This is a genomic window from Polaribacter sp. YIW18, assembly GCF_057219325.1.
Window position 1 is genome coordinate 115,344 of the sequence record NZ_JBXVVE010000001.1, and the last position, 57,671, is coordinate 173,014.

Genomic DNA, 57,671 nt, shown 5'->3' on the forward strand with positions numbered 1-57,671 from the left:
AAGTTGTACTCGTATTCTTGCTTTTTCTTTAGGAACCACCGGAAAAAAGAAACCTATTACATAAATACCTTCATATAAAAGTTTATTTGCCATAGTTTGAGAGAGTTTTGCATCATATAACATAACCGGCACAATAGCAGCATCTGCCCCAACTAAATCGAAACCTGCTTTTTCCATTTCTGTTCTAAAGTAGTTTGTATTCCATTCTAATTTATCTCGTAAAGTTGTATCATTTGCTATTAAATCAAATACTTTTAGAGAAGCCCCAACAATTGCAGGTGCTAAAGAATTAGAAAATAAATAAGGTCTAGAACGTTGTCTTAGAATTTCTATAATTTCTTTCTTACCAGTAGTATAACCTCCCATAGCACCACCTAGAGCTTTTCCTAAGGTTCCTGTTACGATATCTACTCGATCCATTACATTTTTTAATTCTACAGTTCCACGACCTGTTTTACCAATAAAACCTGTTGCATGACATTCATCTACCATTACCAAAGCATCATATTTGTCTGCTAAATCACAAATTTCATCTAGTTTTGCTACAATTCCATCCATAGAAAAGACCCCATCTGTAACAATAATTTTAAATCGATGATTTTGTTTATTGGCTTCAATTAACTGTTCTTCTAAAGAAGTCATGTCGTTATTATTATAACGATAACGTGCAGACTTACAAAGACGAACCCCATCTATTATTGAAGCATGATTTAAACTATCTGAAATTATTGCATCTTCTTTTGTTAAAAGTGGTTCAAAAACACCCCCATTGGCATCAAAACAAGCCGCATACAAAATGGTATCTTCTGTAGTATAAAAGTTGGCAATTTTTTGTTCTAATTGTTTATGAATATCTTGTGTACCACAAATAAAACGAACTGAGGACATACCAAAACCATGTGAATCTAGAGTATCTTTTGCAGCTTGAATAACTTCTGGATGATTAGATAACCCTAAATAATTATTGGCACAAAAATTAATTACTTCTTCTCCTGTAGAAATTTTAATAACTGCATCTTGTGAAGATGTAATAATTCTTTCAGATTTATACAAACCTGCTTCCTCAATTTCTTGAAGTTGTTTTTTTAAAGTATCTTTAATTTTTCCGTACATTTTTTATCATTTTAACAAATGTAAAGTTACAAAGTTTATTTTCTTTAGTTAAACCTCAACAATATCAATTTTATCATTTAGATAAATTAATATTTTTTTCTCCACTTCAAAATCCATAGATTTTAGTATTCTTTCGTATTTTAATAGTTGTTGATGATGTTCTTTAGAAGGATTTCCGGTTTTGTAATCTATAATTACAACATTATCACCAGTAAAAACCAACCTATCTGGAATGATAATTTGATTGTCTACATCTACAATTTCTCTTTCATTGAAAACAGTAACATCCTTAGAAAAATAATTTGCTAGTTTTGGATGACGTACAAGACTATTTATTAATTCTTTTAAAAAACTTAATTGATTCTCATTTATAAAACCTTGCTGATGGTATTGTTTCAAAACATTATCAACATCTAATTTTATATATATTTTTGATAAAATTTCATGAAATAAATTCCCAAAATCGATAGCTTTTCCTTGAGTTGTATTCCATAATTTAGAGGCACTTGCCAATAAAACTATATGGTGCTCTTGCCAAGGAGTAGAAATAAATTTTTGGTGAATTTCTGTGCTAGATATTTCTTTTTCTTTCTTTTTTATTCTTTTAACATCTCCAAAAGTATATTCTAAACGATTTTCTTGCCAAAGATTTTGCTCTTTTAAGTAATTGATAAAAATACCTGAATAATGATTTAAATTTTCTACACCTTTTGATGAAATTTTGTTTTCTGTAATCACATACAATTGCTCTACAGCTCTAGTTAATGCAACATATAATAAGTTAAAATTATCTAGCTCTAACTCTTCTCTTTGCAGATTATAAAGCTCTAAACCTCTTTCATTTATTAATGAAATATCTTTTTTAAAGTCGATTAAAAGTTCTTTAAAATTATAATCTTCTGGCAAACTATTAAACCATACTTTGGGGTTAATTTGATTATATATATCTACATCACAAGGAAAAATAACAACAGGAAACTCTAATCCTTTAGATTTATGAATGGTCATAATTTGAACAGCATCTGAATTTTCTGAAGCTACAATGCTTAATTTGTCCTTTTTAAGATTCCAAAATTCTAAAAAATCTCCAATGTCTGTTGCTTTTCTTTGCTGTTCTAAAACAACATCTAAAAAAAACTGAATATAAGCATTTGAGGAGTTTACCAAATGAAAGCCTCTAATAATTTCTTCAATTTTTTCGTAAAAAGGGATTGCCTGAAAAACCTTAAAATCGAAAGATATTCCAAATGTTTTTAATGCTGTAAAAATTTCAGTGTTTGAATATTTGATAAAATTATTAAAAAAATCACTTTTTGATTCTTTTACCTTTAAATGATCATATAAAAAATATAAAACTTCAAACCTTTTTTCTTGGTCGTTTGCATTTTGTATAATTTCTAGAATATTAATAATAAACTTAATAGTAGCATTGTTATTAAGTAACAAAGTTTCAGACGAAACAATAGAAACACCTTTCTCTGAAAGGTAATCTGCTAGTGCAATTCCGTCTTTTTTTGTTCTTGTTAAAACACAAATTTCATTTAAATAAAAATCATCTTTTAAAGCGTCTATTTGTGCGAATACTTTTCTTGGATATTTTAGTTTCTCATCTTCTCTATCATCTTCTTTATCTAAAAAAGACAACGATACAAAACCTCCTTTTTTAGTATTTTCTAATTGAGTGTTTCCTTCTAAAAACAGATTTCTATAAGAAGTATTTTGAAGAAAATTAGCAGTATGCTGAAAAAACGAATTATTAAAATTAATAATTTCTGAAAAACTCCTAAAATTGGTTTCTAAATTTTGTTTGTTTTTAGCTACTTGAAACGGATTTTTTTCTCCAGAACCTAACTCGATAAATTGTTCTGCTTTTCCGCCTCGCCATCTATAAATGGCTTGTTTACCATCACCAACCAAGAGTAATTTGCTGTTTTCTTGCGCCAAGGCATTATCTATTAACGGAATTAAATTTTGCCATTGCAACACAGACGTATCTTGCATTTCATCTATAAAATAATGCTGAAAACGTTGCCCAATCCTTTCGTAGATAAAAGGTGCTGGTTGGTCTTTAATATTATCTGAAATTAGTTGATTAAACTCTGCATTTAGCCGAATATTATTATCTTCTTTAATTGTATTTAGCTCAGAATTTATATTATTTAAAACTGCTAAAGGTATAATGCTTTTTAAGGTGATTTTATTTAATAAATAGTTAGAAAATGTTTTATTATATAAATCTTTAGATTGATAATAATAATCTTTAAGATTTTCTGAAACACCATCTATAACATCTTTAATTTGTGCGTCAGTTTTTGCCGCATAGAGATTTTTTGATTCTTCTATGGTTTTGTTTAAACGTCCATCAAACTTTAAATCGTTACTTTTTAAAAATTTTAAGTTACCTAGTTTTATAAAGTGTTTTGGATATTCGCCTGAATAACTAAAATCTGAATTATCGATACCATTATCTGCTATAAACTTTAAAACCTCATCAGATAAAATCTTATACTCTTGCTCAATTTTAGCATTTGCTTCTTGCAATTTATTTTTTAGGCTGAAAAAGTCTTCTAATTCTTTATCGGCTAATTCTCTAAAATGTTTTACATCATCTTCGTTTAATAAAATTCTAGCAAAATTGTTCAGATCTTTAGAAATATCCCAAGATTTGTCATCATCTATTTTATCTAAAGAATAATCTATTAACAAGTTGGTCAATTTTTTATCTGTACCAATTTTAGAAAGCAAAACATCTACAGCTTCGTTTAAAAGAGAAACAGCATCCATTTCTACTTCAAAATTTAGTGGTAACCCTAAATCATATGCAAAATTTTTGATGACTTTATGCGTAAAACTATCTATAGTAGTTATCGAAAAAGCAGCATAATTTTGTAAGATAGCTTCTAATATTTTTTTACTACGTTCTTTTACAGTTGCTTTATCTAAAGTGGTTTCTTCTAAAATTTTGGCATATATATCTGTGGTGTTTCCATTAGAAATTTCTTCTAAATTATATAACACACGTTCTTTCATTTCGCCAGCTGCTTTGTTGGTAAAGGTAACTGCCAATACTTTTTGAAAAGCAAAAATATCTTCTGTAGTTAGTAATACTTTTAAATACTCTTTTACAAGTGTAAATGTTTTACCACTTCCTGCAGAAGCATTGTAAACCTGAAAAGTTGATTGTTTTTGCACAGAATTATTTTTACTGCAAAATACAAAAAGCCAAACAGTTTTTGTTTGGCTTTCTGATTATTTTTTTACTAGATACTATCCTAACCCTACATCTAAAGACATCATTACAATAAAACCACCTATAAAGCCAAGTGTAGCAATATCTGTGTATTTGTCTCTTTGTGTTTCTGGTATTACTTCTTCTACAACTACAAAAATCATTGCACCAGCTGCAAAGGCTAAAGCATAAGGTAAAATTGGTGTAAAAAATGATACTGCTAGGGCACCTAAAACTGCAGCAATTGGTTCTACAGTTGCAGATAGTTGACCATACCAAAAACTTTTAAACCTAGCCATACCTTGTCTTCTTAAAGGCATTGCTACTGCAAAACCTTCTGGAAAATTCTGAATTCCAATACCAATTGCTAAAGAAATAGCCGCAATAATCATTTCTGTCTGTTCTACACCCACCAAAGTAGAAGCAGCTCCAAACAATACACCTACAGCTAAACCTTCTGGAATGTTGTGTAAAGTAATTGCTAAGACTAACAATGTAGTTCTATGTAAATCTGTTTTTACACCTTCTTTTTCATTTTCTTTAAAATTGATGTGTAAATGAGGTAAAATTTTATCCATTCCAAAAAGTGCAATGGCACCTAAAGCAAAACCAATGGCAGATGGCAATACTTTTACAAAACCTTCTCCAGGACTGTTTTCTATGGCTGGCGCTAATAAACTCCAAAAACTTGCAGCAACCATTACACCTCCAGTAAAACCTAGCATACCATCTAAAACAGCCCTGTTCATTTTCTTAAAGAAAAATACCAAAGCAGCTCCTACTGCTGTTAAACCCCAGGTAAAAAGCGATGCATATAAGGCTGCTAAAATTGGGTGTTCTTTGCCAAACTCGACTAATTGACTAAATAAACTCATGATTTTTGAATATATAAATTGTTTGCTATTTTATTAGAAATAGATAACTTCTTATTTTCTATTAAAATTGATAAAGAATTATCAAACTCTTCTTTATCTAAAACTGTTATTTTTTCACCAAGTTTGATGTCTTTTTTGTCTAAAAATTGTAAAAATTCTGATGAGGAATCATTTACACCTACACAAATTCCGCATTCATTTTTTAATAAAGTAGATAGCAAACTTTTTTCTATGGTTTTTAAATTTCCATCTGCATCTGGTATTGGATCTCCATGAGGATCATGTGTTGGAAAACCTAAAAAACTATCTAACTGATGGATTAATTTAGGAGATTTAATATGTTCTAACTGCTCTGCAACATCATGCACTTCATCCCAAGAAAAATTTAATTTTTCTACTAAAAAAACTTCCCACAACCTGTGTTTTCTCACAATATTTGCGGCTGTTTTTTTACCAAAACCTGTTAATGTAACCCCTTTATATTTTTTATAAGCCAATACTTTTTTATCAGATAATTTTTTAATCATATCTGTTACAGAAGAGGCTTTGGTTTGTAATTGATTAGAAATTGCATTGGTACTTATACCATTGCTAGTTTCTAATGATAAATGATAGATTGTTTTTAAATAATTCTCTTCAGAAAGTGTAAACATTATAAAAAAATTGTGCTACAAATATATACTTTTTATTTAAATGAAAACATATTTTTAGATAAGACTAAAAATATAATTACATTTGTAAAAATATTATTTTACGATTCGCTAATGAAAATTCATTTTATTTTCTGCTTTTTATTAATATACATGTTACATTTGCACAAAACTTAGTACGTTGAGTAAGCAGAATATTGTAAATCAATACCAAAAATCTGCGTTAGTAGCGCAGATAAATTCACAACTTCAACAAGAACAAAACCATTTTCAAATTAAGAATTTGGCAGGATCTTCGTTGTCTTTTGTGATCTCAGAAACTTTTAAAAAAGCAGACAAACCTTACCTTTTAATTTTTAATGACAAAGAAGAAGCTGCCTATTATTTAAACGATTTAGAACAACTTTTAGGCGATAAAAACGTACTGTTTTATCCCGGTTCTTATAGAAGACCTTATCAAATAGAAGAAACAGACAATGCCAATGTTTTATTACGTTCTGAGGTTTTAAATAGAATAAACTCTAGAAAAAAACCGGCTGTAATTGTTACCTATCCAACTGCTTTGTTTGAAAAAGTAGTTACCAAAAAAGAGCTAGAAAAAAGTACTTTAAAAGTGACTGTTGGCGAAAATTTATCGTTAGATTTTGTAAACGAAATTTTATTTGAATATAAATTTAAACGAGTAGATTTTGTTACAGAACCAGGAGATTTTTCTGTAAGAGGTGGTATTGTAGATGTGTTTTCTTTTTCTAACGATGAGCCCTACAGAATAGAGTTTTTTGGTGATGAAATTGACAGTATTAGAACTTTTGATGTAGAAACACAACTGTCTAAAGAGAAACTGAAAAAAGTTTCTATAATGCCCAATGTAGAAAATAAAACTTTAGAAGAAAATAGAGAAAGTTTTCTTAAATATATTTCTTCTAAAACTGCCGTATTTGTAAAAAATCAAGCTTTACTTACGGGTAATTTAGATAAGTTTTACAAAAAAGCAGAAGATGCTTTTTTAACTTTATCTCAAGAAATAAAACACGCAAAACCCAACGAATTGTTTTGCGATGGTAATTTTATTTTAAAACAGTTACAAGATTTTACAATCGTTAATTTTGATACAAATCCACATTCAGAAATTGTTACAGCATCCAATAAAATTGTAGATTTTAATACAAATCCACAACCCTCATTCAACAAAAAATTTGATTTATTAATAGACAATTTAGAAGAATACCATAAAGCTGGTTTTACCAATTATATTTTTTGTGCAAACGACCAACAAGCAAAACGTTTTCATGATATTTTTGATGATTCTGAAAAAGAGGTTCATTATGAAACTGTTGTTTTTCCTTTATACCAAGGCTTTGTTGATGTAGATAATAAAATGGTTTGTTATACAGATCATCAAATTTTTGAACGTTACCATAAATTCCGATTAAAAAATGGCTATGCAAAAAAACAAGCCATTACACTCCAGGAATTAAACAAACTAGAAATTGGCGATTACGTAACGCACATGGATCATGGAATTGGAAAATTTGGTGGTTTGCAAAAAATTGATGTGCAAGGTAAAAAGCAAGAAGCCATAAAATTGGTGTATGGAGAACGTGATATTTTATATGTAAGCATTCACTCTTTACACAAGATTTCTAAATTTAATGGAAAGGACGGAAAAGCACCTAAAATTTATAAATTAGGTTCTGGTGCTTGGAAAAAAATAAAACAAAAAACCAAAGCTAGAGTTAAACATGTTGCGTTTAATTTAATTCAATTATATGCGAAAAGAAAACTCCAAAAAGGTTTTGCTTTTGGGCCAGATACGCATATACAGCATGAGTTAGAAGGTAGTTTTATGTATGAAGATACGCCAGATCAATTTACAGCTACGCAAGATGTAAAAACAGATATGGAAAAAGAACAACCTATGGACAGGTTGGTTTGTGGCGATGTGGGTTTTGGTAAAACAGAAGTTGCTGTAAGAGCTGCATTTAAAGCGGTTGACAATGGAAAACAAGTAGCCATTTTAGTACCAACAACTATTTTGGCTTTTCAACATTACAAAACGTTTTCTGAACGTTTAAAAGATTTCCCTATTAAGATAGATTATCTAAATAGATTTAGAACTGCCAAACAAAAAACAGCCGCAATTGATGGTGTAAATAGTGGTGCTGTAGATATTATTATTGGTACACATCAGTTAACAAATCAACGTATAAAATTTAAAGATTTAGGGCTTTTAATTATTGATGAAGAGCAAAAATTTGGAGTTGCTGTAAAAGATAAATTGAAAACTTTAAAAGAAAATGTAGACACCTTAACCTTAACGGCAACACCCATACCAAGAACGTTGCAATTTAGTTTAATGGCTGCTAGAGATTTATCTGTTATAAAAACCCCACCACCAAACAGACACCCAATAGAAAGTCATGTAATTCGTTTTGGCGAAGAAATGATTAGAGATGCCATTTCTTACGAAATTTCTAGAGGAGGACAAGTTTTCTTTATTCATAACCGAATAGAAAACATAAAAGAAGTAGCTGGTTTGTTGCAAAGATTAGTGCCTTCTGCAAAAATTGGTATTGGTCATGGGCAAATGGAAGGCAAAAAACTAGAGGAATTAATGCTTGGTTTTATGAATGGCGATTTTGACGTTTTGGTATCTACCACCATTATAGAAAGTGGTTTAGACGTACCTAATGCCAACACCATTTTTATTAATAATGCCAATAATTTTGGTTTGTCTGATTTACATCAAATGCGAGGAAGAGTTGGGCGCTCTAACAAAAAAGCGTTCTGTTATTTTATTACGCCTCCCTATCATATGATGACAGATGATGCCAGAAAACGTATTGAAGCACTCGTTTTATTTTCTGATTTAGGTAGCGGAATTAACATTGCCATGAAAGATTTAGAAATACGTGGTGCTGGAGATTTATTGGGTGGAGAACAAAGTGGTTTTATTAATGATATTGGTTTTGATACCTATCAAAAAATATTGCAAGAAGCCATAGAAGAATTAAAAGAAAATGAGTTTAAAGAACTTTATCCAACAGACACTTCTAAACCCAAAGAGTTTGTAAAAGAGGTGCAAATTGATACCGATTTTGAAATTTTATTTCCAGATGATTATGTAAATTCAGTTACAGAAAGGTTGAGTTTATATGAAAAATTATCTGACTTAAAAACCAATGAAGAATTAAAAACTTTTGAAAGCGAAATTGTAGACAGATTTGGAGAAATACCAACACAGGTAGAAGATTTATTAGACTCTGTAAGAATAAAATGGTTAGCAAAAGAACTAGGTTTAGAAAAAATTATACTAAAACAAAAAAGAATGATTGGCTATTTTGTGTCTAACCAACAAAGCGATTTTTATCAAACAGAAGCCTTTTCTAGAATGCTAAAATATGTGCAACAAAATAGTAAGAGTTGCGTAATGAAAGAGAAGCAAACCAAAAACGGATTGCGTTTACTAATTACATTTATAAAGATAGATGCTGTAAAAACAGCTTTACAAGTTTTACAAAAAATTTAATGTAATCATCAGTTCAATCGAAAACAAGAACTATTTTTACCTAAACCTTTAACCTTGGGACTACGCTAAAGTAGACATAGAAAAAAATGCAAAAAAACTATACCAAAAATTTATCAGTTTTACTTTTAGGAACCCTTTTTATAAGCACCTCAGGTGTTTTAGGAAGGTATATTGCAATGCCCGCAGAAGCTATTATTTTATGTAGAGCATTTTTAGCCGCTATTTTTATTTATATTTTTTGTAGAGTTCAAAAAATTAGTTTTAAAATAAATTCGGCAAAAGATAAACGCTCTTTTTTAATGGGTGGATTTTTAATGGGTGCACATTGGGTTACTTATTTTTACGCTTTAAAATTAAGTAATGTAGCATTGGCTATGTTATCCATTTATACCTATCCAATAATTACAGTTTTTATAGAACCTTTTTTTAGCAAGAAAAAAGTAGATAAGATACATATTTTAATGGCTATTTTAGTACTTGTAGGTGTTTATAATTTGATTCCAAAATTTTCTATAGAAAACACTTATTTACAAGGAATCTTATTGGGTATTTTATCTGCTTTCTTTTATGCACTAAGAAATTTAATGGTAAAGGAAGATGTAAAAAAATACAATGGTAGCATGCTTATGTTTTATCAAATGGTAATTATTAGTGTTTTATTACTACCTACCTTATTTTTTAGCGATTATTCTAACATAGAAAGCCAATTACCTTGGTTGCTTTTGGTAGCTTTATTAACTACAGCTATTGGACATACTTTAATGGTAAATTCTTTACAACATTTTTCTGCAACAACAGCAAGTATTATAAGCAGTATACAGCCAATTTTCGGTATTATTATTGCCTTTATTTTTGTAAATGAAATACCAAATAGCTCTACTTTTATTGGTGGAAGTTTGATATTACTAACCGTTATTATTGAGAGTGTTAGAAGTAAAAAATAAACTTTTTAGACCTCACAGGTTTAAAAAACCTGTGAGGTCTGGTCTGTTAATAACAACTTAAAAAAACTACTAAAAAAGTTACAGCCAAAAGCTAACAAACAAGTTTAGCCCAGATTGAGCTATTTGTTTGAAATCCTTTTTGCTTTTTCTGCAAAAAGATTGAGTAGCGAAAGCTGGAAATAGCTTCTAAATAAAATGCATAGTAATAACGTTTAAAACAATTCTTTATTACTAATATCTAAATAATTACGCTTTACAAAGGCTAGGATAGTTTCTAAAAGTTCGCCCATGTTTTTACAGTCTTTAAATTTCACATCGCCCACATATTGTATTAAATGTTTTTTTAACAAGGCGATGTTTTCTGAGTAAGAAATGGTGTCTGATTTCATACATCTAATTAACCTTCTTGTTCTTCTTGGTGAGGTAATCATCCTTTTTGCCATGTAAGAGCGTTCTTCTATTTTATATTGGTTGATAGAATTGTTGTGTAGTTTTTTACTTACCATTTCTACCATCTTAAAATTTTCTTTCATAAACTGTAGGTTGTATACTTTTAGGTTACCTTCAAAAGATTGTTGATCAAAATCTATGGCTCTAATTTTGTATACAATTTGGTCAAAATCGTGTGTGGGTATAACTACATAGTTGTATGAGCGCATGTCTCCTAACAAACGTACCATACAACGTTCTTTAAATTTTACAAATTCTTTAGCTATTTGAGATTTTTCTGAAGAAGTACATTTAGGTAGAAAATCTCTAATAAAATCGTCTCCTGGAACACCTGCTATATGTTCTTCTATTAAGGTGTCTTTATAGATTAGAAAGTTCATGTTATGAGGAGACAAAAGATGCTCTAACTCTAAACCATAAACACGAGAAGCATCTGCTTTTTTTACGTAGAAATAGGTAAAGTTATCATTTAAAATGTTTCTAATTTTTATTCTAAAAGGTTTCGAATTACCAAAGGTACAATAGTCTATGGCATCTACATTTAAAAAAGGAATGGCATCATCATTACCATCTGAATGGAGCCTTGTGTATATTTTTTTTAAACTTACATCTATTTCTGCTCGGTCAAATTCAGAATAATAAGTTCTTACCCAAAGTGTGTCTTCATCGTTTTTATCAAATACAGCTACAGAGCCTTGAAAACGCAATAAATCGTCGTAAACTATAGAGATTTTTGTATTTCTCTTGTATTTTTTTAGATAGTCATCTAACATTTCGTTGATAGGAAATGTTGGTTTTTTTTTAGACATCAACTTCTTTTCTACTGCCATCTTTTCTATTGATTTGCCTCAAAAATAAGAATATTTTAAGGATTTTGTGTTGAAATAAGTTTACGAAAGTTAACTGTGTAAATATTGATAATTAAAGTGCCATTTTTATAATTCAAAATTCATGCTTTTAATTTTTGACTTTTAATTATAACAATTCAAACATTTTTCCTGGCAAAGGTTTTAACAAACCTTTCATTTCCATTTGCAATAAAATTGAAGATAATTGAAACACAGGAATACTGCATTCTAGAGAAATAGCATCTAAAAGTTGTGCCCCTTTTTCGTGTAATAAATCGTGTATTTTTTGTTCGTTTTCAGATAGATGTAAAAAAAGCTGTTTCTGAATGGGTTTGGGTTTTTCTGCAATATCCCAGTTTAACATTTTTACAATATCGTTTGCATTGGTTAATAAATGCGCTTTGTTATTTTTAATTAAATTATTACACCCTTTACTGTAAATATCTGAAGTTCTACCAGGAACTGCAAAAACATCTCTATTGTAAGAATTGGCAATATCTGCAGTAACTAAAGAACCTCCTTTTTCTGCAGACTCTATAATAATGGTGGCTTTAGAAATGCCTGCAACGATTCTGTTTCTTTTTAAAAAATTTTCTCTTAAAGGTTGTTCTTCGCTCCAAAACTCTGTTAAAAAACCACCATTTTCATGTACTTGATGGATGTATTTTTTATGCACTTTAGGATAAATTTGCTCGAAACCATGTGCCAAAACTGCAATAGTTTGCAAGTTGTTTTTTATGGCTGCTTTGTGTGCACAAATATCTGCACCATAAGCAAAACCACTTACAATTATTGGGTTGTAAGTTGCCAATTCTTCTATTAAATTGTTACAAAAATCGCGTCCATAAGAACTTAAATTTCTTGTACCCACAATAGAAATTATGTTTTTATTTTTTAAGTTGATGTTGCCCTCTTTAAAAAGTAAAATTGGACTATCTATACAATTTTGTAGATGTATTGGATAATCATCTTCTAAAAAATAAGAAAAAGCAATATTATTTTTTTGAATATACGCAAGCTCTTGTGTTGCTAACTTAATATTTTTGTCATCAAAAAGATGTTTTATTACATGGTTTCCTATACCATTAATTTTTGCCAAAGTTGCAGGTTTTTCTTTAAATATTTGCAATGCATCTCCTACATTTACAATTAGTTTCTTTGCTAAAATATCTCCAATAGCTTTGCTTTTTTGCAATCTTAATAAAGCCAATAATTTTTCTTCGTTCAAAAGCTAACAATTTGAATACCAATATATAAAATTTTTGTTAATAATTATTTAGAGAACATTCTTTAATGAGTAGACAAAAATTATATATTTGTTTATATGAATTTAGCCAACTACATCAACGATTTACTTTACAGATACGATTGCGTAATTATACCTGATTTTGGTGGTTTTGTAACCAACAGAATTGGTGCAACTTTTAATACAAGTAACCAAACATTTAATGCACCTGCAAAACAACTTACATTTAACAACCATTTAAAACACAATGATGGTTTGTTAGCTAATTATATTGCTTCTGCAGAACAAATTTCTTTTGAAAAAGCAGCAGCAGCAATATCTTTAAGCGTTATTAATTGGCAAAATAAACTACAAAGAGGTAGCATAGAACTAAATAATTTAGGTACTTTTTCTTTAAACGAAGAACAAAAAATTGTTTTTACACCAACTACAGAAGTTAATTATTTAACCTCCTCTTTTGGTTTGTCTTCTGTAGCAACATCTGCAGTAAAAAGACACAATACCACTGTAAAACCTTTACATGAAAATAACCAAAAAGCGCTGCCTTCTTTTATAAAATACGCAGCTACAGCTGCAATTTTATTAACATTAGGTATTGCTGGCTATAATGGTTATCAACAAAATAAGCAAAAAGAAACCTTTGCAAAGCAAGAGAAAATATTAGAAAAAAAACTACAATCTGCTACTTTTGTGATTCAAAATCCTTTGCCAACTTTACAATTAAATGTTAGCAAAAAAATTGCCAAACCCTTTCATGTTGTTGCTGGCGCTTTTCAATACCCAGAAAATGCTGCAAAAAAAATACAACAACTAAAAAAACAAGGCTTTAATGCTAAAATTATTGGTGTAAACAAATGGGGCTTAACTCAAGTTTGTTTCGATAGTTTTGCAGAAAAAAACGATGCTATAAACAGTTTAAATAAAATTAAAAGAACGGTTTCTGAAGATGCTTGGTTGCTTGTAAAAAACATCAAATAATATAACTTTTCTTTATTAGGTTTTAGGTAAGGTTTTGTTAAGGTGATTGTTATCTTTGCATAAAAATTACTTTTTTGATGGAAACAAAAACACCTAAAGACTCTTTAACCGTACTTACAGATTTAGTTTTACCTGGCGAGACCAACTATTTAGACAACCTTTTTGGTGGAGAATTACTAGCAAGAATGGATAGAGCTTGTAGTATTGCTGCAAGAAGACACTCTAGAAGAATTGTGGTTACAGCTTCTGTAAACCACGTTGCTTTTAACAAATCTGTACCCGTTGGTAGTGTTGTAAATATAGAAGCTAAAGTTTCTAGGGCCTTTAAATCTTCTATGGAAATTTATGTTGATGTTTGGATAGAAGACAGACAATCTGGACAAAGAACTAAAGTAAATGAAGGTATTTACACCTTTGTTGCTGTAGATGAGACAGGAAAACCTGTGCAAATAGCTAAAATAATACCAGAAACCGAATTAGAAAAAGAGCGTTATGAAGGTGCCTTAAGACGTAAACAATTAAGTTTGGTGTTGGCTGGAAAATTAGACCCAAATAAAGCTACAGAATTGAAAGCTTTATTTAATTAGAACATTATTATTATGTTAGAATTTTTAAATAATCATAAAATTATAGAATCTGCCGTTGTTTTGTTTTTAGCAATACTTGTTAGGTTAGTAATTACAAACTCGCTCCGTAAAATTCAGGTAAAATTTGGTTTTCAAAAGTCTAGAATTTTAGTAACTAACAAAATAATAACTATTTTAACGTATGCTACTATAATTGTTGTTATTGCTTTTATTTGGGGTGTAGATGAAAAACAATTATTAGTATATGTTTCTTCTTTTTTAACCATTTTAGGAATTGCATTTTTTGCACAATGGTCTATTTTATCTAATATTACTGCTGGTATTATTCTTTTTGTAAACTACCCGGTTAAAATTGGAGACACCATTACTATTTTAGAAAAAGACAATGATACAACAGGAGAAATTAGAGATATTGGCGCATTTTTTATCACTTTAAAAACTCCTGAAAACGAGTTTATTACCATACCAAACGCTATTATCTTACAAAAAAATATAAAGTTTAAATAATTTACTACCTTCTAAGAATCCAACTAGACGGATTTAGTTTGGTCGTATTTTTATACAACACAAAAATTAGTTTTGTTTTACCAGAAACTTTATCGGTAAAGATTTTTCCAATGCTTTGTCCTGTAGAAACAACATCACCTTTTTTAACGTATAGTTTTTCTAAGTTGTTATAAGAGGTTATGTAATTACCATGTTGTATTAATACATTTTTTCTACCTTCTGAAGTAACTAAAATATTTAAAACCTTACCATTAAAAATAGTTTTTGCATCACTATCTTTTTTGGTAGTAAAATGCAAGCCTGTACTGTTTAAAGTAATACCAGGAAAAGTTGGGTGTGCCTGCGTACCAAACCTTCTCGTAATTAATCCTTCTTCTAAAGGCCAAGGTAGTTTCCCTTTATTAGACTCGAATTTTGTTGCTAATGCTTTTGCTTCTGGACTTAAAATAAATTCATTCTTTTTAGGCGTTTTTGGTTTGTTTTTTACTTTTTTATTGGCCCTTGCAATAGCTTCTTTAATAATTTTATCAATTTTTTCTGAAACTCTTTTTTCTTCTTTTATTTTCTTTTTTAAGTCTCTTTTGTACTTTTTTTCATTCTTTTTTATAATAGAAATTAGTTTTTCTTTGCTTGTTTTATCGAGTTCAATTTTTTGTTGTTGCTCTTTTTCAGATAAAATTAAAGTATCTTTTACTTGTTTTTGCAGGGTTAAAGAATCTATTATAGCAGCTACCGTTTTTGTTTGTGTTACAATTTCTTCGCCCTGTTTTTTTCTAAAAGACGTATATTGTTTCATATACTCTAGACGCTTGTAAGCTTGATAAAAATTATCTGAAGATAACAAAAACATTATCTTACTTTGCTGAGATCTACTTTTGTAAGATTTAAAAATCATACTGGCATAATCTGCTTTTAAAACTGCTAACTCTTTTTTTAATTTTACTACTTTTTGTTCGTTTATAGCAATTTGTTTAGATAAAATCTTTGCTTCTGTATTAATTGTATTTATTAAATTTTGTCTAATAGATATTTTTTGATTGATGTCTTTAAGATCTTCTAAAACATTTTTTTCTTTTTTAATTTCTTTAAACAGTAAATTATTTACAAGGGCTATTTCTTTTTTTAGTTTTTTCTGACGCTTTTCTAATTCTTTTTTTGTTTGGCCTTGCATAGAAAAACAAGAAAAAAGTATGCTAAAAAAAACGATATGTAAGCTAGCTTTGATCACTATAAATTGATGTGTTTATAATTTTCTGGAATAGAAAATGAGGTATTTATTGGTTTGTTAAACTCTACAGATTTTAAGGTAAAATTTATTTTGGTTATTTTTTTTCCTTGTTTGGCTCTTATGTCTATTTTTTTTGGAAAAATCTCTTCATCTACAATGCTATAAGATGGATATTCTACCTCTAAAGCTTGATTTTTAAATGAATTTATTACTTTCTGAAAATCTAATTTAAAATGACCTGGATTGATACCAAAAAACATCTTTAAAACGCCATTTGTAGTTTGAGGTTTTAAAACATACGTATTGTTTACAATATTAACTTCTTGTTTATTTTCTTTTAAATCTATAACGGCTTGGCCTAAAAATAGGTTTTCTAACTGCGTATAATTTAATGATGTGCCTAAAACATTTTCCAACATTTTAAAATCTCCTTTGAAATAATTTTTTGCATATGGCGAATAATACTCAACAGCTTTTGGTGTAATTCTTGCTTTAAAAACCGTAATAAATTTTGAGCCTTTTAGCCAAATTTCTTTGCCTTTGGTAATTCGTAAATAAACAGATAAACTTTGTTTTGTTTTACCATTGTTAAAATTTGCAGAAAGTTTAGCGTCTACAGTTTCTTTACCAAAACTTACATTTAAGTGTTTTTTTACCACTCTTTTGGCAGACATTTCTTTGGCAACAGCATTAGAATCTATCACATATTTTTTTGTTTTACAAGATGTAAAAACGAGTAAAATTAAAACTAAATATTTAAATATTTTCATGCTATTTATTTAGTTTTTTAAATTTATCTAAATATTTCTTTTCTTCGACTGTATTGCCTAAGCCTTTATAAGCTTTTGCTATTTCTTTGTAAAAATTGGCTTCCATTTTATCTTCAATTACAAAATCAATACCATTTTTCAACATACGAATAGCTTTGCTAAATTCTTTTTTAGAATTTAGCGCTTTTCCATTTATTAAATATACATAGGGTTGTGCAGGGAAAAGAGAAATACCTTCTGTGCTGTATTTTAATAAAGCTTCAGGGTTTTTATGTTCATTCTCTAAAATTTGTTTTAAAAGAGTAAACGATTTATTATTTTCAAATTGCTTATAAATAGTTTCGTTATTAGACGTAACTTTTCTCTCTTTTAAAACCTTTCTTTTTCTGTTTTCTAAATTTTCTTTAACTCTTTTGTAATTAGAAGACAATCGGTTTTGCTTGTCTAAAACCTTCATTAAATTGAGTGCTTCTTTATAGTTATTGTCTCTTAAATAAAGTCTCACTAAATAATTGCTGTCTTTAGGATTTAAAGCTACTATTTCTTTCTGAGTTTTTATAGCGTTTTTAAAATCGTTTTCTTTTAAATATACCTTAACCAAATGTTTTAGCAACCAGATGTTAGAAGCTTCTATTTTTATAGCTCTTTGTATGTATTCTTTAGCTAAAAGCGTATTATGTAACAGTAAATAATTCTTAGAAAATTCAAAAAAAACAGTTGCGTTATAAGGTAATATTTGATTGCAACTTTCTAAGTATTCTATAGATTTTTGATAATTACCAATAGATTTTTGCGTAAGTGCTTTAAAAAAAAACTGCTGAAAGTTCAACTCTTTTTCTTCAGTTAAATCTACTGCTGCTGGTATGCTATCTTGGGCATTTATTTGATTGGTATAAAGCATAAAGAATAAAGAAAAGAGAACTAACTCTAGATAAGAGGTTCTCTTTTTTCTATTTTGTATGTTGTTACACCTTATAAACATCTACGTTAATTCTGTATAATCTCCTATACTTACAGAGGTAAATTTACCGTTAAATTTTGCATGATTACCAATCATAGCATTATCTAAATTAGCATTAGAAATTGTAACATTGCTTTGAATTAAAGAATTGGTTATGGCTGCGTTTTCTATAACACTATTGCTTCCTAAAGAAACGTATGGTCCAATTTTTGTATTCTTTAAAACTACGTTTTCACCAATATAACAAGGTTGTATAATTTCTGAATTCTCTAATACAACGTCTTTAGAAACTAAATTATTACCAGCTTTATACTCAAATTCTAGTACTTGCTTATTGGTATCTACTGTTGGGTCTTTTTTTCCACAATCCATCCAAGTATTTACAGTTCCTGGTATAAATTTAGCCCCTTCGCTTTTAAGAGTTTCTAAAACGTTTGTAAGTTGATATTCGTTATTTTCTTTTAAATCATTATCTATTAAATACTGAATTTCGTTTCTTACTCTATCTCCATCTTTAAAATAATAAATACCAATAATTGCTAAATCAGATACAAACTCTTGTGGTTTTTCTACAAAATCTGTAATAAAACCATTGTCTAATTTTACCACACCAAAAGCACTTGGATCTGCTACTTGCTTTACCCAAATTGCGCCATCTGCATTGGCATCTAGTTTAAAATCTGCTTTAAATAAGGTATCTGCATAAGCAACCACACAAGGGCCAAATAAAGAATTTTTAGCACAAAAAAGGGCATGTGCTGTACCTAATGCCTCTTCTTGCACATAAACATTCCCTTTTGCTCCTAATTCATTAGCTATTTGCAATAAAGTTGCTGTTGTATTTTCTGGAAAGCCTTTTTTTGCAGGCCCAATTATAAATGCTATTTCGTCAATTTCTTCATCAATAACAGAAGAAATATCTTCTACTAATCTTTGTACTATAGGTTTTCCTGCAATTACAGTTAAAGGTTTTGGTACTGTTAATGTATGTGGTCTTAAACGAGAACCAATACCTGCCATAGGAACAATTATCTTCATCTTAAGGTATATTTTTATATCTCGCAATATACCATTTATTGAAGTACTAGTAAAATAGTTTTTATTGAAAAAACTCTGAATACTGGGATCTATACAAGCATTATTTGGTAGTATTTTTACTTTAACAAAAATAGGGGTCAATTAGCTAATAACTCCTTACACAACACTCCTAAAAATTAAATGATTTAAAAACCTAATCGTTTACTTGGGTTTTTTGTTTCTTTGCAAAAAAATAAATCTTAATGAATTATTTATCAGTAGAAAATATATCTAAAGCATACGGAGAACGAATTTTATTTGAAGACATTTCTTTTGGTATTAACAAAGACCAAAAAGTAGCTTTTATAGCAAAAAATGGAAGTGGTAAAACATCGATCTTAAATATTATTGCTGGCTTAGACGTACCAGATTCTGGACAAGTAGTTAGCAGAAAAGACATTTCTATTGCATACTTATCTCAAAAAGACGACTTAAATCAAGATTTAACTATAGAGGAAACCATTTTTGCAACAGATAATAAAATTCTTTCTATTGTAAATAAATATGAAAAAGCCTTAAAAAATCATGAAGATACAGATGCCTATCAAACCGCTTTTGATTTGATGGACCAATACAATGCTTGGGATTTTGAAACACAATACAGACAAATTTTATCTAAACTAAAACTAGACAATTTAACCTTAAAAATAAGTGCTCTTTCTGGAGGACAAAGAAAAAGACTCTCTTTAGCCATTGTACTAATTAATAAACCAGATTTACTTATTTTAGACGAGCCTACAAACCATTTAGATTTAGAAATGATAGAATGGTTAGAAGCTTTTTTTGCCAAAGAAAAAATAACCCTTTTTATGGTAACACACGATCGTTACTTTTTAGAACGTGTTTGTAACGAAATTTTAGAGTTAGATGAAGGTAAAATTTATAAATACAAAGGAAATTATTCTTATTATTTACAAAATAAAGAAGAACGCTTAGCATTAGAAGCTACCAATTTAAGCAAGGCAAAAAGTTTGTTTAAAAAAGAGTTAGATTGGATGCGTAAGCAACCCAAAGCAAGAACTACAAAATCGAAATCTAGAACAGACGATTTTTATAAAATAAAAGCACAAGCGCATCAACGTAGAAAAGACCACCAAATACAATTAGAAATAAATATGGAGCGTTTAGGAAGTAAAATTCTTGAGCTACATAAAATTTCTAAATCTTTTGATGATAAAGTAATTTTAGATGGTTTTGATTACGTATTTAAAAGAGGAGAACGAATTGGTATCATTGGGAAAAACGGCACAGGAAAATCTTCTTTTTTAAATATTATAACAGAAAAAGCACCTTTAGATAGAGGGAAAGTTATTTTAGGTGAAACTGTTAAGTTTGGATACTATACACAAAGAGGAATCCAAATAAAGGAAGGACAAAAAGTAATAGAGGTTGTAAAAGAGTTTGGAGAATTTATTCCTTTAACAAAAGGAAGAAAAATCTCTGCATCGCAATTATTAGAGCGTTTTTTGTTTGACAAGAAAAAACAATATGATTTTGTAGAAAAACTTTCTGGTGGTGAACAAAAAAGACTGTATTTATGTGCTGTATTAATACAGAATCCTAACTTTTTAATTTTAGATGAACCCACAAACGATTTGGATGTGGTAACTTTAAATGTACTTGAAAGCTTTTTATTAGATTATCCAGGTAATTTATTGGTGGTTTCTCACGATCGTTATTTTATGGATAAAATTGTAGATGCCCTATTTGTTTTCAGAGGTGATGGTGTTGTAGAAAATTTTCCAGGAAATTACTCAGATTTTAGAGCTTATGATAATTCTGCAGATACTAAAGAAACATCTAAAATTGAGAAACCTGTTGAGAAAAAAGTAGCGAAAGAGAGCTCTAAAACATCTTTAAATTTTAACGAAAAAAGAGAGTTTGGTGCTTTAGAAGTAGAAATTGAACGTTTACAAAAGAGAAAAACTACCATAGAAAAACAATTTTTAAATATAGAAATTGCTACAGAAGATATTCCTAAAAAATCTGAAGAATTACAAGAGATTATTGCAGAAATAGAGCAAAAGGAAGAACGTTGGTTAGAACTTTCTATGAAAATGGAAGGGTAATTTTAAACCCTAACAATAGCATCCTCTTTTAACAATTCTTGATTGTTAAATTTTAATAAGATTTGAGCTACAGCAATGGTATCTTTTTCGCAATAATTTACAATTCTTTGTATGTTTTTTTCTTCGTAATAAACAGCTGCAACTTCACTGCCATCAATATCATCTTTAGGTGATGGTATCCCTAAAATAGACGTTAATAATTTAAGAGAAGTATAATGTTTATAATCGCCAAATTTCCACAATTCTAAGGTATCTAAATGAGGTACTTCCCAAGGTTTTTTACCAAATAAATTTAATTTTTTTGGTAGTTCTATTTGGTTTACAATCATTCTTCTAGCAATAAATGGAAAATCGAATTCCTTTCCATTATGAGCACATAAAAACTGAGAGGGTTTAGAAAAATGTTTGTCTAACAGGGTTTTAAAATCAACTAAAATTTTGGTTTCATCATCACCATAAAAAGAGGTTACTCTAAATTGATTTTCTGCAAAATACCCAACTGAAATACAAATAATTTTACCAAACTCTGCCCAAATACCTGCTCTTTCATAAAATTGTTCTGGTGTAAATTCTTCTTTGCGTTGGTATTGTGTTTTCTTTTTAAATAAATTTTGATATGCTTCAGAGAGGCTATTCCAATTACTTTCTAGAGGTACAGTTTCTATATCTAAAAATAAAATGTTGGCAATTTTGAGTTTTAGGTTCATCGATTTCTTTTTCTACGCTAAAGGTAATAAAAAAAGAAAAAGGGTAAAATTTTTACACTAAATAAGTTTTCTCTATAACTAAAGTATGGGTTAACTAAACCTTAAATGAAAGATAATTTAGATTAAATGATTGTTAAGTGTTTGTTATTATAATTTATTTATTAGTATTTTTGATACTCACAGTTTTTTAAAAATTTATGAACAAAAGTGATATTAAAATTTTATTAGTTGATGATGAACCAGACATTATAGAAATTGTTGGTTACAACTTAAAAAACGAAGGTTACCAGGTTTTTACTGCTAATAACGGACAAGAAGCCATAAAATCTGCAAAAAAAAATGTACCTCATCTAATTTTATTAGACATTATGATGCCAGAAATGGATGGTATAGAAGCTTGTGAAAAAATTAGAAAAATTAGTTCTTTAGAAAATGTTATTATTTCATTTTTAACAGCAAGAGGAGAAGATTACTCTCAAGTTGCAGGTTTTGAAGCCGGTGCAGACGATTATATAACAAAACCAATAAAACCAAAGGTTTTATTAAGTAAAATAAAATCTTTATTAAGAAGATTAAAATCTGATAAACAAAGCGAAGAAGCTTTTAAAATTGGAGACATCGTTATAGACAGAGAAGAATATGTAGTTTATAAAGCAGGAACTAAAATTTCTTTACCTAGAAAAGAATTCGAATTATTTTCTCTACTTACCTCTAAACCTGGCAAAGTTTTTAAACGAGAAGTTATTTTAGATACTGTTTGGGGTAATGAAGTAGTTGTTGGTGGCAGAACTATAGACGTACATATTAGAAAATTAAGAGAAAAAATAGGAGATCATCACTTTAAAACTGTAAAAGGGGTAGGTTATAAATTTGTTTTAGAAGGCGCAGATAATTAACTTGCCTAAATGAAATTTAAAAGAACATACTCTTACGCACTTTGGTCTGCCATATATTTAACACTTTTATCAGTAATAATTGCCACAATATCATATTTTGTAGTTGTTAAACATTTAGGCATAGGAGCCCTTATTATTTCGATTGCGGCACTCTTTATTATTTCTTTTTTTATTATACAATACAGGGCAGAGCATTTTATTTACAGAAGATTAAAGAAAATCTACGAAGACGTATCTATACTAGATGTAAAAGATTTACGTAAAGATTCTGTAACAACAGATATCGAAAAACTTTCTAAAAGAATGCAGAAGTTTGTAGAGGGTAAAAGGATGGAAATTAAAAGTTTAACAGAAAGAGATTCTTTTAGAAGAGATTTTTTAGGAAACGTAGCACACGAACTTAAAACACCACTTTTTACGGTACAAGGTTATATTTTAACCCTTTTAGAAGGTGCTGGAAGTGATAAAGAAATACGAAAAAAATACTTAGAAAGAGCCAACAAAGGTGTAGAAAGATTGGTTGCTGTTACTAAAGATTTAGACATGATTGCTAAATTAGAAACAGATGGTTTAAAACTAAATATTAAGGTTTTTAATATTTTAGAATTGGTACAAAATGTATTCGATTTATTTGAAATGAAAGCCAAAAAACGAAACATTACCTTAAAATTTGATCGAATTTATGAGTTTCCAGTTTTTGTAAAAGGAGACATCGAAAAAATAGAGCAAGTACTTATAAATCTTATTGTAAATTCAATTAAATACGGTAAACCTAATGGAACTACCATTTTAGCTGTTGATTCTTATAGTTCAGATAAATTTATTGTGAAGGTAGTAGATAATGGCGAAGGCATAAAATCTATACATTTACCACGTTTATTTGAGCGTTTTTACAGAGTAGACCAAAGTAGATCTAGAGAGCAAGGTGGCTCTGGTTTAGGTTTGTCTATTGTAAAACATATTGTAGAAGCACACGACCAAACCATGTTGTTAAAAAGTACTTATGGCGAAGGTTCTGAATTTTCTTTTACTTTAGAAAAGGCAAATTAAATTAGCTTCTAATTCAATTTTTGTGAGTTTTTATTTAGCAAAAAATTCGATAGTAAAAAATAGCATTATTTTTTTAAAAGACGACAAATACTCTTATTTCGTTTGATGTTTGGTTGGAACAAAAAACTGCGTTAAGGATTGAAATGGCATCCTTTTTTTCTTTTTCGGAAAAAAAGATATAATGGAAAGCCTGTTAAAACGCCCAAATAAAATGCTTGTTAAACCAAATCGAAACCGATATCTTTTCTGTAATTTATTTTATCGAAATGAATTTTATGAATGCTTTTGTAAGATTTTTCTAAAGCCTCTTCTATAGTTTCTCCGAATGAAGTAATTGCCATAACTCTACCACCGCTTGTAACTACTTTACCGTCTTTAAGGGTTGTTCCTGCATGAAAAGCAATGGAATTTTCTAATGTGTCAAAACCTGTCATTTCTTTCCCTTTTTGATAAGCTTCTGGGTATCCACCAGAAACCAACATAACAGTTGTTGCTGTTTTTGGAGTTACAGAAAAGGATTTTTGATCTAGGGTTTGGTTGGCAACCCCTTCAAACAAATCAAATAAATCTGACTCGATTCTTGGTAAAACAACCTCCGTTTCTGGATCTCCCATTCGTACATTATATTCTACTACAGATGGGTTTCCGTGGTCATTCATTAAACCAATAAAAATAAAACCTTTGTAATCAATTCCGTCTTTTTGCAAACCATTAATAGTTGGTTTTACCACCAATTCTTCTACTTTATTTAAAAAAGCTTCATCTGCAAATGGCACAGGAGAAATAGCGCCCATTCCACCCGTATTTAGACCTGTATCACCTTCGCCAATTCTTTTGTAATCTTTTGCGGATGGTAATATTTTATAGTTTTTACCATCTGTTAACACAAAAACAGACAATTCTATTCCTTTTAAAAATTCTTCTATCACTACTGTTGATGAAGCTTCACCGAATTTTTGATTGGAAACCATTTCTTTTAATTCAGCTTTAGCTTCTTTTAAAGAATTTAAAATTAAAACTCCTTTACCAGCGGCTAAACCATCTGCTTTTAACACATAAGGTGGTTCTAAAGTTTCTAAAAACGCAAAACCTTCTGCTAAATTTTCTTTTGTAAAAGATTGGTATTTTGCAGTTGGAATACCATGTTTTTGCATAAACTGCTTAGAAAAATCTTTAGATCCTTCTAAATTTGCTCCGTCTTTTTTAGGGCCAATTACTGGAATATTTTTTAAGACATCATCAGCTAAGAAAAAGTCGTGAACGCCCGCTACCAAAGGTGCTTCTGGGCCCACAACTACCATTTTAATATCATTGTCTAAAACGGTTTGTTTTACAGCGTTAAAATCTGTTGGGTTGATATTAATATTACTTGCAATGTTGGCTGTACCAGCATTACCAGGTGCAACAAAAAGTTGGTTTACCTTGTTACTTTCTAATAATTTTAATGTAAAAGCGTGTTCTCTACCTCCAGAACCTAAAATAAGAATATTCATTTGTGTTGTTTGTTGTTTTGCAAATATATTTTAATTTCTTTGGATTTCTACCTAGTAATAAAGACATTTTTAATGGTTACTTAAACTAAACACCCCATTTTAAAAAGTATTTAAATGCAGAAGATGTGTGTCTAAAAAATAGTTTAAGGTTTTTAGAAGAACCTTGTTTTAAAACGTGAACGATTTCTTCTTGTGGAAAATATAATTTTTTCTTGCCAAGAGCATCTATTTTTTTACAGATATCTACATCTTCCATATATAAAAAATAGCGTTCATCAAAACCTTTTAGTTTTATAAAATCTTTAGTTTTGTATAAGTGGAAACAACCAGTAATATATTCTGCAAAAAATGCCTGATTTAAATCTATATCCCTATAGGTTCCTTTAAAAATTTGTTTTTTAAAAATAGGTTTTAAAAATGTAAATCTTCTTGCTATTAATTCTGAAACGGTTGGGTATCTTCTGCAGGAATATTGATGTCTACCATCTGGAAATAAGACTTTTGGAGCTATCATTGCAGTTAAACTATCCTTTGCTAACTCATTAATTAATGTTGTAATTATTTTGGGCTTAAAAGAAACATCTGGGTTTAAAATTAAATGATAATCTGAATACTTTTCTATCTTATCTATAACTTTATTATGTGCAGAACCAAAGCCAATATTCTCTTCTACTGGAATATATTTTATGTTTTCATTTACAAAAACATACTCAAAAAATTTTGTTGGTGTATTGTCTATTAAATATAATTTATTTTGAATTGGTATATTTAAAAAGCACTCTATTGCAGTATGTAAATCTTTTAGATTTTCTTCGTAAAGCACTATAGAACCTGTTATTTTCATGCTATTATTTATTTAGTATGCTTTTTCTTCTTTTTTGAAAAAATTAATACAAGTTTGTGCTATTATTTTAATGTCTAAAAAAATAGACCAATTTTCTATATAAAAAATATCTAAACGCACTCTATTTATAATATCAGATTTTTGTTTTACTTCTCCTCTGTATCCAGATACTTGGGACAAACCTGTTATACCTGGTTTTACAGAATTTCTTGTTAAATAATTATCTATTTCATCCAGATATTTTTCTGTTTGAATGTTCATATGAGGCCTAGGACCAACAACACTCATCTCTCCCATTAAAACATTAAAAAATTGTGGCAACTCGTCTAAACTTGTTTTCCTTAAAAAAGCGCCAAGTTTTGTTATTCTAATATCATTTTTAGTAGCAGAAATTTTATCGGCATCGCTATTATTTTTCATAGACCTTATTTTGTAACAGTAAAATTGTTTTCCATTTAGACCATCTCTTTTTTGTTTAAAAAAGAAACTGCCTTTTGAATCTAATTTAATAATAACCCATAATATAGGAAGTGCCCAAGATAGTATTGTAATACAAACAATAAATGAAAAAATAATATCAAATAATCTTTTAAGAACATGTGTTTCTATTTTTTCGAATGGTAAAGGTTTAGGTTTTAAAATAGGTATAGTACCCACATATTCTAAAATAAAATCTTTACTATAAATTGCTTTGTTTTCTGGTAAAAGTCTTAATTGTAAATCATTTGTTTCTGTAAATTTGGTTATTTCTATCAATTCTTTTGAACTTACTTTTGTCGGATCACAATATACTTCGTCTATACTATTTTCTAGTATATATTTAAAACCTTTACTATAATTTCCTAAATAGAATTTTGATTTATAAGTTTTATTAGAAAAAAAACCATAAAAGCGATACCCCAAATCGTTTTTTGTATGGAATAGATTATTTAATTTTTTTGCAGAACTAATTTCACCAAAAAGAACAATATTTCTATAGTTTTTCCCTTCTAACCGGTATCTTTTAAGTAGATAAAAAACTAAAAACTTAAAAAAGGTAATTACCCCAAAAATAAGAGCAAATACTATAAATTGTTTATTTATAATTTCACCTTCTTTAAAAACACTAAAGTAACTAAGATATGCTAACGCAAATATAAAAAATTGAGAGAATAAAAGTGTTACTAACCTAGCAACATGCGTATATCTATATACATTGTAAAACTTTGTATAGTAAGCAATAAACAACCAAAAAATAGTAGTATATGATGTAAATAAAAGATTTAAATACTCTTTATCTGATATAAAAAAAATAATAGCATTTATAATCAATAAATCTATTAAGATTATTAAGGGTCTAATTAATATGGAGTTTTTTTTATCTTTTCTATGCATTTAATTATTAAACGTAAATTATCGAATATTTATTTTTTTATTCTAAAACTATTTTAGAATCATCTTTAATATGAAATAAAAGACAAGACAATAAAATAAAAAAATAAACACCTCTTTGTCTTTCAAAAAGACTTTCTGTTAACAGTAAAATAGAAATTATTATAAAAATAGTAATAAAAAAATAACTTCTGTTTCTTAATGCTTTTTTAAATGCTAAAAATAAAATAATAAATAACATTACTAATCCAAAAACACCTAATTCTAAAAGGGTTTGATTATATTGATTATGAAAATTGTATGTAGTTCCATAACCATCAGGCAAATTATATTCTACACATTTTTGATTAATTTTTACTTGAGAAGTATTTAAACCATAGCCCGTAAAAAAAATATTTTCTTCCTTTTCTAATTCGCATAAGAATTTTGTATAAAGAATTCTAAGTTCTGCTCCATTAAAATAGTAATTTTTCTCAAAGTCTTTTTTTGTAAGTACTTCACTAATTTTTTTAGGAATTAATTCTGTATAAAATTTTGGATTGTATTTAAACCAAATAAAAGAAAAAATTAAAAAGATAATTGTAAATAAGACTTTTTGATTTTTAAATCTAATAATTATGTATGACCTTTTAAAGTATATAAATACTGCAAACGAGGTTAAAATTATAGTTTTAGAACTAAGTAAAAGGAGAAAAGACACCAATAAGCCTAATAAAATTTTGTGTAATAATTCCTTTTTTTGGTGAAAAACTAAATTAAAAATAGCTGTAACAGTAAATAATGAAACATAAATTCTATTTAAGTTTAAAGGACTAACAAGTTCATGTCTTGTCAAATTTACCAAACTACCTGTAAGAAAATAATCTACCAAACCCTTTATGATAAAGAATAATGCATAAACTCCCATAGCAAATGAAAAACTCAGAAAGATGTTTTTTATATCTTTTTCACTAAATTTAGGAATAAAACAAAATAATAAAGGCAAAATTAAAAATGCAGATTTTAGCTGTAAACCAATTAAAGTCAACTCTTTATCTATGGACCAAAAGTAAGATAAAACCATTAAGGAATATAGCACTATAAGTAAAACATTGGATCTATTAAATATTGGCTTTACTTTAAATTTAATTGCATAAAAAAAAACATAAAGTATTAATAAAAAAGAAAAAATATTACTAAATAAAAAAGGTAATGGAAGAGAACAGAATATTAGAGTTATTAATAAACTGAAATAGTTTTTATTAAAATTTATTATTTTTTTAAAAAACATAAAAGATTAAAAGTAATTTCAAATGTAATTATTTTAGTTAAAATATATTATATATTTGTTTGTTTCTTTAATAAAGTTAAATGTCAGAAAAAATGAAGGAGAAAGCAAATTACAATTTATGTATAGTTATACCTTGTTATAATGAAGGTGAATTTTTCTTGGAAACTGATTATGCTGTATTTTTAGAGAAACAAGAAGATACCTTAATCTGTTTTGTAAATGATGGTTCTAAAGACAATACAATAGATTTTATCAAATCTTTAAAAAATAAATTTCCCAACAACATATTTATAATTTCTCATAATAAAAATCAAGGTAAAGCTGCTGCAGTCAAAACAGGTTTTGATTATTGTAATTCTAATTTAAACTTTAATAATATAGCATATTTAGATGCAGATTTAGCAGTTTCTTTAGAAGAATGTTATGATTTAACTTCTTATATAGATAAAGATACTGATTTTGTTTTTGGATCTAGAGTATTAAGAGTTGGTGCAACAATCATCAGAAAAAATTACAGGCATTATATTGGCAGAGTAATAGCTACATTAATTTCATATATTTTATCATTAAAAGTATATGATTCACAATGTGGTTGTAAAATCTTTAAAAAAGAACTTTCTAAAAACATTTTTACAAGACCATTTATATCTAAATGGTTATTTGATGTAGAAATATTTTTTAGAATACTTAATTATTATGGTAGGGAAGTTGCATTAAATAAAATGCTAGAAATTCCTTTAAAAAAATGGATTGATAGAGGTGACTCCAAAGTAAAATTTACTTATTTTTTTAAAATTTGGTTTGATTTATTAAAAATTAAAAAAGAGTACACTGTTAAAAAAAAGAATATTGCTTCTTTTTCTTACTTAAAATTAAATTGGGTTTATTTTACTACAATATTAATTGCAACTTTAACTTTTCAAGTATGTTATGGTCTTAAAACAATAATTCCTACAAATATTAATTGGCTTTTATCTGCTTACCATGATTGGGGTCAGCACTATCTTGGATGGACCTATTTTAGAGAAGCTCCTTGGAGTTTTCCTATTGGAAATATGAATAATTATTTTTATCCAATAGGAACTAATATTGGTTTTACAGACTCAATTCCTTTACTAGCTCTAATATTAAAACCTATATCTGGTATTTTACCAGCTGATTTTCAATACTTAGGTTTTTTTATGTTTACAACATTTATATTAGGAGCCATTTATACTCAAAAAATATTAAATTTATTTAAAGTTAATAAAATAATTACCTTACTAGCAGTTTTTTTTGTGATTACAAGTCCGCTATTTATATTTAGAGGTATGCACCCTGCATTAACAGCACATTGGCTAATTTTGGCATCAATTTATTACTATTTACTACCTACCACTAAAGAAAATGTCTTAAAAAATAATTGGAAACAGGTTTTCATTTTTTTTATTAGTACAACCATTCATCCTTATTTATCTTTTATGGTTTTTGGTTTTTCTGTAATCTTACCTTTAAAGAACTATTTCTTCGATAAATCTATTTCTAAAAAACACTTATTTATTTTCCCAATAATTTCTTTATCAATTGGTTTGTTGTTTTGGTATGTATTAGGTTTAATTGGTTTTGAAAAAAACACAGGAGTTAGTAATGCTGGCACCTATGGAGAAAATACCTTTAACTTAAATAGTTTTTTTAATTCTTATACTTATTATTCTAATTTTTTTCCTGGTTTGGATAAAGTGTCTGATGGCCAGCATGAAGGTTTTAGTTATTTAGGTTTGGGTATGATAATTATTGTACTTACAGCAATATTTTACTTTATTTATCTAGCAATAAGAAAAAGATTATTAAGAAAAACAAAATATTTAATTCCTATTCTATTGTTAACATTTTTGTTGCTTTTATTTTCTATTAGCAATACTGTTACTTTAGGCAACAAAATTTTATTTAAATTTCCAATTCCAGATTTTTTAGATAAATTAGGTGGAATTTTTAGAGGTAGTGGTCGATTTTGTTGGCCTTTTTATTATTTGCTTACAATTTTTAGTATGGTAATTTTTTCTAAATTACCTATTAATAAACTGCTTAAAACTAGTTTTTTTGTAGTTTTATTAAGTTTACAACTTTACGATATTGAACATATACTTACCTCAAGAAATTTAAATTATGGCAGCTATTCTACTAAATTAAACGACGAAAAATGGATTTCAATTTTTAAAGAATTTGACGAGGTTGTAACATATCCTCCTTTTCAAAACAAAATGCTATACAATCAAGACTACCAAGATTTAATGTTTTTAGCTAATAAAGCTAATACGAATATAACTATTGGATATGTAGCAAGATCTAAACCAACAAATTCCTACTTAGAATCTCTTAACACTGCTATTTTAAAAGGTGATTTTTCTTCAGAAAAAGAAACATTATATGTTACAACATCAAAATTTATTGAAAACTTTAGTATTCCTATATTTAAGGACAAAGTAGCAATAAAAACTTTAGACGATTTTATATTTATATATCCAAAAGATAAAGATTTAGAATTATTTTTTAGTGGAAAAGAGAATAATAAATATTTAGATTCTTTAACTTTTAATATTAAGAAAAATATTGAAAAAAAATCGAAGCAATTTATAAAAGTAAATAATAGCATTTTAGAAAACAAGGAAGAAGTTAAGATAGGTATTGATGAACTTACAATAGTAGATGAAATTGTTAAAATTAGAGGTTGGGCATTTAATTTCTCTGTAAATACAAATGTGAACGATTCTGTTTTTGTTTCGTTTTCAAATAAAACAGAAACTTATCTGTTTAATACAAAATTAATTTCTAGACCCGATGTTACCTCTTATTTTAATAGAGAAAATTTAGATTTTTGTGGTTTTAACAGTTTGCTTTATTTAAACAAATTACCTAGTGATAAATATCAGATTGGTTTTGTAATTAAAAACAAAAAAATAACAGCTCACTCAAAAACGGAAAGTTATATTGATAAATAAACGCAATATAAAAGTATAGTTAAATAATGTTTACTCCTCCTTTTTTAGAAAGGCATTCTTTAAAAAATGATAGATAACTGCTATTTATTCTATTAATATCATATTGGTTATTAATTTTTGTCTTATTGTTTTCTATTTTTAAAGTTTCGTTTTCTTTAGATTTATTTTCTAAATAAAAACTAACATCTTCTGCTGTAAAAAAATAATAAGCATCTTCTTTAAGAACTGCTTTGTTAAAGATATTATTGTGTGCAATAATTAAATTATTAGACCCCATAGCTTCTAACAATGATGGATTTGTACCTCCTACAGAATGACCATGAAAATATAAATTACAAAAATATCTTAAAGAGTTTAGTTCTAAATTATTATAAATACTTCCTAAAAAAATAATTCTAGAATCGTTTATATATTTTTCTTTTAACCTTTTACCAAACTTATTGTTTTCGTAATTTCCAATTACAAGAAAAGGAGTTTTTACTTTGCTCAATACAACACCATCTAAAATTGTTTCAACATTATTTTCTGGTTCAATTCTAGCAATTAACATATTAAATTTTAATTTTTCTACATTAAATTTTTTTAATACGTTTTCGTCTACATTGCTTACAACATTACTACCATAAGTAATAAATTTTGAATCTTTTTTATATTTATCATCTATATATTTTTTAATCCCTTCAGAATCTGAAACTAAAAAATGACTGTGTTTTACAGCTAATCTTTCTGCAAACAATAAAAATTTTCTAACAAAGAAAGTGTATTTACTTCTTTTCCATTCTAAACCATCCATATTTGTAATAATTAATGGTTTTTTGGGGAATAAAAAAGACCAGATTGAGCTACTAGTGTAGCCTAACTGTAAAATAATATCTAAATTTCTTTTTTTTGTATCTAAAATACAGTTTAAGTCATAAATAAACTGTCCAATGGTACCCATTTTATCTTCTGGATCATTGCAATGTATTATGTTTACTCCCTTAAATACAGTTTCTTGGTAAGGATGATTGGAAGAGTTATATACATAAACCTCACACTCCTTTTCTTTTAGAAAAACAGCTAAATGTTCTGCAAATTGTTCAAAACCACCATAATGATTGGGAATTCCTCTAGTTCCTATAATTCCTATTTTCATTAAAATTTATTTTTGAATTAGATTTTAAAAATAAAAAAACACCTAAAAACATTGCTGTCTCTTCTTGAAGGTTATATAAACCTGTAATTATTAAAGATGAAAATATTAAATATAAAGATGTTGCTGATACTAAATTACTAAAATTTTTAACTTCTAAACTTTGTGTTTTTTTATAAGCTTGAAAATATAAAGTAAATAGAAAAAATAAATAAAGTATTAACCCTAAAACTCCTGTTTTATATAAGATAAAAATATATCCATTATGTAGTATTGGTATATATCTTACTGTACCTTCGCTACTAATAGGTGCAGAAAACTTTAAATCTATTAAAGCACCAAAACCTTTACCTGCAACGTAATTTATTGAAGATTTATTTAAGTCCTGAAATGCACAATAAGCTTCATAAGCTCTCCAATGGTCCCATAACTTTGCATGATCGTTCAAATCTATTTCTGGTGAAAAAATTTCGCTAGGTGCAATTTTTAATTTGTACAGAAAATTTTCTATCCCTTTTCCATTTCTATCAATTTTTACTGTAAATAAATATGTATATAAACCGATAAAAAACAATGTTATAATAAATAGGTATTTAAGTCCTTTTTTATTTAACTTTAAGTAGTTAAGGACTCCTAATACTAGGAAAATTAAACCCACAAACATTGTTCTAGAAAAGTATATCATAAATGATATTGATAACAGTACTAAAAAGAAATACTTTGTACTTTTCTTTTTAAATATACTAAATTTAGGATACTTATTACCTAAAATTATTAAAGCTATCGCAAACATTACTATAATATTTGAAAGCCCGTTTACACCTCTAATATGAGATATTGTTAGATTATTAAAATTTGTGAAAAGTAAAAAATGTGAAATATGATATATTGAATAACCTACTCCTAAATAAATTAAGGACTTAAGAACAAGTTTCCAATCATTAATAGTTTTAGAAAAAAAATAACCCAACAAAATCAATAATATTGGTTTTGTAAAATAGATTACATCTCTAATAAAATTGTAAGCAGTTGGCTTATTAAAAATTGCAGAAAAAAAACCAATTCCCATTATTAAGAATAAAATAGAAATTAAATAATAGTCGTTTTTAATTAGTTTACACTTATTAAGTAATATAAATAAACCAACAATTGTAGTTAAAACAATTATATTAATTTCTAAAGAAGTAATTTCTCTTTGTAAAATAAATGTTATTACAAATAATATTGACCATATTTTTTTTAAACCTAATTTCAAAATGAATTATAAAAGGTTTTAAAATTATTTATATATTTCTCTAAAGAGAATTCGTTTTTCGCCCTTAGTTCTCCTTGTTCACCAAATTGTTTAATTAATGGTTTATTATCTATTAAAGTAGTTAGTGATTTTTTTAAATTTATCTTATTATTAGGCTCAAACAATATACCTGTTTTATTTTGTAATACTATTTCTTTAAGACCTCCGTGATTTGACGCCACAACTGGTTTTTTTGAAAGCATACCTTCCACTGCTACCAAACCAAAAGGTTCTGGGTCTGTTGTAGGTACAGCAACTATATCTAAACAATCATAAAACTTCCAAATATCTTTTTGAAAAGATATAATAGATACTTTGTTTTTTAAGTTTTTATTCGAAATCTCATTTTTTAAATCTTCTAATAAATAATTTTGTGATTTTATTGTAGACCCAACAAAAAGTAAAAATACATTATTATTCGTTTTTGCAATTTTATCAAAAACATTTAGAAGTAATTGTTGCCCTTTGTGTCTGTTAATTCTTCCTACTAAACCTATTATTATTGATGATTTGTTTATGTTTTTAAATAATTCTTTTCTTAACATTTCCTTTTCTTCTGTTGGTAAAAAAGGCGTATTTCTATCTAAACCGTTATAAATAATTTTAGATTTTTTTTTAAGTTTTGGTTTGTCTTTATATAGGTGTTCTGCAGAAGCAAAAGAATTAAATACTACAGCGTCTGAAAACCAATTGACAAGATATGGATATGCTTTTGCAACAATTATTGGATGTTGAATAATTTCATGAACATGCCAAATATGCTTAATTTTATATTTTTTACTATAAAAAGCCCCTAAAAAAACCGCAATTGTATTAGAATGTATTAGATGTATTTTTTTATTTCCTAATTTATTTTTTAAAGCTTTAAGAGCTTTATAAATTTGAAATGGTAGTTTAAACAAATCTAAACTTGTAAATAACTGCCTAGAAACTTTTATGACAGGTATTATAAAAACAGGAATATTTCTTTTATTAAGTTCTTCAGTTAATGGCCCTTTTTCTGGTACAACTACTATTGGATTAGCTATATCTTTAATTGATTCGACAAGATAAAGTAACGTTTTGTCTGAACCATATAAATCTGCAGACTGATGTATAAAAAGAATGTTTTTCATGAAAACTACACTTCTTTAATTATTTTAGCTGGTACACCTCCTATAACTACATTGTTAGGAAAAACACCTTTTACAACTGCTCCTGCAGCAATAACACAATTATTACCAACCTTACAACCATCTAAAAAAGTTACTTTGGCACCAACCCAAATATTATTACCTAATTTTATACCTTCAGAAGTTACACCTTGCTCTCTTATTGGTTTAGAAATATCTTTAAAATTATGGTTCTCTGAATGAAAACTAACATAAGAACCCATAATTACGTCTTCGCCAATTTCAATACCTCCAGAAGACCCAAATTCTGCAAATCTACCTACACCACTATTATTACCAATTTTAAAACCTACACCATATTTAGACATGTGACTTGTTATTGAAAGGCTTGAAAAAGCCCCAATTTTCACATTGTTACCAAAAATTACTTTGTTTGCTGCATATGCATCTATAAAGCAATTATTTTCTATGGTTACATTGCTACCAAAACTGATGTTTTTTTTATTTAAAAAAACCACTTTTTTACCAACAAAAACTCTTTTCCTAAGTTTTAAGAAACCTCTAAATAACAAAAATATTCTCTTAGATAAAGAGTACCTTAATAAACCATTAGGTATTCTTTTATCTAAAGTATAATTTTTTCCGCTTTTTTGTAAACCTTTTTGGTATAGTTTTTTTATCATGTTCATTAAAAATAAAACAATAAACTAAAATAGTAAGTGTTTTTTTAATTTTGATAAATAATGTTTTGATACATAGAAATAGAAATCAAAAAAAGCAAATAACTTATTAATATTTGCTGTTTCTATTTTTGCTTTTCTAACTTCTTTAAATGCTTTTAATACATTTTTATTACTAATTCCTCCGTCTTTCATTTCTGCTGTAAAACTATCAAAAAAAACGGTTTTTAAGTTGTTTTTTGCTCTTAATAACATCTCATAATCACCCACTATCTTATAACTCTCATTATAAACGCCATATTTGTTAAAATATTCTATATTATGAAAAGAACCTACATGTGCAATTTTCATAGCTCTTTTAAAATTATTCCATTTCCAAGTATCTGATATCTTAAATATTACTTCTTTTTTTTCATTTATCAGTTTAACTTTTGAATGTATAAAATGTGCTTGAGGTTTTGCTATGGCTTTTTCAGCATACTTTTCTAAAACATTTTCATAATAAACATCATCTGATCCTAAAAAGGATATCCAATTCCCTGTAGCAATATTTAACCCTTTGTTCCATGCATTATAAATACCCGAGTCGTTTTCACTAATCCATTTATATATAATTTTTTTTTCATTAAAAATAGTTTCAAAATTTTTTATTATGTTAAGGGTATTGTCAGTTGAGTTTCCATCAATTATTATATATTCAAAATTGGTGTAATTTTGTTTTAAAACAGAGTTAACAGTTTCTATAAGCGTCTTTTCGCTATTGTATGTGGCTGTAATTACACTTAATAAAGGTTTCATATATTTACTAACAAATTTTATTTCTCATTCAATATTTGCTTTAACGAATTCCACCTATTTTGCCAAGTATGATTTTTTAACACGCAATTATAGTTTTTTTCTATTAAAGGTTGATATGTTGAATAATTTTCTAAAATATCTATTATTTGGCCTTCAGGGTTCTTTTTATCTATTTCTATAACTGGATTATAGCCAAATAAAGTAATCATTTCCTCTGGGGCATGACCTAAAATAAGACATTTAGATGACATAGATTGTAAATATCTAATTGTCATGGTTTCAATATTGCCAGATCGTTTTGGATGGGTAATGTTTGAAGGTATACAAATAGATATTTTTGTTTGCGCTAAACCTTCTATAAAATCTTTTTGTGTTGGAAAAACCAATTGACCTTCTTTTTTTTCATATAAATATGTATACTTATTATTTTGTAAATAATTAATTATCTTATTATGATAAACATCGTATTTTCTCCCTAATGCAAGTACATCTATATTTTTTTCTCTATAAATTTTATGTTGGTATTTAGATGGATTTATTCCTTCAGGAATCCAATAGCATTTTGTATTTGGAACTTTGGATTGGATAATTTTTACTGCTTGAGAAGATGTAAGAAATAAATACTTTACTTTAAACCTATTTATAAAATTTATGATTTGTTGATGTTTATCTGGCCAAGCATCAAATAAATATAAATACTTATTTGCTTTTGATAAAAAAAAGGGTAAACACTTACTAAAATCTGTACCCATAAGAACTACAAATATTTCTGAATTGGAAACCTTAGTTGAACTTAGATTTTTTTTAGTTTTTGTTATAGTATCCCAAAACTTATATAGGATTTTCGAGAAAAACTTATTCTTTTCATTTTTAGTGAAGACCCAGCTATCTGAAGCTATTATTTTTTCAAATTCTTCTACAGTATCTAGAGAAACGTGGTAATTATATTTTTGACGTATTAACTTCATTGTTTTCTATGGATGCCTTTTTTAAGATATTATAGGTTTGTATAGGTAGTAAAAAAGCCATTGCAATTATACTAGCTGATGTGCCTAAAATAACTCCAGAAACTCCTAAATTTAAATTTTTTACGAAAAAAACTGAAATAGGTATATTTATTAAAGCACCAAAAATAAATAGATACATTTGAAACTTTACTTGTCCTATAGCATTTAAAAAATACATGTATATTAAAGGAAAAATTCTTATTATGGTAAATAAGCCCATAAAATAAGTCAGTGTTTTGATTACTTCAAAATCTTTACCTATCCATATAGAAACGATACCATCAGTTAAAAGAATTAATATAATTGTTGCTATTAAAACAAGTAAAAAGAGTTTGTTTATCTTTTTTAAAGTTTTCTTTATCCAGATATAATCTTTTTTCTGATATGCATCTGTAAATAAAGACCAAAATGGATCTATTAAAATAGTTGCTATGGTTATTATAACTTGAAATAACTTGAAAATAATATCGTAATTCGTTACTTCTTCTGGACCTAATAAATTACTTATAATAATATTATCTGTTATAAAAATAACAATCATACAAATTTGTATAACAAAAAATCGAATACTTAAACCCATTAAGTCTTTTATTCTTTTACTCTCAAAACTTTTAATTGATGGTAAAATTTCTTTTCTGTTGTAGAAAAACACAAAACTAAAAATGAGACTTACCAAAAGATTTGTAAATCCATATATATATGCAACATTTAAAATTGAAGATTCTGAATAAGCTATTGCATAATAAATTAAGAGAAAAACCACAAAACGATAAAGAAACATAGAAAACTCTACAACTGCAGATTTTTGAATGGCATAGAAAAAAACTTTGTATAGACTTAAAATAAAATTAGATACTATAAATATGAGTATTACATAAAAAATAGCTTGCAAATTATTACTTGAAATTATATTTTCTACATTTAACAAACTAGTTAAATTAACACTATTAATAATTAGTACACCTATGATTAAAAAAAAAATAGAAATCCCAATAATTATTACTAACGCAGTTGATATATACTCTTTTGCTAGTAAAAGTTTCTTATTGCTAATTGCTTCTGTTAATTTTGTTTTTAATCCGTTTGCTATACCTGCATCAACAAAAAATAAAATATTTACTATAGAAAAAATTGTTACCCAAATACCATAATTAGCTTTACCTAAGTAGCTTAGAAGAAAAGGAATTGTTAGGTAAACAATTGCCATATTTAATATTTTAAATATAAAACCTAACGAAACATTATGCTGAATAATTTTTTTTCTATCCATTAATTTTTTGGAATACTAAACCTTGTTTTTATATTCTTTTATATAATTACTCTTTTTTATTTTTTTATACTATCACTAAAAAAACGATAACAATACAAAAAAATTTCATGCAATTTAGACAAAAGTAGTTTTTATATGTGGAGTTCTAAAATGAAAATGAACTTTGATTAAAAATAACTTAAACAGCACATTTTTAAAAAAAGTTTATTCATAGAATTTTAAAAAATTAATGACCAGTAAGAATAAGTATTTACTGAAAGATATAATATTTTTGAGTACATCTAGCTGCACTTGCACTTCTTACAAAATCAAAACCTATAGTAATCATATGAGAACCTACATTAAAAGCTTGGGTTTTATTGGTATTAATTCCAAAACCATAAGAAGCATAAAAATTCCCTTTTTTTAAACCAACAATTGGTGCTACACTATTTGGATTCAAAAATTGGTCATTTAAAAAATTATAACTTAACCCTACCCACATGTAACCATCATGTGTTTTTTTTCTTAGTTTTAAATTAAAATCTGTTCTAGATCTTTTGTCTGACTCAAAATATTCTACTAAAAATGATGGCTCTAACTCATAATTTGCAGAAAATTTATTAAAGATGTAGTAGTTAAAAACCGAATATATTCTTAATACTAAAGGCTCTCCATTTGTAAACGTATCTTTATCTTTATCTAAGAGATTAGAAATATTAACACTAATTCCATAATGATTAAAACGATAGAGAAAACTCAAATCGAAATTTGAAGAATTTACACTTCTATTATCTACAACAGAAGAATCTGGACCTGAAAAATTACCTGTATCAATTCTAAACATATTGTAACTGTACGTAAAACCAAAAGAGAAAAAACTATCGTTAAACCTACTTAACGTTAAATGGCTTGCAAAAGTAAGTTTTGCTCCTTGTTGTGTTGTGTTCCCATTTCTATCATTAAAAACCACTAAACCTGCTCCAAAGCGATCTCCAATTCTGTTTTCTATAGAAAATGATTGTGTATCTGGTGCATTTTTTACACCCAACCATTGAGACATTCCATTGACTCTAATTCTTAATCCAGAGCCAATTCCTGCGTAAGCAGGTGTTATTACAAAAGGATTATCGCCCATGTAATTTAAATACTGAGGTAAATTATTTTCTTGTGCAAAAAGACCTAAATTAGTTATTATACAAACAACTAGTATATATATTTTTTTCATAAAGATTTATCTGTAAAGTTTAAAGTTTCCTATTAATTTTTGCTTTTCTCCAAGGATATCTTTGTAATAAACAACATACCAATAATCTCCTGTAGGCATTGGTTTACCATTGTAAATACCATCCCAACCTTTTTGAACTCCCTTAAATTCTTTTAAAAGCCTACTATATCTATCGTAAATGGAAACTTCAATTTCATGATAATCTTCCACCCTTTCTGGGTACCAAAAATCATTTTCGTTATTATTATTTGGTGTGAAAAAATTTGGAATAAAAATATCTATATAAACACCTTCTACAGACATTGAAATTTCACAATTATTAGAATCTCTAACAGTAATGGTATAAGTTCTTATTACATTAATTGTAAATGTATTTTCCCAAGTAAAATCTCCTCCATTTATACTGAAACTGTAAGGTGCAGTGCCTCCAAAAGAATTGGCAATTAATTTATTTTTTGTACTTGTATCTATTGTTAACTCTAATGGGTCTATTTTGTCAACTTCTATCTCTGTAGTATCTGAACAACCATTGTTATGTGTAGCTTTAATGATATATTTTTACATTGTTTTTAAACCAAGTATAAGTATAATTTGGATTGTTTTCTGATGCCTCTAGTGTATAATTAGAACTTGTACAAAGTTCTACAACAGTACCTCCTTTAATGCTTGCATCAATTCCAGGAAGTACAGAAACTTCTACAATATTAGAAACTACAGCAGCAAAACAAGAACCATAATAAATTTCACTGTAATACAATCCAGGTTCAGTTACGGTTAAATTTGGTCCTCCTAAGTAAAACTTTAAACCGTTTTTATACCACTGATATTGAGCTGCATTTTGAATATTTAATTTAAGTTCTTTACTAGCTCCTTTGCATAAAAGTACGTCTGTATAATTATTTAAAATAAGTTGCTCAGATGTTATATATTAAGCCTCAAAAGAATCTGACTTAGGGCTTATTTTTTCTGGTGATGATGAAACTACTCTTAATTTATATCCAGTACCATAAACACTTGTTGGTAATTGAAAATTAGTTTTAAATTTAAAAGAAGAGTTTTGATCTGAAATTATTTTTACAACTGTTGGAGAGGAGAAGTTTCCATTTTGATCAGACAATTCTACAGAAAAAGTATTGTCATTATTAAATACTGTTGTATTGTATGCTATTTCTACTTCAAAAATATTGAAACTATTTGAAGCACATGCGTAGGTGTAATTAAGTATTGGTTTCTCTAAGTTTTGAGAAAATAATATTAATGTACTGAAAATTAATAAAAAAGTTAGGGGGGCTCTTTTTTTAATAATTATTCTATTTATAAGCATTAATTTTACTTAATGCTAGGGGATTATATTAATTAAAAATACAATTTTTTTTATAAAAAAATAATTTTTACGAGTTTCTTTATCTCTGATTTTAAATTAATTAAGAAATTTGATTTTTAAAATCTAAAAAAGTAGGTAATAATTGGTCTTTATCTGACACAATACTATTTTTTGTTTTTATTTGCCAATCTATATTTAAAAATGAGTCGCTATAAATAACACCCATTTCTGATTCTTTATGGTAATAATTATCGCATTTATAAGAAACTATGGTATTATCTTCTAAAGTAGCAAAACCATGTAAAAATCCTCTTGGCACAAACAATTGCTTGTTATTTTCTCCTGAAAGTTCTATTGAAAAATGTTTTCCAAAAGTTGCAGAATCTTTTCTAACATCTACAGCTACATCTAAAACTTTGCCTTGTATAACTCTTACTAATTTGGCTTGTGCAAATTGTTTTTTTTGCAAGTGCAAACCTCTTAAAACTCCTTTTTGAGATATAGACTGATTATCTTGTACAAAGTCTAATTCTAATCCTGTTTTTTCTTCAAATACTTTCTGATTAAAAACCTCGAAAAAACTTCCTCTTTTATCTCCAAAAACGGTTGGTTCTATTACAAAACAACCCTTTAAAAATGTTTCTGTAACTTTCATTATATTTTATACAAATTTTTAGAATATCCACTTTTTAATAAGGGTTCTGAGAGTGCCATCATTTCTTCTTTGTTGATAAAACCTGCTCTAAAAGCTGCTTCTTCTATAGATCCTACTTTTAAACCTTGTCTTTCTTCTATTACTTGTACAAATTGACCAGCTTGCATTAAAGAGTTAAATGTACCTGTATCTAACCATGCTGTACCTCTATCTAAAATTTCTACAGAAAGTTTTCCTTTTTTTAGATATACATTATTTACTTCTGTAATTTCTAATTCGCCTCTTTTGCTGGGTTGAATGTTTTTTGCAATGGCTACCACTTCATTATCATAAAAATAGATTCCAGGAACTGCATAATTAGATTTTGGATGTTCTGGTTTTTCTTCAATAGAAATGGCTTTATTATGTTCATCAAATTCTACAACCCCATATCTTTCTGGATCATTTACGTGATATGCATATACAATACCACCATCTGGATTGTTATTTGATTTTAAAAGATCTGCTAAACCTGATCCATAAAAAATATTATCGCCCAATATTAAGGCAACTTTATCAGAACTAATAAACTTTTCACCAATAATAAACGCTTCTGCTAAACCATTTGGGTTTTCTTGAACTTCATACTGAAAACTACAACCTATTTTACTTCCATCTCCTAATAATTTTTGAAACAATGGTATATCTTGTGGTGTAGAAATAATTAATATTTCTCTAATTCCAGCAGAAATTAAAGTAGCAATTGGATAATAAATCATGGGTTTATCATACACGGGCATTAACTGTTTGCTAACAGCTAAAGTTAGTGGATATAATCTTGTGCCAGAACCTCCTGCTAAAACTATTCCTTTCATATTAATTGTATTTTTTTAAATACCATTGTATGGTTTTTAAAATTCCAGATTCGAAATTTTCTGCGGCTTTCCAACCCAATTCATTTTCTACTTTAGAGGCATCTATGGCGTATCTAAAATCATGACCAGGTCTGTCTTTTACAAAACTAATTTGATTTTTGTAAGAGTTTTTCTTTGGATAAATTTCATCTAAAATCTCACAAATTTTATTGGCAATATATAAGTTATTACGCTCGTTTTTGCCACCAATATTATAAGTTTCTCCAAATTTTCCATTTTTATAAACCAACTCAATACCTGTACAATGATCTAGCACGTATAACCAATCTCTAATGTTTTTTCCATCCCCATAAATAGGAATATTTTCACCAGAAATTGCTTTTCTAATAATGGTTGGTATCAACTTTTCATCATGTTGCTTTGGGCCATAATTGTTTGAGCAATTGGTGGTTACTACATTCATTCCATACGTATGAAAATAACTTCTTATTAAAAAGTCTGAAGACGCTTTTGAAGCACTGTAAGGACTGTTTGGTGCATAAGGTGTGGTTTCTGTAAACAAACCCTTGGCGCCTAGTGTACCATAAACCTCATCTGTTGAAATATGATGAAATCTTGCATTTTCATATCCTTCTTTGTATTCAAAAGGAGCATTCATCCAATAATTTTTTGCAACATCTAACAACGTAAAAGTGCCAAAAACATTGGTTTTTACAAATGCATCTGGATTTTTAATGGAATTATCTACATGAGATTCTGCTGCAAAATGAATTACTCCAGAAAAATTATATTCTTTAAATAAATTTTCAACTAAATCCCTCTTGCAAATGTCTCCTTCAAAAAAAGTATATCTTGGATGATTATCTAATTCTTTTAAATGCTCTAAATTACCGGCATAGGTGAGCAAATCTAAATTTACTACATGAATTTCTTTATTATTTTCTATAAAGTATGTAATAAAATTGGATCCAATAAAACCTGCACCTCCAGTAATTAAAATTGTTTGCATTCTTACTTTTTATAATTATTTAAATAAGAATTTATCTTTATTAGTAATAGAATAAAAATCATTGCTAATGCGCCTAAAACCGACAACTGAAAAGCAATATTTCTAGTTACTCCCTTTATTTCTGAACCGATAGGTTGAAAGTTAGAAATTACATTAATTACCTCATATTTTTCGGATTTATCTTTTACAATATCTTCTAACTCTTCGTTTATTTTTCTGTTAGTTTCAAACAACTCTAGTTCTTTGGTTGTTCTCATTTTCCCCCCTAAATCTATGCTAGTTCCACTATTTTGTTTTTTTGCCTCTTCTAACATAACCTTCATATATACAACTCTTAAAGAGTCTATTTGAGCTAAATTAGTACGCAATAAAGAATCTGTTCTATTTAAGTTTTCGTTGGTTAACTCTTTTACTCTATTAAAATATTTGTTTTTTATTACTGATGATAAAATAACCTCATCTAATTTATCAAAAACATCACTTTTTTCTGACACCACATTTACTTTATGAATTTTGTAATCCAAAAGTGAGAATGAAGCTTTAAAATCTTCAAAATTGTAACTTTTTACAGTAGTTGTATCTACATCTAAAATAAATTCGTTGTAGGAGTTAATGATATCATTCTCATTTATGATAGGTTCTATTGTAAACTTTTTTAAAGAAGCTGCTGTTTCTTTATCTATCTTAAATGTTTTTTGAATATTAGCTGTATCTTTTTGTTTTACCAAATCGTTATAATAACTAATATTATTATACAACTGATTGGCACTTTTAAAGTTGGGTTGTACCAACATTTGAGATTCATATTTATCTGCAGATTTTACTTGGATAAACACACCAATAGCAAAACCTATAAAAGCTGCAATCCCTATTTTTACAATATTATCTTTTAAGAAAATTAAAATGGAAATAAAAAAATGAAAAATACCTTTAAAAATATTTCCAATAAAATTAAAAAGGTTTTGAAAACCTTTACCAATAATTTTAAATAAAGATCCTAAATCTACTTCTTCTTCGTTGTTATTATGACTTGTTGACATATGGTTGTTTGGTTATAATATCTATGTTTACTATTAAAAAATTTGTTCTAATATTTTTTGGGTTATGGCATAAGTTGGTGTAACTCCTGTCATACCTAAACCTCCAGAAGCTAAAGTAGCCCCTGTTTCTAAAGGGTTATCGGATGCGTAATAGGCATAACGCACTTGTACGTTTTCAGAAATATTACCTCTAATTCTTGATGCAGATTGTATGGCTTTTTGGTAATGTGCACCTTCCATTTCTAAACCAATGACATTCCAAGTAGAATCGTGAAAAAACTTTAATAAATCTTTATTTTGAAGTGATGTTCCTAGAACTGAAATCATAGAACCATCAAAAGATTTTACACCAAAACCTTCTAAATCTTCTTTTTTTAATTGGTTTTTAAACGGATAATTGTCTGCTGTACCTTCAAAAATATGAGCAGATGGAATCATAATATCTCCTTTACCACCCTCTAAAATACCGGCTTTACCCATAATAGAAATTGACTTTACATCTAAATGTGTTTTTGTGTTTTTATCACAAGTATATGGTTTTAATAACTCATCCATAGTTTCGTAAGCTTGTTCGCCAAAAGCATAATCCATTACTATAATTACTGGATTTTCTTTAGCATTTGCTTTTTTAGAGAACGTTAAAATATCAAAATTTATTTTAGCTGTATCTATTATTTGTACGTTTATGTTAGTACCTGATGTATCTTTAATATAAATCAGTCCATTTTTAGTGGCAAAATCTTTTACTTTTTTTTGTATTGGTTTGCTATTTTCGTTGCTTAGTAATTGATAAATTTCAAATCCTTTTAAGTTTTTTGCTTCTTCTGGTAATGCACTTTTTGCATATACAGAATTTAATACACTGTGCATGTTTGCACTTATAATATGAATAGGTCTTTCTAATAAATGATTATTTTTTAGAACCTTTTTAATATTATTTGCCCAGATTTCTCCATAAATATGATGCCCAATTTCTTGTACCAAAATAGAACTAAAAATTACTGTTCTTTTTTTGTTTTCTAATACTTCGTTGATGGCTAATTTACCCAACCAAAATATCAATTGAAAAAAACGATCTGGATTTTCTTTAGTGGCAAATGTTTTATAAATGGTTAAAACTTCATCAAAAGACCTTCCTAAAATATTACCTAAATGTACAAGGGTTACTTCTCTTTCTTTTTCTGAAATTTGTTTTTGATGTAGTACAATATCCTCTAAATGTTTCCACTCTCTTGTAAAATCTTCACCCTCATTTAAGGTTACTCTTTCCTGAATTTTATGAGATTCTATAAAAAGAAACGTTAAGTGCGTTAAAATATCATAGATTTCAGATCTTCCTCTGGTAATCTCAATATTCATTTGATCTTTATCTATTCTATAGCAATTTCTTCTTCTTTTAGGAGGTATAATGGCTTCAAAGTGAGAATTTTTATAGCCTTCATCTGCAGTTAAATTTATGTATTGACATTCTTCTATGCCTTTAGGAAGTCTTTCTATTACATACGTTAAGCCATTTAATTCTATTATATCTTCTGCAATAGAACCATAAATTTCGGGTCTTAAAAGTAATAAAGATTTTCTTAGTGTTTCGCCAGAAACACCCATAGGTTTGTAAAAACCTCTACTAAATAAATGACGCATAGAAATATATAATTTTTCTATGGCATTGGTAGATTCTTGTGCTCTTGTTCTTGCTAATTTTTTAATTTCTGACATTGTTTATTTTGCTAGACAAATTTAAAATTATTTACCTGATAAAATTTTGTAATACTGTTTATTATCTTTTAATAAACTAACCGCATTTGCGATAACTTTATCCTTAGTTAAATTGTATTTATAAACACCTTCTTTATAGAGATATCTTTCTAAAATTTTAATTTTTAAAATCTCAGAAATAATATCTTTATTTTTAGAAATTTTATCGATTTTATCTTTATATAATTGTTCTTTTATAGCATTATATTCTGATGAAATATTACTATTATGAGAGGCTAAATAAGCTTTTTTAAACAAGGCTTCTTGCTCGGTTACAAAAGTGGTGTCTGTTTTTAAATATTTGGTAAAATCTTTAAAATCGCTATTTTTAAATTCAAAATTTTCAAAATCTTTAAAATCTTTATTGTTGTAATAGTAACGAGTTACATAGTTAAAAACGGCTCTAGACTGCAACAACGATTCTGTAGTTTTATTTCTGTTAGTTGTGTTCATTTCAATATCTGGCTTAACCCCTCCTCCATCGTAAACAGTTCTTCCATTTTGAGTTTTAAAGGCATTTACACCTCTGTCTGAAAATTTAGGGATATGACCTTGATCATCTCTATTTGTATAATCTAATTCTTGAATACATCTACCACTTGGAGTGTAGTATTTAGAAATGGTTAGTTTTAGTTGAGTCCCATACATTAAGTCTCTGTAACGTTGCACCAAACCTTTACCAAAAGAGCGTTTACCTAAAAGTACAGCTCTATCATAATCTTGTAAAGAACCACTTACAATTTCAGATGCAGATGCAGAACGTTCGTTAATTAAAACAACTATAGGGATTTGTAAATCTAAAGGTTCGTTTTGTGTTTTATAAGTGTTACTCCACTTTTTAATTTTAGCTTTTGTTGTAACAATGGTTTTGCCTTTTGGTAAAAAAAAATTAGAAATTCTTATAGATTCTAACAAAGAACCTCCAGGGTTAGAGCGAAGGTCGAAAACCAATTTTTTCATACCTAGTTTTTTTAATTTTTTATAGGCTTTTTTTACTTCAGAAGATGCTTTTTCATTAAATCTTGTTAAGGTAATGTAACCCGTTTCATCATCAATCATTTCTGCAAAAGGTACAGGATTTACAATTACTTTATCCCTAGTAATTTCCTTTGTTAAAATAGTACCTTGTCTATCTACTTCAACCGAAAATTTACTGTTTGGTGTTCCTTTTAAAAACATAGATAATTGGTCTCTTTCCATATTTTTTATAGATTGATTATCCACAGAAATAATAACATCACCTGCTTTTAAACCGGCTTTATCAGCAGAAAAACCTTTGTATATTTCTTGTAACTCAATTCCTTTTTTTGAATAATATACAGACACGCCAATTCCACCATATTCTCCTGCTCTTCTTATTCTTGCAGTTTCAACATCTTGCTCGTTGTAAAAATTGGTGTATGGGTCTAAATCTTTTAAAGTATTTTTAATAGCTTTATTGGTTAACTCTGCAGGATTAATTTCGTCTACATAATACATGTTTAACTCCTTAAACAGCGTATTGTAAATTTCTATTTGTTTTGCAACTTCAAAAAATTTAGATTGAAAGGAATATGTTAAAAGTAAAGTACCTACTAAAAGTAGAATAACTACTTTTTTGTTAACTAGTAATTTCTTCATTTTTTATTTCTTTTGTTTTTTCTACAAACAAGTTTAATAATTTTTGCATTTTTAAAAATACCTCTTCATAAACTGGTTCTTCTTTTCCAATATACGAAATCATAAATACATAAGGTTCTTCTAAATTATTATAAACAATTTCTTTTTGCAAACGGTAACTTTCTCTTAAAAGACGCTTTATACGATTTCTACTAACTGCCAACTTAAAATTTCTTTTGGGAACAGAAACCCCTACCTGACATGGAAAATCTGATGTATGTTGTGTTTGTAAATACATCATTCTTAAAGGAAAACTCTTAACAGATTTTCCTTCACTATATAATTTTTCTATCAGCTTTCTACGCTTTAAACGTTCTTGTTTCCCTAAAGTGTATTTCATTATTACAAACTTAATAGAAAATAGCAACTTTTTAACAATTACTGGGTACTAACTTTAAAAAAGATCCGTATTTTTAATTAGTTATTAGTTTTTAATTTTAATATATATTTGTTTATAATACAACAATTATAGTTAAATTTGTTTAAAATTACACATTTTTATATGAAACCAGACTTATTTAAAGCACCAGACTATTATAATATTGATGATTTACTAACTGAAGAACACAAGTTGATTAGAACAGCTGCAAGAGATTGGGTAAAACGTGATGTTTCTCCAATTATCGAAAAGTATGCTCAAAAAGCAGAATTTCCAACACAGATTATTAATGGTTTGGCAGAAATTGGCGCATTTGGTTCTTACATTCCTGAGGAATATGGTGGCGCTGGTTTAGATCAAATTTCTTACGGATTACTTATGCAAGAAATAGAACGTGGAGATTCTGGTGTGCGGTCTACAGCTTCTGTACAATCTTCTTTAGTAATGTATCCTATTTTTAACTATGGTACAGAAGCACAGCGTAAAAAATATTTACCAAAGTTAGCTTCTGGTGAGTGGATGGGTTGTTTTGGTTTAACTGAACCCAATCATGGGTCTAATCCTGGTGGAATGGAAACCAACTTTAAAGATAAAGGTGACCATTATCTATTAAATGGTGCAAAAATGTGGATTTCTAATGCGCCTTTTGCACAAGTTGCTGTCGTGTGGGCTAAAAATGAAGAAGGTAGAATTCACGGTTTAATTTTAGAACGTGGTATGAAAGGTTTTACTACTCCAGAAACCCACAACAAATGGTCTTTGCGTGCTTCTGCAACTGGTGAGTTAATTTTTGATAATGTAAAAGTGCCTAAAGAAAACTTACTCCCTAATAAATCTGGTTTGGGAGCGCCTTTAGGTTGTTTAGACTCTGCAAGATATGGCATTGCTTGGGGTGCCATTGGTGCTGCTATGGATTGTTATGATACAGCTTTGCGTTACGTAAAAGAACGAAAACAATTTGGCAAACCTATTGGTCAGTTTCAATTGCAACAAAAAAAATTAGCAGAAATGATTACCGAAATTACCAAAGCACAATTATTAGCATGGAGGTTAGGTACTTTAAAAAATGATGACAAAGCAACTTCTGCTCAAATATCTATGGCGAAACGAAACAACGTAGAAATGGCTATTAAAATTGCAAGAGAAGCAAGACAAATCTTAGGTGGAATGGGAATTACTGGGGAATACTCCATCATGCGACATATGATGAATTTAGAAAGTGTAATTACCTACGAAGGCACACATGATATTCATTTATTAATTACGGGTTTAGATATTACTGGATTAAATGCATTTAAGTAATAAACTTCTCTTTTTTTAACAATAAGTAGAATTCTTTTTTCTAAAACGTATTCTTAGATTCTACTGATAACCTAAAATTTGAAATCTTTTTCACCCTAAAAAAGTTAATTATGTGAAGTTTTTAAGCGATTAGAATTGGTATAAACTAAAAAGAGGTTTCTTCTAAAAATGAAGAGAACCTCTTTTTTTAATTAGGGAAAATTTTTATTTTTTGATACCTAATTTTAATAATATCGTTTCTAACAAACACCATTTTGTAAAGGCAGATTGTATCATATTTATACCAATAAAGACACCAAACCACAACCAATTTATACTTACATAGTAAGATAAACTTACCATTAATAAAACCATAAACCCTACTATTACTCTAAAATACGTATTTAACATTTTCTTATTTTTTTAATAATTATATAAATCTTTCTACAGGCAACACCACTCCTTTTATAGGATTTTTAGTTTCTAAGTTTTTATTGAAATCTTCTATTAAATTGAATAACATATCTATATGTTCATCATCTGTAAAAGAGAAAAACAAAGTAGATCCATTGCCATTTTTTCCTGCTGAAAACCAATTGGAAGAAATTTCTAAAGGAATATTTTTAAACCCACTAATTTCTGTGGTACTAAAATTTTCTATAGCTGCTTTTTTAAAGATTTTTAAAATAGCTGTTTGAAATTCTTCTACTGCTGTTACGAATACTAATTTCATCTGATTATTTATTTATAATTCTTTTTTTCAATCATATAATACACCAATGGCACTACCAATAAAGTTAACACTGTAGATACAATGGTTCCTCCCATTAAAGAGATTGCCAATCCTTGAAAAATTGGATCAAATAAGATTACAAAAGCACCAATTACCACAGTACCTGCTGTTAATAAAATAGGTGTTGTTCTAACTGCTCCAGCTTCTATGGCTGCTTGTTTTAACGGAATTCCTTCTGCCAATCTTAGGTTGATAAAATCAATCAGTAAAACAGAGTTTCTTACCATAATTCCTGCCAAAGCAATCATTCCAATAAAGGAAGTTGCTGTAAAAAAGGCTCCCATCATCCAGTGTCCTAAAATAATTCCAATTAATGATAAAGGCACAGCAACCATCATTACAATAGGTGCTTTGAAGTTTTGAAACCAGCCTACAATTAAAATGTAAATTAAAATTAATGCTCCTAAAAAGGCGATTCCTAAATCTCTAAAAACTTCTAGGGTAATTTGCCATTCTCCATCCCATTTTACTGTAAAATCGTCTTCAAAATCTGGCTGACCTAAATACATTTCATTTAATTGATAACCTTCTGGAAGATTAATTTCTTTCAATTTCTTTTCCATTCCTAAAATTGCATAGGCAGGACTTTCTAACTCGCCAGCCATATCTGCCAAAACATACACTACTCTTTTCTGGTTTTTTCTGTAGATACTTTTTGCAGAATTGGTTTCTTTAATTTCAACCAAATCTGCAATAGGAATCATGTTTCCTTGTTTCGATTTTACTTTTAATTGAGAAATGTCAGAAATGGTAGATTTTTCTTTTTCATCTATACTCAACACCAAACCAACCTGATTTACAGCATCTTCATCATATAAATTGGTTATTGGTCTATTAGACAAAGCCATATTCATTGTATAGGCAATTTGCTGTGGTGCTACACCATACAACATGGCTTTTTCTCTATGAATTTCAAATTGATATTCTTTTTGATTGGCTTCTACCATCCAATCAATATCAACCACGTCATCTGTATTTTTTAGAATGTTTTGAACCTCGTTTGCTATTCTAATTTGCTCATTATAATCGGGGCCATAAACCTCTGCAACAATGGTTGATAAAACCGGTGGGCCAGGTGGAACCTCTACCAACTTTACATTGGCATTGTATTTTAATGCAATTTTCTGAATTTCTGGTCGTAATAATTTTGCAATTCCATGACTTTGAATAGAGCGTTCTCCTTTATCTACCAAATTCACTTGAATATCTGCCATATTAGAGCCACCACGTAAATCGTAATGACGTACCAGGCCATTAAATGTAATGGGTGCAGAAGTACCAATATAGTTTTGGTAATTTACCACTTCTGGTCTGGTAGATAAATACTGAGCAATTTCTTGGGTAACTACTGCTGTTCTTTCTAATGTTGTTCCTTCTGGCATATCAATAACCACCTGAAACTCATTTTTGTTATCAAAAGGCAACATTTTTACTGCTACAGAATTGGTTAAAAACAAGCCCATTGTTGCTATTAACACAAAAAATGTTCCTCCTAAAAACAACCATCTTTTGGTTTTACTTTCTAATAATGGTCTTTCTAACTTACTGTAAATTCTATAAATTAAAGTTTCTTCTAAAGGCTTTTCAGCTTTCTTTTCTGCGCCTTTTTTATCTTTTTCTCTTAAGAAAATATATCCTAAATAAGGTGTAATGGTTAAGGCTACAAATAATGATAAAATCATTGCAATAGAGGCTCCAATTGGCATTGGTGCCATATATGGCCCCATTAAACCAGATACAAAAGCCATAGGTAACACAGAAGCAATTACGGTAAAGGTTGCTAAAATGGTTGGGTTACCCACTTCGTTAATAGCATATAAGGCTGCTTGTTTAAATGGCAAGCGTTTCATTTTAAAATGCCTGTGCATATTTTCGGCAATAATAATAGAATCATCAACCACAATACCCGTAACAAAAACCAGTGCAAAAAGTGTAATTCTGTTTAAGGTATAATCTAGCATATAATAGCTTAACAAGGTTAATGCAAACGTAATGGGTACAGATAAAAATACCACCAAACCACCTCTCCAGCCCATAGCTAGCATTACTACTAAAGTTACAGCAAAGATAGAACCGATAAGGTGTAACAATAATTCTGATACTTTATGAGAAGCAGTTTCACCATAATTTCTTGTTACTTCTACATGAACATCATCAGGAATTAAAGTAGTTCTTAAATGATCTACTTTATCTATAATTACCTCAGCAATTTTCATGGCATCTGCCCCTTTTCTTTTCGCTACAGAAATTGTTACTGCAGGATATTCAGATTGGTAAGCTGTAGATTTATCACTTGCTTTTCCAAACCCTAAAGACACGTAATTTTGTGGAATTTCTGGTCCGTCAATAATATTGGCTATTTGTTTTAAATAAATTGGCTGATTTTGTTTTACACCCACCACTAAATTCTCTACATCTTTTTTTGAGGCTAAAAACTTTCCTGTTTTTACTAAAAACTCGGTATCATTTTTATCAAAACTTCCAGCACTTAATTGTGTATTATTGGCTTTGATCATTTTAGAAACTGATAAGAAATCTAATCCGCTTGCGGCTAATTTATCTTTATCTAAAACAACGCGTAATTGTCTGTTTCTTCCTCCAATTTTATGGGTAATCGAAACATCATTTACCTTTTTTATTTCACTTTCTAATTCTTGTGCCATTTGCCCAAGCTGAAAATCGTTATAATTTTCACTCCACAAGGTTAAGCCTAACATTGGCACATCATCAATAGCACGTGTTTTTACCAAAGGAAACGTAACTCCTTGTGGCATTTGATCCATGTGTTTGTTAATTTCATTGTACAATTTTACAAACGAACGCTCAATATCTTCGCCTACATAAAACTGCACAATTACCATGGCTTTTTCGTTCATCGAGGTCGAATACACATACTCTACACCTTTAATATTTGAGATTAATTTCTCTAAAGGTTTTACCACTCTAGATTCTACTTCTGTAGGACTTGCCCCTGGATAACCCACAAAAATATCTGCCATTGGCACATCTATTTGTGGTTCTTCTTCACGCGGAATTAAAAACGAGCTATACACACCAATGACCATAAACACAATCATTAGCAATACCGTTAATTTAGAACCGATAAAGACTTTTGCAATTTTTCCTGCTAAACCTTCTTTCATATTATTTATTTTTTTGGGCGTTTTAACAGGCTATCCGTTTCAATCTTTTTTTGCCATATATGGCAGCAAAAAAAAGATTTCCACTACTATCCTTAACGCGACTATTTAGTTATTGAATTGAAATTTTTGCTCCGTTAAATAATTTTCCATCAGCAGAAACGATATAAGATTCTGATGCTGATAAACCAGATAATACCTCTACTTTATCTCCATAAGTTCTACCTAAACGTAACCAACGTAACAAAGCGGTATTTCTTTGGCTTGTGGTATAAACACCCGATAATTGACCGTTTTTAACAATAGCAGCAGTAGAGATTAAAACCATTGCTGACTGTACATTCTGCGAAATAGGAAACTGAACTGTTGTAAACATTCCTGATAAAATGTTAGCATCTGTGTTTTCTAGATCTACTTTTACCAAATACTGCCCACCTGTATTTTTAGCAGAAGTACTAATTTCAGTAACTTTTCCTTTAACAGTTTTGTCAATAGATTTTACCAACACATTTACGGTAATTTCTTTTTTAATGTTAGAAATTTCTGTTTCTGGTACCATTGCCATTACTTCAAACTTTTTTGGAGTTTCTATACTAATTAAAGGCATTCCTGGATTTGCCATATCTCCATTTTCTACATTTTTACTGGTAATTACCCCACTAAAAGGAGCTGTAATATTAGAATATGTAAACTGAGCATTGATTTCGTTTTTCATTTGTTTGGCAGACTCTAAACCTGCTTTTGCCATTTGGTAATTAGCCGTCATATCATCCATTTCTTTTTGAGTAATGCTATTGCTAGCAAACAAATTTGTAAAACGTTTGTAATTTTTTTCAGCATTTGTAAAAGCAGTTTTGGCTTGTGTTATACCTGCATCTATTTGTGCTTTTTTAGCTTGTAAATCTGCATTGTTAATAGCCACTAATAATTGACCTTTTTTAACTTTATCGCCTACATTTACATACACTTTTTTTACATAACCCATCATTCTTGTACTTAAATCTGCACTATTTGTAGCTTGTATTTTTCCACTTACAGATAAAAAAGGATTGTTAGTATTTAACTGAACTTTAGCAACTTTTACATGGATTGTTGGCGTAGTATCTTGAGCTACTTTTTTGTCTTCGCTAGCACAACTTGTTATCAATAATATTGTAGAAATTAGTGTGATGATATAAATATATTTTTTCATTTTATAATTTGTTTTTTAATTAGTAATCGAATGCCCTAAACTTGACATTGTGCTGTCTTCTTAAGCGCTATTAAGTGGTTATTCTTTTGTTAAAAATTCTAAATATTTTTGGGTATAATTATATTCAAATACAGTTTGGTAATACTCTAATTGCTTTTGTAAATACTGAGTTTCTACTTGTAATAAATCAGAAGTTTTTTCTAAACCTTCTTTAAATCTGTTCTTACGAATTCTTAAAGATTCTTTAGATTGTTGCACTGCTAATGCTGTTAGTGCTAATTTATTTTTAGCATCTATTAGTTGACGCTGTACTTTATTGAATTCTAAATTACTTTGAGATACGTATTGATTGTAAGCTAACTTCGATTTTTCGAATTCTGCTTTACTTTTTTGTGCTTTTCCAAAACGTTTAGAGCCTTTAAAAATATCCCAGCTTAACTGCGCTCCTATTAAGTATCCACTTGCATTTCCTTGAAAAACGGTATTGTCATACATTTCATAACTTCCAAAAGCATTTAAACGTGGTAAAAAAGACATTTTATCGGCTTTATTTATTGCCTCATAAGCTTTGGTAGAAAGTTGCATTGCTTTGATATCTGATCTGTTTTCTGAAATGGTTTTGTTATCCATAGAAAAATTAGAAACTATTAAACTATCTGAAGGTTTGTAAACTACATAGCGCTCATCATTCATTAAAAAAGACAAATAATTAGACGCATTTTGCACGTTGCTTTTTGCTGTTTGCAACTGATTTTTAATTTCTGTAACACGTACTTCTACATTTAAAACATCTGCACGTTGTAAATAGCCTTGTTGAAAGCTGTTTGCTGCTAATTTTTTATTTTCATTTGCGGTCTGTAAAGCTTTCTCTAGAACTTGTTCTCCTTTATAAGCCAATTGCAATTGCATGTAGGCTTTTTCTACTTCAAAATACAAATAATCTTCTGTTCTTTGCGACTGTAAAGACATGGCATCCATTTTAGATTTGGCAGCTTTTCTTTGATAAAAACCATCTAAATTAATTAGAGGTTGTTCTACTTTTATGACGGTTGCAAAATTCTGAGTTTGCACTGGATTGTTTAATAAGGTAGGATTAAAATCGTTCTGAGTTAAAATTCCTTGGTTTAACTTAGAACCAAATGCCATTAAAGGATTTGTAGTAGAAATACCTGTATGACTTGCTGTAATATTTGGTAAAAAAACAGCATTGGTTTGTTTATAATCTGCTTTGGCAGCATGAAACGATTCTTTAGAAATTTTTAATGATAAGTTTTTATCAAAAATTTTAGATAAAATCTCAGACTTACCAATCGAAATTATTTCTTGTGCAGCTAATTGTTTAGAAAACAATAACACAATTATAAGTATGCTTTTTACTATTTTTTTCATGTATTTAATTTTAATACTGCAAAACTAAATTGAATAAAATGTTTTTTTAGTAACATTAGTTACCAAACAAAAAGCACTTAAACCATAAAGGCTTGAGTGCTTTTTACCAAACTTAAAACTAAAAGTTAATTACATTGCTCGTTACTACTATTTACTATGCTATTAAATTCATCTAGAGTTATAAATTGAGGTGTATATGTGCCTCCATTTTTATCTAAACCTTTCATAAAACTTCTTAAATGATTTCTAGAACCACACTGTAAACTTTGATATACATTTATAATTTGTGCATTATTAGTTTCTAAAACATAGTCTTCTAAATCTTTAATATCTAAATCTTCTATAGTTGCACCAATTTGTAAAGCATCTACAACACTTTTTGCACCATCTACTTTAAATGTATCGTAAAATGCTTGCAAATCTGAGTTACTAAAAACACCATATTCTAATATTGTATAAGTAGTATTAGACTGTTTTAATAAATTTTCAATAGCATCCATATGCGTTTGTTCGCTTTTTTTAATGTTTGCAAACTGATTTAAACCCCAAGTTGTGTCTAAATACTCATAAGTATCTCTCGCCAATTTTTCTTCCTCTAACATAAACAATAACGCATCAGCATCTTTTTGAGAAATTGTTATAGTGTTTTGTAAACCTACTGTATCATCTTGACTTAAATCTATCTCAAAAGCAGCATCTGAATCTTCTGAACACCCGTTTGCAACCATCACAAAAGATACCATCACAAAAAAGTAGATTGTTGTTTTAATTGTTGTTTTCATAATTTCTAATATTTAAAATTCTTTGTATAAAGGTATTGCGAAAAAGAGTATGTATAAGTAACCTAAGTTACATGTATATGTTATTTTTGAAGCTTATATTTGTTCTGTTATAACTTTAATATAATAAGATATTTGTGTTGGTTTTTCTTTCTAAATATAAAACCCTATTCTATGCTTTTTTTTTAAGCAGTCTTGTATTATATAATATGTTAAGGGTTTCTTTTACCTATATTTATTATACTATAGATC

50 protein-coding genes (2 of these 50 cut by a window edge) are annotated in these 57,671 nt (G+C 28.2%); 11 read left to right on the forward strand and 39 right to left on the reverse strand.

Translation table 11 applies throughout. The features are described 5' to 3' along the window. The 4 genes from kbl to AC2D6T_RS00410 form a co-directional block, all read right to left on the reverse strand. Positions 1-1,113: the 5' portion of a glycine C-acetyltransferase gene (gene kbl / locus AC2D6T_RS00395; protein ID WP_438989369.1), read on the reverse strand. 81 nt of this gene lie to the left of the window's left edge; the window shows 1,113 of its 1,194 coding nt (coding positions 1-1,113); the start codon lies at positions 1,111-1,113; its stop codon lies off the left edge, out of view. 48 nt (positions 1,114-1,161) lie between these two features. After that, entirely contained in the window at positions 1,162-4,305 is a 3,144-nt protein-coding gene (locus tag AC2D6T_RS00400; RefSeq protein WP_484680071.1) for a UvrD-helicase domain-containing protein, read from the reverse strand. Positions 4,306-4,380: 75 nt separating this feature from the next. Beyond that, positions 4,381-5,217 carry a ZIP family metal transporter gene (locus AC2D6T_RS00405; RefSeq protein ID WP_484680072.1) on the reverse strand — a complete coding sequence of 279 codons (837 nt, stop codon included), beginning with the start codon at positions 5,215-5,217 and terminating at the stop codon, positions 4,381-4,383. Further along, entirely contained in the window at positions 5,214-5,870 is a 657-nt protein-coding gene (locus tag AC2D6T_RS00410; protein WP_484680073.1) for a metal-dependent transcriptional regulator, read from the reverse strand. Before AC2D6T_RS00410 ends, AC2D6T_RS00405 begins: the two co-directional genes overlap by 4 nt. Positions 5,871-6,048: 178 nt before the next feature. Between AC2D6T_RS00410 and mfd the strand changes: the two genes are divergently transcribed. Together mfd and AC2D6T_RS00420 are read left to right on the forward strand one after the other, a co-directional pair. After that, positions 6,049-9,396, forward strand: coding sequence for a transcription-repair coupling factor (mfd, locus tag AC2D6T_RS00415; RefSeq protein WP_484680074.1), 3,348 nt, complete (start codon positions 6,049-6,051; stop codon positions 9,394-9,396). Between the two features lie 86 nt (positions 9,397-9,482). Then, positions 9,483-10,340, forward strand: coding sequence for a DMT family transporter (locus AC2D6T_RS00420; RefSeq protein WP_484680075.1), 858 nt, complete (start codon positions 9,483-9,485; stop codon positions 10,338-10,340). A 212-nt stretch (positions 10,341-10,552) separates the two neighbouring features. On the opposite strand, the gene AC2D6T_RS00425 is transcribed toward AC2D6T_RS00420, so the two are convergent. Further along, on the reverse strand, positions 10,553-11,620 hold the full coding sequence (locus tag AC2D6T_RS00425) for a hypothetical protein (protein WP_438989363.1): 1,068 nt from the start codon (positions 11,618-11,620) through the stop codon (positions 10,553-10,555). A 145-nt stretch (positions 11,621-11,765) separates the two neighbouring features. Then, positions 11,766-12,866, reverse strand: a complete 1,101-nt coding sequence (dprA, locus tag AC2D6T_RS00430) for a DNA-processing protein DprA (RefSeq protein WP_484680076.1) — start codon at positions 12,864-12,866, stop codon at positions 11,766-11,768. 96 nt (positions 12,867-12,962) lie between these two features. On the opposite strand from dprA, the gene AC2D6T_RS00435 reads away from it, so the two are divergent. The 3 genes from AC2D6T_RS00435 to AC2D6T_RS00445 all read left to right on the forward strand — a co-directional run bounded on the left by AC2D6T_RS00435 (position 12,963) and on the right by AC2D6T_RS00445 (position 14,956). Further along, positions 12,963-13,862 carry an HU domain-containing protein gene (locus tag AC2D6T_RS00435; protein ID WP_484680077.1) on the forward strand — a complete coding sequence of 300 codons (900 nt, stop codon included), beginning with the start codon at positions 12,963-12,965 and terminating at the stop codon, positions 13,860-13,862. A gap of 77 nt (positions 13,863-13,939) precedes the next feature. Beyond that, complete coding sequence (locus AC2D6T_RS00440) at positions 13,940-14,449, forward strand: acyl-CoA thioesterase (protein ID WP_298945977.1); 510 nt, start codon at positions 13,940-13,942, stop codon at positions 14,447-14,449. Between the two features lie 12 nt (positions 14,450-14,461). Next, a complete protein-coding gene (locus tag AC2D6T_RS00445) occupies positions 14,462-14,956 on the forward strand; it encodes a mechanosensitive ion channel domain-containing protein (RefSeq protein ID WP_438989360.1) in 495 nt (164 codons plus the stop codon). Between the two features lie 4 nt (positions 14,957-14,960). On the opposite strand, the gene AC2D6T_RS00450 is transcribed toward AC2D6T_RS00445, so the two are convergent. Genes AC2D6T_RS00450 through AC2D6T_RS00465 form a run of 4 tightly spaced genes read right to left on the reverse strand, consistent with a single transcriptional unit; the run spans position 14,961 to position 18,953 of the window. Further along, positions 14,961-16,127, reverse strand: coding sequence for a murein hydrolase activator EnvC family protein (locus AC2D6T_RS00450; protein ID WP_484680078.1), 1,167 nt, complete (start codon positions 16,125-16,127; stop codon positions 14,961-14,963). A 56-nt stretch (positions 16,128-16,183) separates the two neighbouring features. Then, on the reverse strand, positions 16,184-16,954 hold the full coding sequence (lolB1, locus tag AC2D6T_RS00455; RefSeq protein WP_484680079.1) for a lipoprotein insertase outer membrane protein LolB1: 771 nt from the start codon (positions 16,952-16,954) through the stop codon (positions 16,184-16,186). Position 16,955: 1 nt separating this feature from the next. Further along, positions 16,956-17,936, reverse strand: coding sequence for a tetratricopeptide repeat protein (locus AC2D6T_RS00460; protein WP_484680080.1), 981 nt, complete (start codon positions 17,934-17,936; stop codon positions 16,956-16,958). Further along, positions 17,937-18,953 (reverse strand): sugar nucleotidyltransferase, encoded by a 1,017-nt coding sequence (locus AC2D6T_RS00465; RefSeq protein ID WP_484680081.1) that lies wholly within the window; start codon positions 18,951-18,953, stop codon positions 17,937-17,939. Between the two features lie 242 nt (positions 18,954-19,195). Between AC2D6T_RS00465 and AC2D6T_RS00470 the strand changes: the two genes are divergently transcribed. Beyond that, positions 19,196-21,061: an ABC-F family ATP-binding cassette domain-containing protein gene (locus AC2D6T_RS00470; RefSeq protein WP_484680082.1), complete on the forward strand. Its 1,866-nt coding sequence runs from the start codon at positions 19,196-19,198 to the stop codon at positions 21,059-21,061. Between the two features lie 2 nt (positions 21,062-21,063). Here AC2D6T_RS00470 and AC2D6T_RS00475 read toward each other — a convergent pair whose 3' ends face one another. Beyond that, positions 21,064-21,768: a 3'-5' exonuclease gene (locus AC2D6T_RS00475; protein WP_484680083.1), complete on the reverse strand. Its 705-nt coding sequence runs from the start codon at positions 21,766-21,768 to the stop codon at positions 21,064-21,066. Between the two features lie 197 nt (positions 21,769-21,965). Here AC2D6T_RS00475 and AC2D6T_RS00480 point away from each other — a divergent pair, with 197 nt between their 5' ends. Together AC2D6T_RS00480 and AC2D6T_RS00485 are read left to right on the forward strand one after the other, a co-directional pair. Further along, positions 21,966-22,664 (forward strand): response regulator, encoded by a 699-nt coding sequence (locus AC2D6T_RS00480; RefSeq protein ID WP_298945993.1) that lies wholly within the window; start codon positions 21,966-21,968, stop codon positions 22,662-22,664. Between the two features lie 9 nt (positions 22,665-22,673). Continuing rightward, positions 22,674-23,714, forward strand: a complete 1,041-nt coding sequence (locus AC2D6T_RS00485) for a sensor histidine kinase (protein WP_298945995.1) — start codon at positions 22,674-22,676, stop codon at positions 23,712-23,714. Positions 23,715-23,932: 218 nt separating this feature from the next. Here AC2D6T_RS00485 and purD read toward each other — a convergent pair whose 3' ends face one another. From purD to AC2D6T_RS00505, 4 genes are all read right to left on the reverse strand, one after another. Continuing rightward, entirely contained in the window at positions 23,933-25,207 is a 1,275-nt protein-coding gene (gene purD / locus AC2D6T_RS00490; RefSeq protein WP_484680084.1) for a phosphoribosylamine--glycine ligase, read from the reverse strand. A gap of 85 nt (positions 25,208-25,292) precedes the next feature. Then, entirely contained in the window at positions 25,293-26,051 is a 759-nt protein-coding gene (locus AC2D6T_RS00495; protein ID WP_484680085.1) for a glycosyltransferase family protein, read from the reverse strand. Between the two features lie 12 nt (positions 26,052-26,063). Continuing rightward, a complete protein-coding gene (locus tag AC2D6T_RS00500) occupies positions 26,064-27,425 on the reverse strand; it encodes an exopolysaccharide biosynthesis polyprenyl glycosylphosphotransferase (RefSeq protein ID WP_484680086.1) in 1,362 nt (453 codons plus the stop codon). A gap of 37 nt (positions 27,426-27,462) precedes the next feature. After that, positions 27,463-28,485 (reverse strand): O-antigen ligase family protein, encoded by a 1,023-nt coding sequence (locus AC2D6T_RS00505; RefSeq protein WP_484680087.1) that lies wholly within the window; start codon positions 28,483-28,485, stop codon positions 27,463-27,465. 299 nt (positions 28,486-28,784) lie between these two features. Between AC2D6T_RS00505 and AC2D6T_RS00510 the strand changes: the two genes are divergently transcribed. Further along, complete coding sequence (locus AC2D6T_RS00510; RefSeq protein WP_484680088.1) at positions 28,785-31,670, forward strand: DUF6311 domain-containing protein; 2,886 nt, start codon at positions 28,785-28,787, stop codon at positions 31,668-31,670. A 19-nt stretch (positions 31,671-31,689) separates the two neighbouring features. Here AC2D6T_RS00510 and AC2D6T_RS00515 read toward each other — a convergent pair whose 3' ends face one another. From AC2D6T_RS00515 to rnpA, 18 genes are all read right to left on the reverse strand, one after another. Continuing rightward, on the reverse strand, positions 31,690-32,805 hold the full coding sequence (locus tag AC2D6T_RS00515) for a DUF1972 domain-containing protein (RefSeq protein WP_484680089.1): 1,116 nt from the start codon (positions 32,803-32,805) through the stop codon (positions 31,690-31,692). Further along, positions 32,780-33,487: a hypothetical protein gene (locus AC2D6T_RS00520; protein ID WP_484680090.1), complete on the reverse strand. Its 708-nt coding sequence runs from the start codon at positions 33,485-33,487 to the stop codon at positions 32,780-32,782. The genes AC2D6T_RS00515 and AC2D6T_RS00520 overlap by 26 nt, the downstream gene beginning before the upstream one ends. 566 nt (positions 33,488-34,053) lie before the next feature. After that, positions 34,054-35,211: a glycosyltransferase family 4 protein gene (locus AC2D6T_RS00525; RefSeq protein ID WP_484680091.1), complete on the reverse strand. Its 1,158-nt coding sequence runs from the start codon at positions 35,209-35,211 to the stop codon at positions 34,054-34,056. A gap of 5 nt (positions 35,212-35,216) precedes the next feature. Next, positions 35,217-35,891 carry an acyltransferase gene (locus AC2D6T_RS00530; protein ID WP_484680092.1) on the reverse strand — a complete coding sequence of 225 codons (675 nt, stop codon included), beginning with the start codon at positions 35,889-35,891 and terminating at the stop codon, positions 35,217-35,219. Between the two features lie 24 nt (positions 35,892-35,915). After that, positions 35,916-36,686 (reverse strand): glycosyltransferase family 2 protein, encoded by a 771-nt coding sequence (locus AC2D6T_RS00535; RefSeq protein WP_484680093.1) that lies wholly within the window; start codon positions 36,684-36,686, stop codon positions 35,916-35,918. 17 nt (positions 36,687-36,703) lie between these two features. After that, positions 36,704-37,654 carry a hypothetical protein gene (locus AC2D6T_RS00540; protein WP_484680094.1) on the reverse strand — a complete coding sequence of 317 codons (951 nt, stop codon included), beginning with the start codon at positions 37,652-37,654 and terminating at the stop codon, positions 36,704-36,706. Beyond that, positions 37,629-38,963 carry a lipopolysaccharide biosynthesis protein gene (locus AC2D6T_RS00545; RefSeq protein ID WP_484680095.1) on the reverse strand — a complete coding sequence of 445 codons (1,335 nt, stop codon included), beginning with the start codon at positions 38,961-38,963 and terminating at the stop codon, positions 37,629-37,631. The genes AC2D6T_RS00540 and AC2D6T_RS00545 overlap by 26 nt, the downstream gene beginning before the upstream one ends. Before the next feature lie 250 nt (positions 38,964-39,213). Next, on the reverse strand, positions 39,214-40,170 hold the full coding sequence (locus tag AC2D6T_RS00550) for a PorP/SprF family type IX secretion system membrane protein (protein ID WP_484680096.1): 957 nt from the start codon (positions 40,168-40,170) through the stop codon (positions 39,214-39,216). A 6-nt stretch (positions 40,171-40,176) separates the two neighbouring features. Next, positions 40,177-40,473, reverse strand: a complete 297-nt coding sequence (locus tag AC2D6T_RS00555) for a T9SS type B sorting domain-containing protein (protein ID WP_484680097.1) — start codon at positions 40,471-40,473, stop codon at positions 40,177-40,179. Positions 40,474-40,714: 241 nt separating this feature from the next. Beyond that, on the reverse strand, positions 40,715-40,927 hold the full coding sequence (locus AC2D6T_RS00560; protein WP_484680098.1) for a hypothetical protein: 213 nt from the start codon (positions 40,925-40,927) through the stop codon (positions 40,715-40,717). 171 nt (positions 40,928-41,098) lie between these two features. After that, positions 41,099-41,494, reverse strand: coding sequence for a hypothetical protein (locus tag AC2D6T_RS00565; RefSeq protein WP_484680099.1), 396 nt, complete (start codon positions 41,492-41,494; stop codon positions 41,099-41,101). 100 nt (positions 41,495-41,594) lie between these two features. Then, positions 41,595-42,149, reverse strand: a complete 555-nt coding sequence (gene rfbC, locus AC2D6T_RS00570) for a dTDP-4-dehydrorhamnose 3,5-epimerase (RefSeq protein ID WP_484680100.1) — start codon at positions 42,147-42,149, stop codon at positions 41,595-41,597. Continuing rightward, positions 42,149-43,003: a glucose-1-phosphate thymidylyltransferase RfbA gene (rfbA, locus tag AC2D6T_RS00575; protein WP_484680101.1), complete on the reverse strand. Its 855-nt coding sequence runs from the start codon at positions 43,001-43,003 to the stop codon at positions 42,149-42,151. The genes rfbC and rfbA overlap by 1 nt, the downstream gene beginning before the upstream one ends. 1 nt (position 43,004) lies before the next feature. Further along, a complete protein-coding gene (gene rfbB, locus AC2D6T_RS00580) occupies positions 43,005-44,012 on the reverse strand; it encodes a dTDP-glucose 4,6-dehydratase (RefSeq protein WP_484680102.1) in 1,008 nt (335 codons plus the stop codon). A gap of 2 nt (positions 44,013-44,014) precedes the next feature. Beyond that, positions 44,015-45,052 carry a hypothetical protein gene (locus tag AC2D6T_RS00585; protein WP_484680103.1) on the reverse strand — a complete coding sequence of 346 codons (1,038 nt, stop codon included), beginning with the start codon at positions 45,050-45,052 and terminating at the stop codon, positions 44,015-44,017. A gap of 33 nt (positions 45,053-45,085) precedes the next feature. Further along, the gene (locus AC2D6T_RS00590) at positions 45,086-46,768 is read right to left on the reverse strand and encodes a DUF6909 family protein (protein ID WP_484680104.1); all 1,683 of its coding nucleotides are present in this window, start codon (positions 46,766-46,768) and stop codon (positions 45,086-45,088) included. 27 nt (positions 46,769-46,795) lie between these two features. Beyond that, the gene (locus AC2D6T_RS00595; protein ID WP_484680105.1) at positions 46,796-48,427 is read right to left on the reverse strand and encodes a S41 family peptidase; all 1,632 of its coding nucleotides are present in this window, start codon (positions 48,425-48,427) and stop codon (positions 46,796-46,798) included. Next, on the reverse strand, positions 48,408-48,806 hold the full coding sequence (gene rnpA, locus AC2D6T_RS00600) for a ribonuclease P protein component (protein WP_298946030.1): 399 nt from the start codon (positions 48,804-48,806) through the stop codon (positions 48,408-48,410). Before rnpA ends, AC2D6T_RS00595 begins: the two co-directional genes overlap by 20 nt. Before the next feature lie 162 nt (positions 48,807-48,968). Here rnpA and AC2D6T_RS00605 point away from each other — a divergent pair, with 162 nt between their 5' ends. Then, complete coding sequence (locus AC2D6T_RS00605; RefSeq protein ID WP_484680106.1) at positions 48,969-50,147, forward strand: acyl-CoA dehydrogenase family protein; 1,179 nt, start codon at positions 48,969-48,971, stop codon at positions 50,145-50,147. Positions 50,148-50,351: 204 nt separating this feature from the next. Here AC2D6T_RS00605 and AC2D6T_RS00610 read toward each other — a convergent pair whose 3' ends face one another. The 6 genes from AC2D6T_RS00610 to AC2D6T_RS00635 form a co-directional block, all read right to left on the reverse strand. Continuing rightward, entirely contained in the window at positions 50,352-50,537 is a 186-nt protein-coding gene (locus tag AC2D6T_RS00610; protein WP_298946034.1) for a YgaP family membrane protein, read from the reverse strand. Between the two features lie 19 nt (positions 50,538-50,556). Continuing rightward, a complete protein-coding gene (locus AC2D6T_RS00615) occupies positions 50,557-50,859 on the reverse strand; it encodes a hypothetical protein (protein ID WP_484680107.1) in 303 nt (100 codons plus the stop codon). An 8-nt stretch (positions 50,860-50,867) separates the two neighbouring features. Further along, the gene (locus tag AC2D6T_RS00620) at positions 50,868-54,062 is read right to left on the reverse strand and encodes an efflux RND transporter permease subunit (protein WP_484680108.1); all 3,195 of its coding nucleotides are present in this window, start codon (positions 54,060-54,062) and stop codon (positions 50,868-50,870) included. Positions 54,063-54,171: 109 nt separating this feature from the next. After that, a complete protein-coding gene (locus AC2D6T_RS00625; RefSeq protein ID WP_484680109.1) occupies positions 54,172-55,251 on the reverse strand; it encodes an efflux RND transporter periplasmic adaptor subunit in 1,080 nt (359 codons plus the stop codon). A gap of 78 nt (positions 55,252-55,329) precedes the next feature. Further along, positions 55,330-56,640 (reverse strand): TolC family protein, encoded by a 1,311-nt coding sequence (locus AC2D6T_RS00630; protein ID WP_484680110.1) that lies wholly within the window; start codon positions 56,638-56,640, stop codon positions 55,330-55,332. Positions 56,641-56,765: 125 nt separating this feature from the next. Continuing rightward, complete coding sequence (locus tag AC2D6T_RS00635) at positions 56,766-57,422, reverse strand: DUF2202 domain-containing protein (RefSeq protein WP_438989305.1); 657 nt, start codon at positions 57,420-57,422, stop codon at positions 56,766-56,768. 206 nt (positions 57,423-57,628) lie between these two features. Here AC2D6T_RS00635 and AC2D6T_RS00640 point away from each other — a divergent pair, with 206 nt between their 5' ends. Then, a protein-coding gene (locus tag AC2D6T_RS00640; RefSeq protein WP_438989304.1) for a hypothetical protein crosses the window boundary here: on the forward strand, positions 57,629-57,671 show its 5' portion. Its footprint extends 275 nt past the window's final position; 43 of the gene's 318 nt are visible here — the first part of the coding sequence; its start codon is at positions 57,629-57,631; its stop codon lies beyond the right edge, outside the window.

Bases quoted from the DNA above. Each gene is read 5' to 3' on its own strand.
- AC2D6T_RS00435 (WP_484680077.1), top strand. From the start codon at position 12,963: ATGAATTTAGCCAACTACATCAACGATTTACTTTACAGATACGATTGC.
- AC2D6T_RS00480 (WP_298945993.1), top strand. From the start codon at position 21,966: ATGAACAAAAGTGATATTAAAATTTTATTAGTTGATGATGAACCAGAC.
- AC2D6T_RS00515 (WP_484680089.1), bottom strand. From the start codon at position 32,805: ATGAAAATAGGAATTATAGGAACTAGAGGAATTCCCAATCATTATGGT.
- AC2D6T_RS00525 (WP_484680091.1), bottom strand. From the start codon at position 35,211: ATGAAAAACATTCTTTTTATACATCAGTCTGCAGATTTATATGGTTCA.
- AC2D6T_RS00485 (WP_298945995.1), top strand. From the start codon at position 22,674: ATGAAATTTAAAAGAACATACTCTTACGCACTTTGGTCTGCCATATAT.
- AC2D6T_RS00535 (WP_484680093.1), bottom strand. From the start codon at position 36,686: ATGAAACCTTTATTAAGTGTAATTACAGCCACATACAATAGCGAAAAG.
- AC2D6T_RS00635 (WP_438989305.1), bottom strand. From the start codon at position 57,422: ATGAAAACAACAATTAAAACAACAATCTACTTTTTTGTGATGGTATCT.
- AC2D6T_RS00445 (WP_438989360.1), top strand. From the start codon at position 14,462: ATGTTAGAATTTTTAAATAATCATAAAATTATAGAATCTGCCGTTGTT.
- rfbB (WP_484680102.1), bottom strand. From the start codon at position 44,012: ATGCAAACAATTTTAATTACTGGAGGTGCAGGTTTTATTGGATCCAAT.
- AC2D6T_RS00520 (WP_484680090.1), bottom strand. From the start codon at position 33,487: ATGATATACTTTTCTAGAACAATGTTTGTGGGTTTAATTTTCCTAGTA.
- AC2D6T_RS00505 (WP_484680087.1), bottom strand. From the start codon at position 28,485: ATGGTTTTATCTTACTTTTGGTCCATAGATAAAGAGTTGACTTTAATT.
- AC2D6T_RS00440 (WP_298945977.1), top strand. From the start codon at position 13,940: ATGGAAACAAAAACACCTAAAGACTCTTTAACCGTACTTACAGATTTA.
- AC2D6T_RS00420 (WP_484680075.1), top strand. From the start codon at position 9,483: ATGCAAAAAAACTATACCAAAAATTTATCAGTTTTACTTTTAGGAACC.
- AC2D6T_RS00405 (WP_484680072.1), bottom strand. From the start codon at position 5,217: ATGAGTTTATTTAGTCAATTAGTCGAGTTTGGCAAAGAACACCCAATT.
- AC2D6T_RS00540 (WP_484680094.1), bottom strand. From the start codon at position 37,654: ATGAAGTTAATACGTCAAAAATATAATTACCACGTTTCTCTAGATACT.
- AC2D6T_RS00555 (WP_484680097.1), bottom strand. From the start codon at position 40,473: ATGTCTGTAGAAGGTGTTTATATAGATATTTTTATTCCAAATTTTTTC.
- AC2D6T_RS00585 (WP_484680103.1), bottom strand. From the start codon at position 45,052: ATGTCAACAAGTCATAATAACAACGAAGAAGAAGTAGATTTAGGATCT.
- AC2D6T_RS00630 (WP_484680110.1), bottom strand. From the start codon at position 56,640: ATGAAAAAAATAGTAAAAAGCATACTTATAATTGTGTTATTGTTTTCT.
- AC2D6T_RS00545 (WP_484680095.1), bottom strand. From the start codon at position 38,963: ATGGATAGAAAAAAAATTATTCAGCATAATGTTTCGTTAGGTTTTATA.
- AC2D6T_RS00465 (WP_484680081.1), bottom strand. From the start codon at position 18,953: ATGAAGATAATTGTTCCTATGGCAGGTATTGGTTCTCGTTTAAGACCA.
- AC2D6T_RS00605 (WP_484680106.1), top strand. From the start codon at position 48,969: ATGAAACCAGACTTATTTAAAGCACCAGACTATTATAATATTGATGAT.
- AC2D6T_RS00550 (WP_484680096.1), bottom strand. From the start codon at position 40,170: ATGAAAAAAATATATATACTAGTTGTTTGTATAATAACTAATTTAGGT.
- rfbC (WP_484680100.1), bottom strand. From the start codon at position 42,149: ATGAAAGTTACAGAAACATTTTTAAAGGGTTGTTTTGTAATAGAACCA.
- AC2D6T_RS00470 (WP_484680082.1), top strand. From the start codon at position 19,196: ATGAATTATTTATCAGTAGAAAATATATCTAAAGCATACGGAGAACGA.
- AC2D6T_RS00510 (WP_484680088.1), top strand. From the start codon at position 28,785: ATGAAGGAGAAAGCAAATTACAATTTATGTATAGTTATACCTTGTTAT.
- AC2D6T_RS00530 (WP_484680092.1), bottom strand. From the start codon at position 35,891: ATGATAAAAAAACTATACCAAAAAGGTTTACAAAAAAGCGGAAAAAAT.
- AC2D6T_RS00595 (WP_484680105.1), bottom strand. From the start codon at position 48,427: ATGAAGAAATTACTAGTTAACAAAAAAGTAGTTATTCTACTTTTAGTA.
- AC2D6T_RS00410 (WP_484680073.1), bottom strand. From the start codon at position 5,870: ATGTTTACACTTTCTGAAGAGAATTATTTAAAAACAATCTATCATTTA.
- AC2D6T_RS00615 (WP_484680107.1), bottom strand. From the start codon at position 50,859: ATGAAATTAGTATTCGTAACAGCAGTAGAAGAATTTCAAACAGCTATT.
- AC2D6T_RS00495 (WP_484680085.1), bottom strand. From the start codon at position 26,051: ATGAAAATAACAGGTTCTATAGTGCTTTACGAAGAAAATCTAAAAGAT.
- AC2D6T_RS00450 (WP_484680078.1), bottom strand. From the start codon at position 16,127: ATGCAAGGCCAAACAAAAAAAGAATTAGAAAAGCGTCAGAAAAAACTA.
- AC2D6T_RS00620 (WP_484680108.1), bottom strand. From the start codon at position 54,062: ATGAAAGAAGGTTTAGCAGGAAAAATTGCAAAAGTCTTTATCGGTTCT.
- rfbA (WP_484680101.1), bottom strand. From the start codon at position 43,003: ATGAAAGGAATAGTTTTAGCAGGAGGTTCTGGCACAAGATTATATCCA.
- AC2D6T_RS00425 (WP_438989363.1), bottom strand. From the start codon at position 11,620: ATGGCAGTAGAAAAGAAGTTGATGTCTAAAAAAAAACCAACATTTCCT.
- AC2D6T_RS00500 (WP_484680086.1), bottom strand. From the start codon at position 27,425: ATGCATAGAAAAGATAAAAAAAACTCCATATTAATTAGACCCTTAATA.
- lolB1 (WP_484680079.1), bottom strand. From the start codon at position 16,954: ATGAAAATATTTAAATATTTAGTTTTAATTTTACTCGTTTTTACATCT.
- AC2D6T_RS00610 (WP_298946034.1), bottom strand. From the start codon at position 50,537: ATGTTAAATACGTATTTTAGAGTAATAGTAGGGTTTATGGTTTTATTA.
- purD (WP_484680084.1), bottom strand. From the start codon at position 25,207: ATGAATATTCTTATTTTAGGTTCTGGAGGTAGAGAACACGCTTTTACA.
- AC2D6T_RS00590 (WP_484680104.1), bottom strand. From the start codon at position 46,768: ATGTCAGAAATTAAAAAATTAGCAAGAACAAGAGCACAAGAATCTACC.
- AC2D6T_RS00460 (WP_484680080.1), bottom strand. From the start codon at position 17,936: ATGTTTATAAGGTGTAACAACATACAAAATAGAAAAAAGAGAACCTCT.
- AC2D6T_RS00475 (WP_484680083.1), bottom strand. From the start codon at position 21,768: ATGAACCTAAAACTCAAAATTGCCAACATTTTATTTTTAGATATAGAA.
- AC2D6T_RS00565 (WP_484680099.1), bottom strand. From the start codon at position 41,494: ATGCTTATAAATAGAATAATTATTAAAAAAAGAGCCCCCCTAACTTTT.
- AC2D6T_RS00625 (WP_484680109.1), bottom strand. From the start codon at position 55,251: ATGAAAAAATATATTTATATCATCACACTAATTTCTACAATATTATTG.
- rnpA (WP_298946030.1), bottom strand. From the start codon at position 48,806: ATGAAATACACTTTAGGGAAACAAGAACGTTTAAAGCGTAGAAAGCTG.